The sequence below is a fragment of the Lewinella sp. JB7 genome (assembly GCF_024297185.1).
Taxonomy (GTDB): Bacteria; Bacteroidota; Bacteroidia; order Chitinophagales; family Saprospiraceae; genus Neolewinella.
The window spans coordinates 288358-346028 of the sequence record NZ_JANCTD010000005.1; the positions used below are offsets into that span (position 1 = coordinate 288358).

The 57671-nt window shown below is 59.8% G+C and carries 44 protein-coding genes and 1 tRNA gene (2 of these 45 only partly in view); 24 read left to right on the forward strand and 21 right to left on the reverse strand.

The window, feature by feature from the left end; genetic code table 11:
- Both NMA52_RS11225 and NMA52_RS11230 read left to right on the forward strand, forming a co-directional pair.
- A protein-coding gene (locus NMA52_RS11225; protein WP_254827760.1) for a DUF6089 family protein crosses the window boundary here: on the forward strand, nucleotides 1-599 show its 3' portion. The gene continues 259 nt to the left of window position 1, outside the view; only the last 599 of its 858 coding nucleotides appear in the window; its start codon lies beyond the left edge, outside the window; the stop codon is at nucleotides 597-599.
- A 95-nt stretch (nucleotides 600-694) separates the two neighbouring features.
- Nucleotides 695-1114, forward strand: coding sequence for a YqaE/Pmp3 family membrane protein (locus tag NMA52_RS11230; protein ID WP_254827761.1), 420 nt, complete (start codon nucleotides 695-697; stop codon nucleotides 1112-1114).
- On the opposite strand, the gene lpxB is transcribed toward NMA52_RS11230, so the two are convergent.
- Nucleotides 1111-2199 (reverse strand): lipid-A-disaccharide synthase, encoded by a 1089-nt coding sequence (gene lpxB, locus NMA52_RS11235; RefSeq protein WP_254827762.1) that lies wholly within the window; start codon nucleotides 2197-2199, stop codon nucleotides 1111-1113. The two genes, NMA52_RS11230 and lpxB, sit on opposite strands and share 4 nt — an antisense overlap.
- Nucleotides 2200-2318: 119 nt before the next feature.
- Between lpxB and NMA52_RS11240 the strand changes: the two genes are divergently transcribed.
- The gene (locus NMA52_RS11240) at nucleotides 2319-2786 is read left to right on the forward strand and encodes a GNAT family N-acetyltransferase (protein WP_254827763.1); all 468 of its coding nucleotides are present in this window, start codon (nucleotides 2319-2321) and stop codon (nucleotides 2784-2786) included.
- On the opposite strand, the gene NMA52_RS11245 is transcribed toward NMA52_RS11240, so the two are convergent.
- The gene (locus NMA52_RS11245; protein ID WP_254827764.1) at nucleotides 2773-3300 is read right to left on the reverse strand and encodes a hypothetical protein; all 528 of its coding nucleotides are present in this window, start codon (nucleotides 3298-3300) and stop codon (nucleotides 2773-2775) included. The genes NMA52_RS11240 and NMA52_RS11245 overlap by 14 nt on opposite strands.
- Nucleotides 3301-3419: 119 nt before the next feature.
- Here NMA52_RS11245 and NMA52_RS19000 point away from each other — a divergent pair, with 119 nt between their 5' ends.
- Nucleotides 3420-4697 carry a replication-associated recombination protein A gene (locus tag NMA52_RS19000; RefSeq protein ID WP_305884745.1) on the forward strand — a complete coding sequence of 426 codons (1278 nt, stop codon included), beginning with the start codon at nucleotides 3420-3422 and terminating at the stop codon, nucleotides 4695-4697.
- Here the strand turns inward: NMA52_RS19000 and NMA52_RS11260 are convergent.
- Entirely contained in the window at nucleotides 4694-5572 is an 879-nt protein-coding gene (locus NMA52_RS11260; RefSeq protein WP_254827765.1) for an alpha/beta fold hydrolase, read from the reverse strand. The two genes, NMA52_RS19000 and NMA52_RS11260, sit on opposite strands and share 4 nt — an antisense overlap.
- Nucleotides 5573-5747: 175 nt before the next feature.
- Here NMA52_RS11260 and NMA52_RS11265 point away from each other — a divergent pair.
- Nucleotides 5748-5821, forward strand: a tRNA-Arg gene (locus NMA52_RS11265).
- A gap of 219 nt (nucleotides 5822-6040) precedes the next feature.
- Here NMA52_RS11265 and NMA52_RS11270 read toward each other — a convergent pair.
- The 3 genes from NMA52_RS11270 to folP form a co-directional block, all read right to left on the reverse strand.
- Entirely contained in the window at nucleotides 6041-6781 is a 741-nt protein-coding gene (locus NMA52_RS11270; RefSeq protein ID WP_254827766.1) for a phenylalanine 4-monooxygenase, read from the reverse strand.
- Between the two features lie 774 nt (nucleotides 6782-7555).
- Nucleotides 7556-8737 carry a DUF4230 domain-containing protein gene (locus NMA52_RS11275; protein ID WP_254827767.1) on the reverse strand — a complete coding sequence of 394 codons (1182 nt, stop codon included), beginning with the start codon at nucleotides 8735-8737 and terminating at the stop codon, nucleotides 7556-7558.
- Nucleotides 8738-9248: 511 nt separating this feature from the next.
- The gene (folP, locus tag NMA52_RS11280) at nucleotides 9249-10115 is read right to left on the reverse strand and encodes a dihydropteroate synthase (RefSeq protein ID WP_254827768.1); all 867 of its coding nucleotides are present in this window, start codon (nucleotides 10113-10115) and stop codon (nucleotides 9249-9251) included.
- A 54-nt stretch (nucleotides 10116-10169) separates the two neighbouring features.
- Between folP and NMA52_RS11285 the strand changes: the two genes are divergently transcribed.
- Together NMA52_RS11285 and NMA52_RS11290 are read left to right on the forward strand one after the other, a co-directional pair.
- Nucleotides 10170-11669, forward strand: a complete 1500-nt coding sequence (locus NMA52_RS11285; RefSeq protein WP_254827769.1) for a hypothetical protein — start codon at nucleotides 10170-10172, stop codon at nucleotides 11667-11669.
- Between the two features lie 75 nt (nucleotides 11670-11744).
- Nucleotides 11745-13103 carry a pyridoxal-phosphate dependent enzyme gene (locus tag NMA52_RS11290; protein WP_254827770.1) on the forward strand — a complete coding sequence of 453 codons (1359 nt, stop codon included), beginning with the start codon at nucleotides 11745-11747 and terminating at the stop codon, nucleotides 13101-13103.
- A gap of 8 nt (nucleotides 13104-13111) precedes the next feature.
- On the opposite strand, the gene NMA52_RS11295 is transcribed toward NMA52_RS11290, so the two are convergent.
- The gene (locus NMA52_RS11295) at nucleotides 13112-13744 is read right to left on the reverse strand and encodes a metallophosphoesterase family protein (protein ID WP_254827771.1); all 633 of its coding nucleotides are present in this window, start codon (nucleotides 13742-13744) and stop codon (nucleotides 13112-13114) included.
- A 3-nt stretch (nucleotides 13745-13747) separates the two neighbouring features.
- Nucleotides 13748-14893 (reverse strand): Gfo/Idh/MocA family protein, encoded by a 1146-nt coding sequence (locus tag NMA52_RS11300; protein WP_254827772.1) that lies wholly within the window; start codon nucleotides 14891-14893, stop codon nucleotides 13748-13750.
- A gap of 1357 nt (nucleotides 14894-16250) precedes the next feature.
- Here NMA52_RS11300 and NMA52_RS11305 point away from each other — a divergent pair.
- The 5 genes from NMA52_RS11305 to NMA52_RS19175 all read left to right on the forward strand — a co-directional run bounded on the left by NMA52_RS11305 (nucleotide 16251) and on the right by NMA52_RS19175 (nucleotide 22432).
- The gene (locus NMA52_RS11305) at nucleotides 16251-16655 is read left to right on the forward strand and encodes a nuclear transport factor 2 family protein (protein ID WP_254827773.1); all 405 of its coding nucleotides are present in this window, start codon (nucleotides 16251-16253) and stop codon (nucleotides 16653-16655) included.
- Between the two features lie 192 nt (nucleotides 16656-16847).
- The gene (locus tag NMA52_RS11310; protein ID WP_254827774.1) at nucleotides 16848-20813 is read left to right on the forward strand and encodes a dockerin type I domain-containing protein; all 3966 of its coding nucleotides are present in this window, start codon (nucleotides 16848-16850) and stop codon (nucleotides 20811-20813) included.
- Between the two features lie 170 nt (nucleotides 20814-20983).
- Nucleotides 20984-21409 (forward strand): DoxX family protein, encoded by a 426-nt coding sequence (locus NMA52_RS11315; RefSeq protein WP_254827775.1) that lies wholly within the window; start codon nucleotides 20984-20986, stop codon nucleotides 21407-21409.
- On the forward strand, nucleotides 21375-21815 hold the full coding sequence (locus NMA52_RS11320) for a hypothetical protein (protein ID WP_254827776.1): 441 nt from the start codon (nucleotides 21375-21377) through the stop codon (nucleotides 21813-21815). Before NMA52_RS11315 ends, NMA52_RS11320 begins: the two co-directional genes overlap by 35 nt.
- Nucleotides 21812-22432, forward strand: coding sequence for a redoxin domain-containing protein (locus NMA52_RS19175; RefSeq protein WP_254827777.1), 621 nt, complete (start codon nucleotides 21812-21814; stop codon nucleotides 22430-22432). Before NMA52_RS11320 ends, NMA52_RS19175 begins: the two co-directional genes overlap by 4 nt.
- Before the next feature lie 320 nt (nucleotides 22433-22752).
- Here the strand turns inward: NMA52_RS19175 and NMA52_RS11330 are convergent, their stop codons facing one another.
- Both NMA52_RS11330 and NMA52_RS11335 read right to left on the reverse strand, forming a co-directional pair.
- Nucleotides 22753-23850: a phosphoglyceromutase gene (locus tag NMA52_RS11330; RefSeq protein WP_254827778.1), complete on the reverse strand. Its 1098-nt coding sequence runs from the start codon at nucleotides 23848-23850 to the stop codon at nucleotides 22753-22755.
- 58 nt (nucleotides 23851-23908) lie between these two features.
- Nucleotides 23909-25375, reverse strand: coding sequence for a sulfatase (locus NMA52_RS11335; RefSeq protein WP_254827779.1), 1467 nt, complete (start codon nucleotides 25373-25375; stop codon nucleotides 23909-23911).
- 907 nt (nucleotides 25376-26282) lie between these two features.
- Between NMA52_RS11335 and NMA52_RS11340 the strand changes: the two genes are divergently transcribed.
- Nucleotides 26283-27131: a phosphatase PAP2 family protein gene (locus NMA52_RS11340; RefSeq protein WP_254827780.1), complete on the forward strand. Its 849-nt coding sequence runs from the start codon at nucleotides 26283-26285 to the stop codon at nucleotides 27129-27131.
- A 389-nt stretch (nucleotides 27132-27520) separates the two neighbouring features.
- On the opposite strand, the gene NMA52_RS11345 is transcribed toward NMA52_RS11340, so the two are convergent.
- Nucleotides 27521-28543, reverse strand: a complete 1023-nt coding sequence (locus NMA52_RS11345) for a restriction endonuclease (protein WP_254827781.1) — start codon at nucleotides 28541-28543, stop codon at nucleotides 27521-27523.
- Nucleotides 28544-28790: 247 nt separating this feature from the next.
- Nucleotides 28791-30290 (reverse strand): class I SAM-dependent DNA methyltransferase, encoded by a 1500-nt coding sequence (locus NMA52_RS11350; protein WP_254827782.1) that lies wholly within the window; start codon nucleotides 30288-30290, stop codon nucleotides 28791-28793.
- A gap of 183 nt (nucleotides 30291-30473) precedes the next feature.
- On the opposite strand from NMA52_RS11350, the gene NMA52_RS11355 reads away from it, so the two are divergent.
- On the forward strand, nucleotides 30474-31604 hold the full coding sequence (locus tag NMA52_RS11355; RefSeq protein ID WP_254827783.1) for a Fic family protein: 1131 nt from the start codon (nucleotides 30474-30476) through the stop codon (nucleotides 31602-31604).
- Nucleotides 31605-31712: 108 nt separating this feature from the next.
- Nucleotides 31713-32927: a PD-(D/E)XK nuclease family protein gene (locus tag NMA52_RS11360; protein WP_254827784.1), complete on the forward strand. Its 1215-nt coding sequence runs from the start codon at nucleotides 31713-31715 to the stop codon at nucleotides 32925-32927.
- A gap of 10 nt (nucleotides 32928-32937) precedes the next feature.
- Here NMA52_RS11360 and NMA52_RS19180 read toward each other — a convergent pair whose 3' ends face one another.
- On the reverse strand, nucleotides 32938-33630 hold the full coding sequence (locus NMA52_RS19180) for a restriction endonuclease (protein ID WP_254827785.1): 693 nt from the start codon (nucleotides 33628-33630) through the stop codon (nucleotides 32938-32940).
- Between the two features lie 687 nt (nucleotides 33631-34317).
- Between NMA52_RS19180 and NMA52_RS19185 the strand changes: the two genes are divergently transcribed.
- Both NMA52_RS19185 and NMA52_RS11370 read left to right on the forward strand, forming a co-directional pair.
- Entirely contained in the window at nucleotides 34318-34503 is a 186-nt protein-coding gene (locus tag NMA52_RS19185; RefSeq protein WP_371930959.1) for a hypothetical protein, read from the forward strand.
- Nucleotides 34500-35291 carry a DUF1883 domain-containing protein gene (locus tag NMA52_RS11370; RefSeq protein WP_254827786.1) on the forward strand — a complete coding sequence of 264 codons (792 nt, stop codon included), beginning with the start codon at nucleotides 34500-34502 and terminating at the stop codon, nucleotides 35289-35291. The genes NMA52_RS19185 and NMA52_RS11370 overlap by 4 nt, the downstream gene beginning before the upstream one ends.
- A 91-nt stretch (nucleotides 35292-35382) precedes the next feature.
- Here the strand turns inward: NMA52_RS11370 and NMA52_RS11375 are convergent, their stop codons facing one another.
- From NMA52_RS11375 to NMA52_RS11390, 4 genes are all read right to left on the reverse strand, one after another.
- A complete protein-coding gene (locus NMA52_RS11375; protein ID WP_256534265.1) occupies nucleotides 35383-36588 on the reverse strand; it encodes a restriction endonuclease subunit S in 1206 nt (401 codons plus the stop codon).
- Complete coding sequence (locus NMA52_RS11380) at nucleotides 36588-39377, reverse strand: DEAD/DEAH box helicase family protein (RefSeq protein ID WP_254827788.1); 2790 nt, start codon at nucleotides 39375-39377, stop codon at nucleotides 36588-36590. Before NMA52_RS11380 ends, NMA52_RS11375 begins: the two co-directional genes overlap by 1 nt.
- Before the next feature lie 973 nt (nucleotides 39378-40350).
- The gene (locus NMA52_RS11385) at nucleotides 40351-40515 is read right to left on the reverse strand and encodes a hypothetical protein (protein WP_254827789.1); all 165 of its coding nucleotides are present in this window, start codon (nucleotides 40513-40515) and stop codon (nucleotides 40351-40353) included.
- Nucleotides 40516-40531: 16 nt separating this feature from the next.
- Nucleotides 40532-40705: a hypothetical protein gene (locus tag NMA52_RS11390; protein ID WP_254827790.1), complete on the reverse strand. Its 174-nt coding sequence runs from the start codon at nucleotides 40703-40705 to the stop codon at nucleotides 40532-40534.
- A gap of 329 nt (nucleotides 40706-41034) precedes the next feature.
- Here NMA52_RS11390 and NMA52_RS11395 point away from each other — a divergent pair, with 329 nt between their 5' ends.
- The 3 genes from NMA52_RS11395 to NMA52_RS11405 all read left to right on the forward strand — a co-directional run bounded on the left by NMA52_RS11395 (nucleotide 41035) and on the right by NMA52_RS11405 (nucleotide 44539).
- Entirely contained in the window at nucleotides 41035-41421 is a 387-nt protein-coding gene (locus NMA52_RS11395) for a hypothetical protein (RefSeq protein WP_254827791.1), read from the forward strand.
- A 147-nt stretch (nucleotides 41422-41568) separates the two neighbouring features.
- Nucleotides 41569-42888, forward strand: a complete 1320-nt coding sequence (locus NMA52_RS11400) for a DUF1684 domain-containing protein (RefSeq protein WP_254827792.1) — start codon at nucleotides 41569-41571, stop codon at nucleotides 42886-42888.
- Nucleotides 42889-42976: 88 nt separating this feature from the next.
- Nucleotides 42977-44539, forward strand: a complete 1563-nt coding sequence (locus NMA52_RS11405) for a carbon-nitrogen hydrolase family protein (RefSeq protein WP_254827793.1) — start codon at nucleotides 42977-42979, stop codon at nucleotides 44537-44539.
- A 700-nt stretch (nucleotides 44540-45239) separates the two neighbouring features.
- On the opposite strand, the gene NMA52_RS11410 is transcribed toward NMA52_RS11405, so the two are convergent.
- From NMA52_RS11410 to NMA52_RS11425, 4 genes are all read right to left on the reverse strand, one after another.
- Complete coding sequence (locus NMA52_RS11410) at nucleotides 45240-46694, reverse strand: DUF1501 domain-containing protein (RefSeq protein WP_254827794.1); 1455 nt, start codon at nucleotides 46692-46694, stop codon at nucleotides 45240-45242.
- 23 nt (nucleotides 46695-46717) lie between these two features.
- Nucleotides 46718-49927 (reverse strand): DUF1553 domain-containing protein, encoded by a 3210-nt coding sequence (locus tag NMA52_RS11415; RefSeq protein WP_254827795.1) that lies wholly within the window; start codon nucleotides 49925-49927, stop codon nucleotides 46718-46720.
- A gap of 734 nt (nucleotides 49928-50661) precedes the next feature.
- Nucleotides 50662-51558: an aminotransferase class IV gene (locus NMA52_RS11420; RefSeq protein WP_254827796.1), complete on the reverse strand. Its 897-nt coding sequence runs from the start codon at nucleotides 51556-51558 to the stop codon at nucleotides 50662-50664.
- Between the two features lie 10 nt (nucleotides 51559-51568).
- Entirely contained in the window at nucleotides 51569-52300 is a 732-nt protein-coding gene (locus NMA52_RS11425; protein ID WP_254827797.1) for a sulfotransferase, read from the reverse strand.
- Nucleotides 52301-52683: 383 nt separating this feature from the next.
- Between NMA52_RS11425 and NMA52_RS11430 the strand changes: the two genes are divergently transcribed.
- From NMA52_RS11430 to nirB, 4 genes are all read left to right on the forward strand, one after another.
- Entirely contained in the window at nucleotides 52684-54492 is a 1809-nt protein-coding gene (locus NMA52_RS11430) for a UbiD family decarboxylase (protein WP_254827798.1), read from the forward strand.
- Nucleotides 54493-54511: 19 nt separating this feature from the next.
- Nucleotides 54512-55702: a molybdopterin molybdotransferase MoeA gene (locus tag NMA52_RS11435; protein WP_254827799.1), complete on the forward strand. Its 1191-nt coding sequence runs from the start codon at nucleotides 54512-54514 to the stop codon at nucleotides 55700-55702.
- Between the two features lie 11 nt (nucleotides 55703-55713).
- Nucleotides 55714-56826, forward strand: coding sequence for an NTP transferase domain-containing protein (locus NMA52_RS11440; RefSeq protein WP_254827800.1), 1113 nt, complete (start codon nucleotides 55714-55716; stop codon nucleotides 56824-56826).
- 147 nt (nucleotides 56827-56973) lie between these two features.
- A protein-coding gene (nirB, locus tag NMA52_RS11445) for a nitrite reductase large subunit NirB (RefSeq protein ID WP_254827801.1) crosses the window boundary here: on the forward strand, nucleotides 56974-57671 show its start. 1816 nt of this gene lie beyond the right edge of the window; only the first 698 of its 2514 coding nucleotides appear in the window; it begins with the start codon at nucleotides 56974-56976; its stop codon lies off the right edge, out of view.

Consider the following 57671-nt stretch of genomic DNA (forward strand, 5'->3'; position numbering starts at 1 on the left):
GCGTGGACAGCGGTAACGGACAACGGGTAGACATTTCCCGAAACTTCCGCTCCAAGATCCGGGAGTATAGCCTGGCCGCCGAGTTCGACCTTTTCTATCTCGGCGATCCGGACGATCGTTTCGTGGCTCCCTACGTGATGGCCGGTATCGGACGTACCACCTTTAATCCGGAGGGGGAGGTCGATGGCGTGTACTACGAATTGCAGCCCCTGAAAACGGAGGGACAGGGTATCCTTACCGGACAGTACGATCCGGCGCCCTACGAACTGTCCATCACCACTTACCACCTGGGGGGCGGTGTGCGCGCCAAGCTCGGCGAGCGCTTCGTCATCGGCGGCGAAGTCAGCGGCCGCATTACCAACACCGACTACCTCGACGACGTCACCGGTCGGCGGCTCGTGTACCAGGATGTACTGCAGAATACCACCACCCGGGGAGCATTCTTTTCGAATCCCGCCCTCGATCCGGCGGAGGCCCCCGCCGATTTTAGTTATGTCCGTGGGGGAGCCTCGGACGACTTCTACTTCCTGATCAACCTGACGCTGGGCATCCGGCTGGGTGGGTGGGGAAATGGCGGCAGCGGCTGTTACTCCTTTTAGGTACGGGAAAAACCTTCGGTACGATCAACAAACCTCGGGGGCGAAATGCGGTTAGGTCAGGTGGCAATATTGCCGATCTACAACACTCCTCCCGCATGAGCACACGTACTTTTACCCTGTCGTTTATACTGGTCTTTCTCGTCTTTGGCAGCACCCACGCCGCCATCGTCGTTCCCGCATCAGTAACCCCCGCTTCCGAAACCGCTACCACCGAAGCCGCCGCTCTCGAAGCCGCCCGCGAATACCGCGAGTCGCTCAAGGAAATGTCCGGCAAGGAACGTCGCGAACTTAAGCGCGAGCAACGTAAGGCCGTCAAAAAGGCGATCGAAGACTACCGCGACGCCGACACCAACACCCTGCTGTTGGTACTCGTGACCATCCTGCTTCCCCCCCTGGGCGTATTGCTGTACGAAGGCGAACTGACTTCCAAATTCTGGATCGCGCTGCTCCTGACCCTCTTGTTCTACCTGCCCGGTCTGATCTACGCGCTGCTCGTCATTTTCGGCAACGCCTAGTCACTGACGATCTCGGCGGCGGCCCGACGGGCCGCGCCCCCCGCGCCCAGTTTGCGGCGCAGAGTTGCTAAATCCTTCAGTTGCCGGTCCCGTTCGGGGCCGGCAATTGTATTTTTCAGGGCACCGGCCAGGGTTTCTTCGTTGAAATCGTCCTGGATCAACTCCGGCACTACGGGCGCATCCATGACCAGGTTGACCAGGGATATATACTTGATCCGTTTGGCGACTAACCTCCGGGCCAGCCAGTAATTCAGCGGGTTACCCCGGTAACACACGACCTGGGGGACGCCGAACAGCGCCGTTTCCAGCGTGGCGGTTCCACTCGTCACCATGGCCGCCCGGGCTCCGCGCAGCACCTCGTAAGTTGCTCCGCTTACGACTTTAAGCCGGGGCGGGCGGGTGCTCGCGGCGATCAGCTCCTCGTACACGACCGGGTCCTGGCCCGGGGCACCGGCGATCACGTATTCGTGCTCCGGCAGGCGGGCGGCCGCGGCAAGCATAACGGGCAGACTCCGCGAGATTTCCTGTCGGCGTGAACCGGGGAGAATGGCTACGTGCGTACCCTCCTTAGTGGGCCCGGCTTCCTGCACCACATCGAGCAGAGGGTGGCCCACGAAGGTGGCCTCTACGCCGTACTTCGCGTAAAAGTCCCGCTCGAAGGGTAAGATCACCAGCATGCGGTCTACGTTGGCCTTCACCTGGTAGACGCGGCTGGTGTGCCAGGCCCAGATCTGGGGGCTGATGTAGTAGGTCACGTCGATGCCCCGGGGTTTGGCCCACTTGGCGATGCGGAGATTAAATCCGGGATAGTCGACCAGCACTAACCGATCGGGAGCAAAGTCCTCGATGTCTTGTTGGCATTGCTTCAGATTCCCGAGGATGGTCCGCAAATTCATCACGACTTCCACGAACCCCATGAACGCGAGTTCGCGGTAGTGCTTGACCACGTCGGCGCCGGCCGCGCGCATCAGATCGCCGCCCCAGGCCCGGATTTCCGCCGCGGGGTCACGTTCCAAAAGGGCCTCGACCAATTTCGCGCCGTGAAGGTCTCCGGAGGCTTCGCCGGCAATAAGGTAGTAGCGCAAGGCAAGCGGGGTTAAGTGGTCAGGCAGTCAGGGGGCGGGGCCGCGGGAGCGGCGTGCACGCAAATATAGCGGAGCCGGGTTTGGTGGGGGCGTCGTTACTTCGCAGGAAATTCACCGCCGTGTCCGTAGCCTGGAATGCCTATACATTCGATCAACTTGACGTCCATCTCCTGTACGAAATTCTGGCCGTCCGTCAGGAAGTGTTCGTGGTGGAGCAAACCTGTTATTATCTGGACGCGGACGGTAAGGACCAGGCGGCGCTGCACGTAGTCGGTACCATTGACGGCAGGTTGGCGGCCTACACGCGGGTCCTGGACCGGGGCGTTTCCTACGCGGATTACGCCAGTATCGGACGGGTGCTGACGGCCTCCTTCGCCCGGGGAGCGGGACTCGGGCGCCCGTTGATGGAGTACTCCCGGGAGGTCCTTTACCATGCTTTCGGACCGCAGAGCATCAAGATCAGTGCCCAGGCTCACTTACAGAAATTCTACGCTAGCCTGGGCTACGTAGGCGTCGGCGATATCTACGATGAAGACGGGATTCCGCACCGGGCCATGATCCGAACCGTGGAGCTTACTCCAAACTGAAAACAATCACTTTGACGATCCGCTCCGGTACCGCCGAACCCTCCCGGAGGGCGGGCGTAAACGTGGGAAGCGAAGAGAGGGTTCGGGCAACCTCCTTGCATAAAGCGGCTCCCCCTCTGGCCACGCGTTTCGGGTGAATTTTTCCCACGATCAGGGAGTTTCCCCCGGTCGAGTAGCCCACTACCCTGATCAGGTCGGTCTCGCGTACGCGAATGGGTTGATCGTCCATCTGCTTCGGAGTCCGAAACTGCGTATCGGTTACCGTTAATTGCCCCAGGCTATCGATGGTGGCTATAGCCAGGACCGTACCGGTAACCCCGTAGTCCCTGGCTTCCCGGGGGTAATTGATGGTCCGGTAGACGGCCGTCAGCAGGCGGTTATCGGCGTTGTCCGCGTAACCGTCTTCCATAGTTACCGATCCCGGAGGAAGTTCGGCGGGCCGGTTGTCACCGGATTGGCCCACGAGACCGACGCTGAGGAGGATTAGCCAGCACAACAAAACACGGCGACGCATGGGGAAGGGTAAATTTGGCACGGTGGGATGGAGCCTCTAATGTAAGCTGCCTCGGGGGAAGCCGGAGTGGACGAGCGGCGTTGAAGTAACTTTGCGGACCGAACCCTGAAGTACCATTTATGCAGCCCCTTGCCGAACGAATGCGCCCCACCTCCCTCGATAACTACGTCGGGCAAGCCCATTTAGTAGGTAAGGGGGCCGTACTCCGCCGGGCGATCGAAACCGGTCGTCTGCCGAGCTTCATTCTGTGGGGTCCGCCGGGGGTAGGGAAGACCACCCTGGCACGAATCGTAGCCGGCCAATTGGAGGTACCCTTTTACATGCTGTCGGCAATCAACAGCGGGGTGAAGGATGTACGGGAGACGATCGACAAGGCCAAACGGGGTAAGTTCTTCGCCTCCGCTTCGCCGATCCTCTTCATCGATGAGATTCACCGTTTCAGCAAATCGCAGCAGGACAGTCTGCTCGGAGCCGTCGAGGCGGGTACCGTTACGTTGATTGGCGCCACGACCGAAAATCCCAGCTTCGAAGTTATTCCGGCCCTTCTGTCCCGCTGCCAGGTGTACGTCCTCGAACCCCTGGGCCGTGAGGAGCTCACCGGTATGGTGGATCGGGCCCTTGCCGAAGACGAGTATCTGAGCAAAATGGACGTGACGGTCGCGGATTACGACACCCTGATCCGCTACTCGGGCGGAGACGGTCGCCGGCTCTACAATGTCCTGGAGCTGGTCACCCACGAGGCGGCCGACGGGCGGGCCGTCGTACTTGACCGGGAGTACATTACGGCAAGAGTGCAGGAGAATCTGAGTCGGTACGACAAAACCGGCGAACAGCACTACGACATTGCTTCGGCACTGATCAAAAGCATCCGGGGCAGCGATCCCAACGGCGCGGTATACTGGCTCGCCCGCATGATCGAGGGCGGGGAAGACCTGAAGTTCATCGCCCGCCGGCTAGTGATCGCGGCCAGCGAGGACATCGGCCTGGCGAACCCCAATGCTCTTCTTATGGCGACCACCGCCGCCCAGGCCGCACAGATGGTGGGCTACCCGGAAGCGCGCATCATTCTGAGCCAGGCGACCATTTATCTGGCCACCAGTCCGAAATCGAACAGCAGTTACCAGGCCATCGGTGCGGCGCAGCAGGCAGTAAGAAACACCGGAACACTCCCCGTACCCTTGCACCTGCGCAACGCACCTACGAAGTTGATGAAGCAGCTCGACTACGGTAAGAACTACAACTACAGTCACGACAATCCCGGCAATTTCGCACGGCAGGAATACCTGCCTGAAGAACTACGCGGTACCGCTTTCTTCAGGCCGCAGGATAACAGTCCGACCGAAAAGGGCATCGCCGAACGGATGAAGCGACTGTGGGGCGATACGTATGACCGCTAGGCTTCGGCGAGTAGATAGTGAAGGTATTGCTTGAGCAATTTTGGGGCGGTGTACAGCAGATCGTGTTGCTTGCCTTTGACCATGTGGTGGACGAGGGTAGGAGCGTTGGTCAGCCGATCGCAAGCGTAGTAAGCGTTGCGTGGGTAGATGAGCCAGTCGTCGGTGCCGTGCAGGATGACGGTATTGGCGTCGATGTTAGCCCATTCGTTGGCCATATCGCGCAGTTCGGCTTCGTGGGCTAGTTTTTCGTGATTGGCGGAGTGAATGCCGCTGGGGAGGAGCCAGGACAGGAACCGGTGGCTGGTGGGGTAAGTGATCCAGTAGGTATACTCTTCCTTCGGGGCCATACTGGCGGATTGCAGCAGTAGCCCGTCGACGAGGTTCGGAAAGTCCATAGCGAGCCGGGCGCTCACTGTGCCGCCGTAGCTGCTTCCGTGAACCACGATCTTCTGCCCGGGGTGGCGGCGGGAACTGATCACCGCGGCTACGTTCTCTGCCTGCTCCTGCACCGACGTCATTGGCGCCCCGAGTCCGCTGCCCCCGTATCCCGGTCGATCAATGGCCAGCAGATTAGCCTCACTGCGCAGCGAACTGTCGCGCATCATGCTGAGCCACCAAGCGCTGGAAGATGGCGCACCGTGAATAAATACGAGGAGAGGTTTAGAGGTATCCTGGCCGATCTGCAGATACCGGAGCCGGCGGGTGGTGCCTTCCTGGTAGCCGATTTCCGCGTCGAGCCGGGCGCTCTTCATGGTGGCACTGAGCTGATCGTCGTCCATCTGAATCGTCACGTAGGGCTCCAGGCGGTAGGTCGCGTAAGCGAGGAACAACAGGACGGCAAACAGCAGATACGATCTCTTTTTTCTCAGCAGCATTTTAGGGGCGGGGTGTACTTAGAATACGTAAATTTACGCGCTTCGGTTGCCCCGGAGAGGTCGTTCGCCGGTATAATATTGGGAAAGGAGCGTCTTTAAGGATATTTTATGATTTCGGGTCTGCCAATCCCTTCCTTGGTGATCTCACCGGATTACCCTAATTTCGCGCCGTTAAGCTCCGTTAGCTCAGTTGGATAGAGCAGGAATCTTCTAAATTTCAGGTCAAAGGTTCGAATCCTTTACGGGGCACTAGGGTGTGGGGGAGCGGTTAGGCAGTTGGTCTTTTAGGTGGTTAGTAGTTTAGGCCATTAGTCAGTTAGTACGGTAGGCTGTTAGTATTTCGGAATGTATTGATCACGATCCATTCGAGTACCGTACTAAAAGCCTAATAGACTAACACCCTATTAGCTACCCGACTAAAGTACTAACAGCCTAAATTACTAACAGACTAAATTACTAACACCCTATTCACGCTCCCCATCTCTCCTCCAGGGTATCGACCGCGGTGTACAGTTGGGCGAAATCGTTGATGGCGAAGTACAGCATTTGCACCTTGTCGATTACGAAGGTCTGCTGCATGACTTCGTCCAGGTCGAAATCCTTTACCACGACCGCGTTATTTTCGTAGACGTGCTTGGTTTCCTGGGGACTGCTACAGATGCCGGCACCGTAGACCTTCAGTTCACCGTGCTGGCGGATCACACCGAACTCGATCGTGAACCAGTACAGACGCTGGAGCTGGGTAATCTTTTCCTCGTCGCCGGCGTACTTCACCCCTAGTGCACCGAGTTTTTGGGCAAAGTCCGCGTAATCCTGGTTTAGGTACAGCGGAATGTGGCCGAAGATGTCGTGAAACATATCGGGTTCTTCCAGGTAGTCCAGTTGATCCTCCCGACGCAGCCAGGTGCTGGAGCAGAAGCGACGACGGGACAGCAAGCCGAAAAACTCGTCTACCGGCAAAAATCCCTTCACGACTTCAATGGACCAGCCGTGAGCATTGCGCAAAGCCCGGTTCAGATCGGTGAAACGGGGCGGATGATCGGGGGAAAGAATGGGAAACAGCTCGCGTAAACAGTGTAAATACTCGCTGCAGGCGCGGGGCTTGAGAGCCTCCATTTGCCGTTGGGTGAGCAATCGCCAGATGCGGTAATCGGTGGAGGTATAAGCATCGTACTTCTGAACGGAAGCCTCGGACGTGGTGGCTGACATGGCTGGTGCAGTTTGTTAGGGCAATGGTTGTCTGTGCAACTGTGAAGATACGGGAAAGGTTGGATATGGTGGTGGAATTTGGTGGAGGGGTGGGTGGTAGTGTGGTACGGGGTAGTGTGGTAGTAGGTAGTGTGGTACGGGGTAGTATGGTAGGTAGGTAGTATGGTACAGGGTAGTATGGTAGTAGGTAGTGTGGTACGGGTGCCCATCCGCTTCCGACTATGGTGCACCGTCAGGAAGCTGGGCTCCGGAGAATGAGCACGGTGAATAGACAAACGCGGCAGCCTCCTAGTGTCTGATGCAGTGCACACCGACCAACGCAAATAGCTCATGGTCATCCTCAACCCACACGCCACGAGCACAGCGAACAAGCAGTAGTGGCAGCTAAACGGTACGTGGTAAAACGGTCCGCCTCCATATATTCAACCACGGAGTACTTTAAGCCTCGGTTCTCGCCCACGAGCGCAGCGAGAAGTCACCTGCGGCAGCCAAATGGTACATGGTACATCGTAAACGGTACATGGTAAATCCACCTACGACACAGATGCTCCTTTGTGATCTTACCGCGACACCGTCCACCCCGCGAGCGCAGCGAGCAATTAACTGCGGCAGCCAAATGGTACATGGTACATCGTAAACGGTACATGGTAAATCCACCTACGACACAGATCCTCCTCTGTGATCTCACCGCGACACCGTCCACCCCACGAGCGCAGCGAGCAATTAACTGCGGCAGCTAAATTTGCAATTAGAAATTTCCAATTTAAAATTTGCCTACCCCAGCGTTCCCTGCGTCGTCCGCGTAGGCGATTCGCGAAAGGTGACTACGAGTTTATACTGAGGTCCGATGTTGCTGATGAGGGGGCCGAACATCGTATCCATCAGGTCGGTCGCCTGGGTCTTGGCGCGGGACATGACGTCGCTTTCCAGGGCGTCCTGGCGGAAGCTTTCGCGGAGGGCGTTCACTCCCTCGTTGATGTTGGCGCCCTTGACTTCCCGGAGCCATCCGATGTCAAGCTTCTCCACTTTCGGTAACACCTCATGGCTGAGGATGACGGGTTCGGGGAGGGTGATGTGGACAGACTTATTCTGTTCATCAAGCCGCAGATCGAAGTAGTCGGTAAGCCGAAAGCCTACTTTCAGAATGGAGAGGGCGGTGATTTCGACATCGGTCTCGGAGACGTTCATCCCCCAGATTGTGGTCTGAAGATTTTTGTTGATGCCCTTCTTGTCCCGAATCTCGATGGTGGCGAGCTCACCGATCACGTTTTCGACCTTTTCCTGGAACAATCCCTTACTACGGCTGAAGTCCTCGATCGCCGCCCGCTCGCGCATGCGGGCCACCAGGGGGCGGAGGGCTTCCCCCATCGCGATGGAGCAAGGATTTTGTACATCGGCTCCCTTCGCCAGTATGTTGCCGTTGCGGGTGCGGATCACGGCGGCCAGTACCTTGTTCAGCATGAAACAGGTGTAATTGCTGGCGACCTCCTCAAAAATTTCGGTGACCTTTTGTCCGCCCTCATCATACCAGGTTTCGTACAGGGCGGCACTGGTATCCCGCAAGCGCATAAAATCCTGGTAGTAGAGTTCGGTAAGCTGGGGGTGCTGGCGCTCGTATTCCTGGATGACCTCCTGGCGGAGGCTGTCGTTGAGTCCGAGGCGATTACTCACGTGCGCCAGTATATCCGTGTTGATGTCGTAGACCAGCTGGTCGAATTCACGCCGGTACCGTCGCGGGTTCTGTAGTACGGCCAGCGCGGTCTCGGTGTCGATATTGAAATTGAAATCCGCCGGACGGTACTGCAGTTCGTATTCCGCCGGTCCGGCCAGAAAGCTGCCGGGAGTATTCCGTAACGCTTTGTATCCAAGGACACCCAAGATCCCGAGAATGGCAACGACAATGATGATCTGCGCGGTGCCGATTCCTTTTTTTTCCGGGTAGTTGGCTTGGGACATAAGGGGGGGAATAACTGACGGGTGTGGAGGAAACACGGGTGCGTGACCCAAAGTTGGTGAGGGGGTACCGTGCGGTAGGTGCCGTGATCCGGAGGCGGAGTAAATGCCGCGGACTGAAAGCCGATTTTCGGGAGGGAATCTATGCGGCTCGGACCGGAGGCCGCTCGACCTATTATTCCTGCTCGGCGTGCAACGCCTCGACCTGAGTCGTGCGGTAGCAAAATCCGTGTTTGATCCGTGCCCATTCGTGGTGAATTTGTCTCGGACCGGAGGCCACTCGACCTGTTGATTCTGCTCGGCGTGCAACGCCTCGACCTGAGTCGTGCGGTAGCAAAATCCGTGTTTGATCCGTGCCCATCCGTGGTGAACTTGTCTCGGACCGGAGGCCACGCGACCTATTGCCTGCTCGGCGTATAACGCCTCGACCTGTGATGGCTCGGACCGGAGGCCACTCGACCTATTGTTTCTGCTCGGCGTGCAACGCCTCGACCTATATCCGGACCGGAGGCCGCTATTCCCCCACCAGGCGGGCCTCGTCGAGCAGTCGCCAGAGCTTGACGGCCTCCACGGCCTCCCGCACGTCGTGTGCGCGTAACACGGAGGCTCCCTGCTGCAGAGCATACAGGTGAAGGGCGGTCGTGGCAGGCAGGCTGTCCTGGGGGGTGATCTTCAGGGGTTTGTAGATCATGCCCTTGCGACTTATCCCGGCGACAACGGGTGCGCCGACGTGGCGAAAGGCGTGCAGGTTACGCAGCAACTCGTAATTCTGTTTCAGGGACTTCCCGAAGCCGAAGCCGGGATCGATGAGAATGTCGTGAACGCCACCGCGACGGATGGCGATGACCCGTTCCGCCAAAAAATCCCACACGTGGGTGACCACCCGATCGCCGTAGTCCTTGGTCTTGTCCTGCATGGTAGCGGGGGTGGCACCGACGGGCATGTGCGTGAGCACGTAGGGTACCCGCAGATCGGCAACGGCCGGCAGCAGTTCCGGATCAAAACGTCCGGCACTAATGTCGTTAATGATGCCGGCGCCGGCGGCAACCGCCGCGCGAGCGGTAGCGGCGTACACCGTATCGCAGCTGATCACCGCGTCGGGGGCGGCCTCGCGAGCTGCTTCGATGACGGGAATGACCCGGTCCATCTCTTCCGCGGCCCCGATGAGCTCGGCGCCCGGTCGGGAGGACATGCCGCCGATGTCAATGATTTTTGCTCCCGCTTCCCACATAGCTCCTGCGTCCCCGCCCACGCGTTGAACGTCGGTCCGACTTTGCTCGTGAAAACTGTCGGACGTGGCGTTCAGGATCCCCATAACCAGCGGGCGCTCAACCGTAAGCAGGCGACCGTTGCAATTGAGGGAGAAGGGCTGGAAGGACAAAGTGAGAGCAAGTTATGCGCGAATTACCGCAATATGTGCGACTTTTGCTAACCGATGCCCTATACCGAACAGCAGATCCGCGGCCTGGCCATCAATTTTCTGCGCTTCCACTACAAATTGCGGCCCCGGTACGCCGGCGGCGGCACGCGCATCGTGGACAGGCCGCACTACTACCAGGGCGTACTCATCGACGCCCGCCTCGCCTACCAAAAGCCGGACCGAAGCTACTTCACCGCCACGGTGGAGGCCACGAGCGTAGACCGCCGGGAAGAGGTGCTGTACCAAACGAATTACTGGCGCATCGGTGCCCACAGCCTCACCCTTACACTGCTCGTGAGTGCCCTGCTGGCGTGGGCGGGCGCGCTGATACCGGGCTACAACCTCTGGGAACGCTACGGTTCGCCGCGGGTGTACCTCGTGATCCTGGCGATCCTGGCGGCCGTTTTCGCGACTTGCTGGCTGCTGTTGCGTCGTCGCCGAACCTACCGCTACATCTACGCGGTGGATCAGTTCAAGCACTTTTACGCCGACGCCCAGTGGGTCGCTTACGACGTGGAGATCTTTGCCGCGGACACCTTCCGTACTCGTCGACGCTACCGGGAGCTGGAGCGGCAGTGCATTAAGTACGGATTCGGACTGCTGGCCGTGGAGGCCGACCGGGTAGTCCGCACCGTCATTACGCCCAGCCAGGTCGATCAGTTTTCCGGCAACCGTCTGCGCCTGCCGAAGTGGTTGGCCCGGGCGGAGGAAGCCCGCACTCTGCCCCCCGAAGTAATGGACCCGCTCGCGCCCGACGAACCCCTCACGGCCGTACTCCCCGCCCGCCCGGGCCGTCCGGCAATCAGCCGCCAACTGCGGAAGCGGGGGATACTGCTGCGGGCACGTTTACGCCGGACGTACCGCAACCTTTTTCCCGGCGGGCTTCGGCGGCGGCCGGGGTACTACCGACTGGGGGGATGGGTGTTCTTCGTGGGCGTACCGTCGTTGCTGTTCCTGACGGCGGGCCTGTACCGCCAGTCGACCTATTCTCCCCTGGCGCAGGAGGGCAAAAAGTATGCGGAACCTGACCTGGGCTTTCTGGAGTCCGCCGCCGATCCCGCGCCGCCGCTCGAGGTCGAGGAGGGGGAATACCGCCGCACCACCGATACCACGGACGCCCCCACCGCGGCTACCGTAAACGTACCGGAGGAGGCCCTCGTCAGCGCCGCGGAAGTAACCGACATCGGGCGCGTGCAACGCTACCGCATCGATTCCACCGGCGTGGTGACCGTCGACTACGACTGCGTACCGCTGGACCAGCTTACCCAACCGGTCTTCTTGCTAGTGTTCGGGCGCTACGAAACCTTTGTCCGGGCGCGGGAGTGGGCACTGGAGCTCAACCGGCTGTACCGGTCGACGGTTACCGTTGCGGCGGGCAACTGCGTGGAAGCTTCCGCGACGGACTACCTGCTGTACATCGATGCCCCGACGACGGACGAGGGGGCGGCCAATTTCCTGGCGCGCACCTTTATCCGGGAATCGGGCTTGGAGGTGGAAATTCTGGAAATACGGTAAGTTGGTGCCGAGCCCGTTGGACGGGGGGTGCCGGTTGGACGGGGGCACCCCGTTGGACCGCTGTAATGAAAAGCTATGGAAATAAAAAACAACATCCTCGAAACCATCGGCAATACTCCCATGGTCGAACTCCACAAGGTCGTCCGGGAAGTACCCTGCCGCGTGCTCATGAAGGTCGAAACCTTCAACCCCGGGCATTCCATCAAGGACCGCATGGCCCTCAAGATGGTCGAGGACGCCGAAGCCGACGGTCGCCTGCGGCCCGGGGGCACCATCATCGAATGTACCAGCGGCAACACCGGCATGGGACTCGCCCTGGCCGCCTGCGTGAAAGGGTACCGCTGCATCTTCACCACCAGCGACAAACAGAGTAAGGAGAAGCTTGACATCCTGCGGGCCATGGGCGCCGAAGTGATCGTATGCCCGACTAACGTAGCGGCCGACGATCCCCGCAGTTACTATTCGGTGGCCGAGCGCCTCAGCCAGGAGATCCCTAACAGCTTCTGGTTCAACCAGTACGACAACCTCAGCAATCGCCTGGCGCACTACGAAAGCACCGGTCCGGAGATCTGGCGGCAGACCGACGGCCGGGTCACCCACGTTGTCATCGGCGTCGGCACCGGCGGTACCATCAGCGGCGTGGGCAGGTACCTCAAGGAGCAGAACCCCGACGTGCAAATGTGGGGCATCGACACCTACGGCTCGGTCTTCAAGAAATATAAGGAAACCGGGGAGTTCGACGAGAAGGAGATTTACCCCTACATCACCGAGGGCATCGGGGAGGACATCCTGCCGAAGAACGTCGACTTCGACGTCATCGACCGCTTCGAAAAGGTGACGGATAAGGACGGAGCCGTCATGGCCCGCCGCCTGGCCCGCGAGGAGGGGCTTCTGCTGGGCTACTCCGCCGGCAGTGCGGTAGCCGGCCTGGTCCAGCTAAGGGATGAACTCAAACCCGACGACCTGGTCGTGGTGGTTATCCACGACCACGGCAGCCGCTACATCGGCAAGATCTACAACGACGACTGGATGCGCGACCGCGGTTTCCTCGACAGTGAGCTCCGGGTGCGCGACCTCATCAGCCAGAAAGGAAACGGCGCCCTCACCGGCGTGAACCGCGACGACAGCGTCCGCGAAGCCCTCCGGATCATGAAGGAGCACGAATTCAGCCAGATGCCCGTAATGAATGGCGAAGAAGTCGTCGGCTCCATCATCGAAACCGACGTGCTCAATTACCTGCTCGCCAATCCTCTCGACCACGCCGAACGGCCCGTGCGCGAGATCATGCGCAAACCCTTTCCGGAGGTGAGCACCGACCTGACGCTGTCCGAACTGGGCAGGCACATCACTAAGGAGAACCCCGCGGTAGTCGCCACGGACCGCAGCGGCCGCAAGCACCTCATTGCTCAGTACGACATTCTGCAGGCGATCTAGGCGGGTACTCAATCCCGGCGTTTCTCGAACACCGCCTCCCCTGAGTCGAGGTTAACGGCCGTGAGGTAGCCCATCCCCGCTACCGACATGGCGCAACCCGAGTCGATGCACGCCCGCCCGGTACGCCGCATGTGGACCACGTTCTCGGCGACGGTCGTGCGCGTGGCCGGGGTGTGGCCGTACAGCACGATCCGATCGCTAAGCCAGTTGCGGTCGATCTCGTCTTCCCAGTGGCGGGCCCACAGCATGCTGTCGGTATCGCCGAGGGGGTCGTCGACTCCGAAGTTCAGTCCGGCGTGCACCAGCAGGTAGCCCGGCGTCTCGTAGTAGTAGGGGAGGGCATCGATCCACCGTTCCACGTCGTCGCGATTGCGGCGGTGGGGCCGGTAGTCCCAGGGCGTATTGGCGGAGCCTAATGCATCCAGCAGCATCTGTTCGTGGTTGCCGCGCAAACAGACGACCGGGAAGCCGTCGTGTACCATCTTCCAGATCATGCGCAGCACGCCGAAACTATCGGGACCCCGATCGATGTAGTCGCCGAGTAGGAACAACTGGTCGGACGTCCGCAGACCGATGCGTTCCAGCAACCGGCTGAAGGTGCGCGGGCAGCCGTGAATGTCGGAGATCGCGTAACGGGCCATCGGCTAGAGGTAAACCCAGCCCTGCTCCTCGTTGCTCTTCAGAATGGCGTCGCAGAGCACGAGCTCCTGGTGGCCGTCGGTGAAGGTGGCGTATAGTTCTTCGCCAGCCGCCGTATCGCCGAGCACGGCGTCGTAGAAGGAGCGGAAGCACTGCTTGAAGGTGTCGGGGAAGCCTTCGTTGTGTCCGCCGGGGTAGTTAATGAAGCGGCCCGCCGTGCCGGTCATCAGACCGGGATCCTTCATGAGTACCTGATTGAGCTCGCCGCGCCGACCGATGGCGAGTTCGTTGGGTCGTTCACTGTTCCATTCGTAGGCCGCCCCCTGGGTGGCGATGTCGTACTTGAGTTGGTTCTTGTGGCCGGCGCTTACCTGGGATACGAACAGTTGCCCGCGGGCCCCGCCCTTAAACTTGAAGAGGATGCTCGCGCAGTCGTCGGTAGTGACGTCGATGGATTCGGTGGCCTGTGCCTTTTCGGAATCCTTCGTGAAGCTCGACACCTCTCCGAGCGGCCGTTTACGCTGGGGGTGCACCGTAGTCAGGTCGGCCAGCACCGCCTCGGCCTCCAGCCCGGTGAGGAAGTGGACGAGGTCGAGCCAGTGGGTGCCGATGTCGGATACCGCCCGCAGCGCTCCGCCCTGGTCGGCGAGTACGCGCCAGTTGTAGTCGGTATCGTAGAGGAGCCAGTCCTGCTGGTAGCTGCCCGTGACGGAAAAGATGCGGTCGTTGGAATCGCGCAGGCGGTCGCGGACCTCCAGGTTGATGGGGTAGAAGCGTAGGTTGTAATTGACCCCGGTCTTCAGGTTGCTCTTGCGGGCGAGTTCGACGAGTTCGGCGCCCTGCTCCGAGGTCATGGCCAGGGGCTTTTCGCACATCACGTGTTTGCCGGCGGCCAGGGCCTGCTTCACCATCGGGTAGTGCAGCACGTTGGGGACGGCCAGGTGGACGGCGTCGATCTCCTCGTCGGCCAGCAGTTCTTCGAAGTTGGCGTAGGGGTGGGCCAGGTTCAGCTGCTTGCAGGCACTGGTAGACTCTTCCAGGTCCTTCCCGAGCAGTCCCTTGACGTGAATGCCGAGGCGGCGGAGGCCTTCGACGTGAACGGGTCCGATGAATCCGGCGCCGGCGACGGCCACGGTGATGGAGTTATACATAGTTCGCTTGGTGTTGTGTACGGGGCGCCAATATAGAAAACCCCCGGGCCGGCACCGCAACAATGTGCGGGGGATTTACGGGCGCGCAGTCGTTCGGTCGCGAGCAGTAGGCGTTCCTACCACTGCGCTACCTGCGGATGGCTCCGGTGGGTCGAGCGGCTCCGGTCCGAGACACCACAGGTCGAGGCGTTGCACGCCGAGGGGCCGGGAATTCCAAGGTCGAGCGGCCTCTGGTTCGAGACGGGGCACCGCAGATTCAGGTCGAGGCGTTGCACGCCGAGCAGCCGATAATTTTAAGGTCGAGTGGCCTCCGGTCCGAGACGGGGCACCGCAGATACAGGTCGAGGCGTTGCACGCCGAGCATCTACAGTCTTTGCATTATCACCCGCCGTCTTGATAGGACACAGGAGGCACCACGGATGGCCACCGATTATTCACGGATTGAGCCTTACCCGGCGGCAAAACAAAGTGCACGGCTGACCAGGTCGTAAGCCTAGCGGCGGCGCGCGGGAGGGAAGTATTTCGAAGAGTGCAGGTCGAGCGGCCTCCGGTCCGAGACGGGGTACCGCAGACATAGGTCGAGGCGTTGCACGCCGTGCAGCTCGAGTCTTTACATACCCGCCGTCTGAACGGACACAAGGGGCACCACGGATGGCCACCGATTATTCACGGATTGAGCCTTACCCGGCGGCAAAACAAAGTGCACGGCTGACCAGATCGTAAGCCTTGCGGCGGCGCGCGGGAGCAAAGTATTTCGGATGCAGACCGACGAGTTTAGGTCGAGCGGCCTCTGGTCCGAGATGGGTCGCCGCACATTCAGGTCGAGGCGTTGCACGCCGAGCAGCCCGAGTGTTTACGTAGTCACCCGCCGGCTGAGCGGACACGGTAGAGCACCACGGATGACCACCGATTATTCACGGATTGAGCCTTACCCGGCGGCAAAACAAAGTGCACGGCTGACCAGATCGTAAGCCTAGCGGCGGCGCGCGGGAGCAAATTATTTCGGATGCAGACCGACGAGTTCAGGTCGAGTGGCCTCTGGTCCGAGACATCATAGGTCGAGGCATTGCACGCCGAGGGGCCGAGAATTTTGAGGTCGAGTGGCCTCCGGTCCGAGACGGGGCACCGCAGATACAGGTCGAGGCGTTGCACGCCGAGCGGCCCGAGTGTTTACATAATCACCCGCCGCCTGAGCGGACACGGTAGAGCACCACGGATGGCCACCTATTTTCACGGATTGAGCCCTGCTCGGCGGCCAGATATGCATACTGCTGAGCAGATAGTACGCCGGGCGGCGGCGCGCGGGAACCATAGCCTACCACAACAGCGGTGTATCTTGGTACCCAAACGATATCCCGTGCAGTTACCCGTAGTCCTGATTTTCGCCCTGTTGCCCTTTTTTGCCGTAGCCCAGTCATCCGCCGACCCTTACGCGGCCGTCACGCCGGTGCAGACGCAGCTTGACGCGTACAACACGGGTGACCTGGAGGGATTTCTGAGCGCCTACGCCGACGACGTCAAAATCTACACCTTTCCGGATGAGCTCGTCGGTGAAGGCAAGGACAACATGCGCGAACGATACGGCCGGATGTTCCGGGAGATGCCCGAACTGCACTGCCGCCTGGTCAGCCGGACGGTCATGGGCAACCGGATCCTGGACCACGAAAGCGTCGTCTTCCGCAAGGGGGGAAACCCCACGGAAGTCATTGCCATCTACCTGGTAGAGGAGGGACTAATCACCGAGGTCCGGTTTTTGCGGTAACGTATCCGGTCCGGGGGGAAGCGGGATGCCTTAAGTTCACGGGGGAGCATCGGTCGGGCCGACGTTAAATATTTCCCGGGCCGTAACGCGGTGGAGTGTGCGGGGATAGAAGGATGTAGCTCGTTTATCGGAGCCTGTCACCCGAAAAGGGGGATGCGGCCTCTATTTCGATCATCCATTAATTCCAACGTCATGTTACTCATTTACCTGCTTGCGGGGGGGCTCCGGCTGCTCCGTTACCTCCTCATGCCGTGCCTCCTGATCGGATGGTCGGCCACCATCGCGGCGCAGTCGCCGCCGGTCGTCATCGATTTTGAAGGCCTTCAGGGCACCCTGACCGACGGCCCCGAACTCGACCCTTTCGGAATTTCCTTCGGCACGCCGAGCGTTAGTCTCCAGGACCTGCCGCCGCTCAATCTCAGCCCTCCCCGTGGGGTCACCGTATTTACCCGCCGCGATGCGCCCTCCGGCCAGCAGGTTGCGGCCAACTGTAGCGGAGGAATAAGCTGCGAGTTTCCCTCCAATGCCGTCCTGATGGAGTTTGCCGAGCCGACCGCGAGCTTGTCTTTTCGGATTCAGGGGTTCAACCCCACGGATCAGTTTCTGATCTACGGATACGACGAGGCGGGCGCGGTGAGCCTATTGCGCAGCGTGCCGGCTACGACGGATTACCAGACCGTACGGGTGCCCGGCGCGAAGGGCTACATCATCGACCTCTCGGGCAGCAGCTCCTTCCGGGCCTTTTTCCTCGATGACATCAGCTACACCCCGGCCCGGGGGGGCGACCAGGTCGAAATGAACTGCGGGACCGGGGACGAGCTCCTCGAGCGCCTGGAAACCGACGCCGTTTTTCGCCAGAACTACGACCGCATCGAACGGCTTACCCAGGAATACATTCGTACCCTGCGGGAGGGCGGCGGGCTCGGCTTCGGTGGGGAGGTAATCACCATTCCGGTCGTCGTGCACGTCGTGTACAAGAACGCCACCGAGAACATCACGGACGCTCAGATCCAGAGTCAGATCGACGCCCTCAACGAACTCTTCCGGGCAACGAACCCGGGGATTGCCGCGGTGCCCTCCGCCTTCTCCCCTCAGGTGGCCGACATGCAACTGCAGTTCGCGCTGGCCAGCCGGGATCCGGAGTGCGAACCCACGAACGGCATCACTCGAACGTCCACTACCACGCCCTTCTTTACTACCAGCTCGACCAGTACCGACCCCCTGGTCCGGAATCCGGTGAAGTTCGCGGCTACGGGTGGCCGGGCCGGATGGCCGGCGGATGAATACCTGAATATCTGGGTATGCGACGTCGCCAGCGGACTACTGGGGTACTCCTCCTGGCCGGCGGATCTGGCTAGCCGACCGGCCGAAGACGGCGTCGTCATGGATTATACCGCCTTCGGTACCGTAGGCACGGCCGGCAGTCCCTTCGATCAGGGGTACGTCTGCGGTCACGAGATCGGCCACTGGCTGAACCTCCGCCACATCTGGGGCGACGACCAGCTGGAACCGGATAATTGCGCCTTTTCCGACCTGGTGGACGATACGCCGAACCAGGGCGTCAACAACACCGGTTGTCCGGCATTCCCTAGCGTGTCGTGTGATAATGGCCCGGACGGCGACATGTTCATGAACCAGATGGACTACACCGACGACGCCTGCCGCACGATGTTTACCGTGGGGCAACACGTGCGCGCGGCCGCTACGCTCTTCGGGGTACGGGCCTCCATCATCGGCTCCGACGCCCTCGCTCCGCCGCCCGCCAGTCCGGCCGATCCTGATCTGTGGTCCGCCGATACCCACGACGACGTGGGCAACGAGCCTAACGCTTCCGGAGAGGCCATGTACCATAGCGCGGATATCTGGGTACGCCGCACGAACGATGGCTTCCTCAACCAAGAACACCAGAATCCCGTATACCGCTCCTCCGGCGAACCCAACTACGTTTACGTCCGCGTGCGCAACCGGGGGTGCGGAGACAGCCAGACCGGCACCACCAACCTCTACTGGGCGAAGGCGGGGTCCGGACTGAGCTGGCCCACGCCCTGGGACGGTAGTATCGTGGCCCCCGCCCTGATGGGCGACCCGATCGGCAGCCAGTCGGTCACCGTAGCCGGCGGAGAATTCGAGATTCTGGAGTTCGCGTGGACCGTGCCGAACCCCGACGACTACGCCGCCATTCCGGGGGACGAGGCGCACTTCTGTCTGCTGTCCCGCATCGACGAACCGGGGGGGATGACCTTTCCCGAAACCGCTAATCTCTACCAGAACGTCCAGAACAATAACAACATCGTCTGGAAAAACATCAGCATCGGTTCCGAGGACGCGGACGGGGGCGGCTTTGCCAGTCAGGTGATCGTGGGCAATTTCTCCCCGGGGTTCCAGCGAGTAAACCTTCGCTTCGATCTGCCGGGGCGGGAAGTTCGCTCCCTGTTCGACCACGGTCGGGTGATCGTGGAGCTGGGTGACCTGTACGAAATCTGGCGCGACAACGATGCCCGGGGTACGAACGTGCTCATCCCCGAACCGGGAATCGTCGAATTGCTCGGTCCGGAATCGTCCATCGATCTACTCCCCCTGGAATCCGGGGAGTTGTTTGGGGTCCGGGTCCGCTTTGTCCCGGACGCGAACCCGGTCAACGCGGTGTATGCCCTGAATATGACGCAGGAAGATGCGGAAACCGGCGCACCGATCGGGGGGAATCAGTTCCGCTTCCGGACCGCGGCGCGGGGAGTCCGCTTACCCGGCGACGGGGGCGGCTCCGGCGGGGATAATAGCCCTCCCGTACTTCTGGATTGCCCGCAAACGGTGGCGCAATTCTGTGAGTTCCCCCTGACCGTAAGCGTCGATATGAGCAACGTACCCGTTCCCGATCAATTCCTGGGCAACTTCACGGCGGCCCTGTACTACGATCCGACGGAGATTGAGTACGTCGGCGACGCGGAAATTCTGTCCGGATACACGGGCCGGATTAATACCACCACCCCCGGCGTCATCGTCTTTAATGGTGCCGACGCCACGGGCCACGAAGACCTCGTACCCATATTCACCGCCCGTTTTCGCGCGCTGGCTCCGGCGGGCGTTACCGTCGACCCGGACCTGACCCTCCGAACCCTGGCCGCGGCGACCACCTTCCGGGATCTGCTGCCGACCGCCACCGTACACAACTGCACCTTCACTATCTCCGAAAACCAGCTTCTCGGCGACGTAAACGGGGACGGACGGATCAACTCCACCGACGCCGCCCTCATCCTGGCGTACAGCGTAGGTAACCCGATTCCGGCCGGTGCCCGGGCCCGGATAGCCTCCGGTATTGCCGACGTGGATACGAGCGGAACGGTCACCGCCGCCGATGCTCTGCTGATCATTTCCTACGACGTGGGCCTGCCCGTCGCTTACCCACTGGGGACGGCCACCGTCTGTACCGACGCCGACCGCGTAAGCGAGGGTAAGCCGGTCGAAACCGGTCCGACCGTACCCGTGGAAGTCGCCCCGGAGCGTGACGGTATCGGCTACTCTCTGCCCCTCCGCATCGACATGCGCGGCAGCGGCGAGCGGCTCGGCAGCTACCAACTCGAGGTGACCTGGGACCCCGCCCGGTGGCAGTTTGACGGACTGCAGGACGGTTCGACGCCCGGATTCGCCCGACCTACCGTCAATCTGCGGGAAACCGCTTCGGGTAGACTGCGCCTGGCACACGCTTACGCCCCCGGATCGGACGGGCTAGTCCATCTGGGCAACATCCGGCTGCTGCCCCGCGACGCGGACATGGAAGGGGCGCCGGAGCCCGGGGTAGTCCTGAGCGACCTGACCGCCGCCGGCACCTTTCACGCCCTACAGCCGGTGCTGGTCCGACAAACCACGGCGGTGGGTAATCCCGACGGTATTGATGGGGTGACGTTTACAACCTTCCCCAACCCGTTTCGGGGCGCGACGACCCTTACCGTCGAACTGACCCGGACGGGCCCCCTCACGCTATCCATCCTGGATGCCCGCGGCCGGGAGGTGGCGGAACTGGGTGCCGGCGATTATCCGGCCGGAGCGCACCGCTTTCACTGGAGAGCCGATGGTCCCTCATCGCTGCCCGCTGGCGTGTACGTCGCGCGGATCCGGGTAGGGACTCGGGTGATGACCAGGCGACTAGTGTTGCTGCGCTAGCTGAGTTAAATTGTGTGTTCTGTTCCCGCGTCCGCCCGGCTTGTTGCCGGCGGGCGCTTTTTTTTCCGTGCTTGTTAAGGATATTCAAAGAAGCGGCGTATGTGATCGAGGTCACGCGGGGCGGGGTGGGGTGTCGGCTACGTTTGTGGCATCGCAACAAGCAACTACTCATGCACCAACTTACCGTCAGTAATACTTCCGTCCGTATCCTCCGCATTTTTCTGAGCGGCATCTTCCTGGTGGCCGGCGCTAATCATCTGCTCCACGTAGACCAGACGGTCGCCCGGATGCAGCAGGCTAGTCTGAAGAACTTCGCCCTGTACTTCGGGGAGCCGGACTGGCTGGTTATTCTGTCGGGGGTGGTGATGTTGGCGGCGGGACTGAGTCTGCTCGCCGGCTTCTTCACCCGCTGGGCGGCGTTGGTGCTGTTGCTCGTCCTGATCCCGATCACCATCACGGTGCAGGTGGGGCAGATGACCACCCTCGGTCCGCTCTTCAAAAACGTGGCCATTGCCGGGGGACTTCTCTTCTTTATTCTCAACGATTTCACAACCCAAACCAATGAAACGATCCATTCTCGTACTCCTGCTCTTTAGTCTGACCATCTGCCTCGGCAGCCCCCTGGCCGCTCAGGACACGACCCGACTCACGCCGCACCAGCAGGAAATGAACAACTACGTGGTACTGACCAAGAAGATCCCCCAGCTTAAGCCTATCCTCCTCACCGCCGAGCACTTCCGTGCCGAGGACGGCGATACCTTCGGGGACTTCCGCGTCATCATCTGCGGTCAGGACATTACGGGCATTACCGATCACGAGCAAATGGCTCCTTTCCTCACCGATGCGAAGCGATTGGGCGTGACGATCGTGGCCTGTGGCTTCTCGCTGAAGAAACTCGGGGTAGACCCCGTTGACGTCCCGGAACAGATCGAGATTGTCGATAACGGCATCCAGTACGACTTTACCCTGCAGAAGGCCGGCTATTACTCGCTGGGATTGTGAGTCCGGGAACTAAAAAAGACCTGATTTTTTACGGCGTCGCTGGAATGATCGCCCTGCTGTTGTACGTCACCGGACTGCATACCCAGGCCATCGCGTACGTGCAGCAGGGCATTCTGGCGACCGGTCTGATCCGGCCGGATACCGAATTAGTCCGCTCTTCACCGGCCGATACGGCACCCGCGCGTGCCGCCCGAATGGAAAATCTGGACTTCCGGATGGTCGATGCCGCAGGCGAGGGGGTGAGCGCTGAAAGTCTGGCGGGCAAGGTGATTTTTCTGAACCTCTGGGCCGTGTGGTGCCCGCCCTGTCTGGCCGAAATGCCGGGTATCGACCGCTTATATCGCGACTTTGCCGACGACGAGCGGGTGGCCTTCGTGCTGCTGAACGTGGAGCGTGATTTTACGAAGGGGAGGGCGTTGGTGGAGGCCCGGGGTTTTGACTTTCCCGTCTACCAACTGCGGGGACCGCTGCCTGCGGAACTGGCTTCCTCTACGCTACCGACCACTTACGTACTGGGGCCGACGGGTGAGGTACTGCTCAGCCACCGCGGGATGGCGGATTACGATACGGCGGAGTTTCGGGAGGTCCTGGAGCGGTTGGTGGGTGGGGGGATTTAGTGTGGCGAGGAGTTTTGGGAGGCCGTCATGGTATTGGGAGACGATATTCTTTGTAGCGAGGAGTTTTTGGAGGCCGTTATGGTAATGGGAGACGATATTCCTTGTAGCGAGGAGTTTCGGGAGATCGTTATGGTGTTGAGAGACGATATTCCTTGTAGCGAGGAGTTTCGGAGACCGTGATGGTATTGGGAGACGATATTCCTTGTAGCGAGGAGTTTCGGGAAATGTCGGAGACATTCCCTTCACAGCCTCGCTACGTTAGGACGGTCCCTCCGGGACCGGGGGCGGTAACCCGTTGGAGTATAAGGTATTGTATGGCCTTAACGGCGATCCGTCTCTATCACGTCGGGTATGACTTCTCCGACTTCGGTACTATTTGTTCCGGGGTAGTCATAACCCAGCAGGCGGGCGAGGGTGCGGGCTATTTGGTCCTGGTGGAGTTGTTGGTCGGTGGTCACTTCGCCGTGATTTGGCGTATCGGGACCGATCACGGCCAGCCAGATGGCGTCCGAGCCAGGGACGGTGTCGCCGTGTCCTTTCCACTTTTCCATGGGACTATCGCCCCGGCCGTGGTCGGTGGTGATGACCAGGGTGGTTTTTCCGGCGTACTTGGGATCAGCCTGCAGGAAGGTCCAGAGGTCGCGCCACATGGCATCGGTGGCGTGGGCGGCGTCGAGGTAGCGGTTGTAACTGCCGTCGTGGGCGAAGTCGTCCGTCTCCCCGTAGCTGATGAAGGCGACCCGGGGATGGTCCTTGCGCAGGGTTTCCAGCAGGAAGTTGTGGGTGAACATGTCAGGGCGCACGCTGCCCCAGAGCCGGGGCGCCTGCTCCTGCAGTTTGTTCAGGAAGTGCTCGCGCTCCGTGAGGTCGTTGCCTGCGGCCAGGTCGAAGCCGCTGTTGACGGGGATGCCGCTCCGCCGTTCGTTGACGATGTAGTCGAATACGTCCCAGCTGCCGAAGGCGGCCACCCGGCCGGACAGCTCTTCTTGCTGATTGAGCCACTCCAGTACCGTGACGTTGGGGTTCCATTCCTTGTCGTTGCTGTTGATGGCGGGGTCGGCGCGGCCCGTCAGAATCTCGTTATAGCCGGGGTAGGAGAACCAGTAGGGGTTGCGGCAATTGACCCTATTGTCCTTCCACCGGTTTCCGAACACCATGCCCTGGGGGGCCAGCGTGTCCCAGAAAAAGGGCATCAGGCGCCGGCGACGTGCCTCCGCGGTCTCATCGAGGTAGCTTTCCTCCATGCGGTCGCGATCGTGGGTGAGAGCCTCGTTGGCGATCATGGAGTCTACCGCCCCGCCGAACAGCTCCTGCCAGCGCAGGCCGTCCATGGTGATCAGAATAACGTTCTCCGTGACGGTCGTCTGGGCCACCAGGGTGAACGGCAACAGCAGCAGGCAAATCAGGTGAGGTCTCATGGTGCAGTGGATTTGGTGGTGCTCCGGTAAAATAACGAGCGGCCGGTGTACGCCGGCATTAGTGGTAGTCGATGTTCAGGTCATTCGTCCGCACCTCCCGCAGCTTATTCCGTAGACGCCGCTGCATGTTCGCGAGGGTATCGGCGTAGGCGGGGTCGTACGCCAGGTTGGTGAACTGCCGGGAATCCCGCTCCATATCGTAGAGTTCCATCTCCGCATCCTCCCCTTCACCGTACTGGATGTAGGCCCAGCCGTCGGTCCTGACGAGCAGGGCATTTCCGCCCAGGGAAACCGAGAAGGCCATGTCCCTCACCGCGTGAGTGGGATCGTCCAGGGTCCCGACCAGGCTTTTACCCTGTAGGTGGGCGGAGTAGGGCACACCCGCCAGTTCGGCTACCGTGGGGTACAGATCGAGGAGTTCGACGAAGGAGTGGCAGACGGCGGGATCCCTGCCCGGCATTCGGATGATGAGCGGCACCCGCACCGATTCCTCGTGGAGGGAGACCTTCATCCAGAAGTCGTGCTCTCCGAGGTGAAACCCGTGATCGGAGGTGAAGATCACGATGGTGCTGTCGGCCAGGCCCTCTTCTTCCAGCGTTTGGAGCACCTTGCCCACCTGGGCATCCATGAAGGTGACCGAGGCGTAGTAGGCGGCCACGGCCTTTTGCTGCTGCTCCGGACTCATTTGTCCGTTCCGGCTGGTCACGTAGTTGATGCCGGGTGCGGGGATATCGTCCCAGTCGCCGGGTACCTTCTCGGGCAGGTCGATCTCCGCGTAAGGGTAGGGGTCGAAGTAAGCGGACGGCGCGACGAAGGGGACGTGGGGACGCACCATGCCGACCGCGAGGAAAAAGGGTTTGTCCCGCCGTGTCCGCAGTAGCTCACTGGCTCGTTCGGCGGTCAATCCGTCGGCGTGGACCAGGTCGTCGCCTTCGGCCCGGACGATGGTCATCACGTTACCGCCCTTTCGCTCGATGGTGCCGTCCGGATTGCCCTGGACCAGCTCGGCCGTTCCCGGCGTCCGCCACTCCGCGGCCTGACTGTTGTACGTTTCGTCCCAGGACGCCGGATCGTCGGCCCCGTCGCTCCCTTCCTCGATGTGGATCGGGACGCCCATGTGGAAGATCTTGCTGACCCGGGCGGTACGGTAACCCGCCTCCCGGAAGGCTTGCGGCCAGGTGTGCCGCGCTTCACCGATTTGCTCCCGACCGCTGACGTAGCCGTAGGTTTCCGTCGCCGTCGGATAGTAGCCACCGAGCAGGGAGGCGCGCGAGGGTCCGCAAACCGGATACTGGCAGTAGGCGCGGGTGTACTTTATGCCCTCGGCGGCTAGCCGGTCGATATTCGGGGTCCGGCACACCTCGCTTCCGTAACTGGAAACCGCGGTGGCCGTCAGATCGTCGGCGATGATGAATAGGACGTTATAGCCTTTCTGGGCACCGGCCCCGGACGAAAGCAGCAGGGTGGTGAGGAGGACTAAGCCGAGACGGCCGAATAGGTTGGGCGTATTTACACTTCGCGGCATAACAGCAAAGTACGGTGTGTTAGGAATCTTGCACGTGTGTGAGGATAAGCCCGTTCGGGGCGACCTGGTAATACAGGCATTACAGGGTCGGCTTGGAAAGCCTCAACCATACATTGGGTGGAGGATTTTTCACTGAAGTGGATTCGGTAGCCGTCAACTTGGTGGGGGGTACTTTCGGAAAGCGTCTTACTGAATCCGTTAAGTTTTTTGGTGGCCGATGACTTTGTAGCTAGGAGTTTTGGGAAGCGCAATCCCTCATAAGAAGGATTTTTTGAAAACCGTTTTCCCTCGTAGCGAGGAGTTTCGGGAAGTAATTATTTGAGACCGTTGTGTTTTTGGAAGACGTCGTTCTTTGTAGCGAGGAGTTTCGGGGAGTGGTCATTTGAGACCCTTGTGTTTTTGGGAGACGTCGTCCTTTGTAGCGAGGAGTTTCGGGAAATGTCGGAGACATTCCCTCCACAACCTCGCTACGTTAGGACGGTCCCTCCGGGACCGGTGGGAGGTGGACGCAGCGGGAACTGGCGGAAGCATTAGGGTAGAAAGAATCGGAGGTCAGTTAATGGCTCACCCCCGGCCACAACTTTACCCTGAAGACCCTCGCTAAACTGGAAGCGGTACTGGAGGGAGACATCCTGCGGACACCCGAACGTCACGCCAGTCGCCGGCGGGACGGCCCTACGCCGGCCGCACATTGCACCGAAGATCACCGCGAGCGAATGGCCGGACGGCCAAACCCTGCCGCCGTACTCTTTCTTCCCCTGCTGGGGGCGGTGGCCGCCACGGCCGTTTACTTATCGATGCACGGTTCCCCCGCGGAGATGCTGGTATAGACCTACGGGGCCGCGCCCGGCTGCCGAATAAACATATCAAAATTTCCGGGGTAGTAGACCAGGAAAACCCTCACCGCATGCTACGCTACCTTATCCTGCTCGTCTTCCTGTTTACCCAACTCTTCGCCTTCGCCCAACCCACCTACCGAAGCGACGATACGACCGAGAAAGTCTACCGCGTGAAGCCCCTCCCCGAGCTGGGCGCCGCCGCCCTCGGACTGGGGGTGACCATCTACGCCTTCCAGAAGATTAACGGGAAGGACGACTTCGACGCCACGGCCCTGGACCGCAACGACGTACCGGGCTACGACCGCTGGATTTTCCCGGACAACACCAACCGCGTATCGGCGGCCAGCGGCGCCAGCGACATCGGCTTCTACACCGGCATCGGCCTGCCCTTCGCCCTCTTCCTGGACCCCGGAGTGCGCCAGGACTACCTGAACGTCATGACGATGTACGTCCAGGCTCAGGCCCTTAATGGACTGCTCTACGCCGCCACCCCCCTCGGGCCCAGCGTAATCGACCGCGCCCGTCCCTCGGCCTACTATCCGGAAGCCTTCGAGGACGGCAACGCTCCCGGCAAAGACCTCAATGCCTTCTTTAGCGGCCACGTCAGCACCACCGCTACGGGCACATTCTTCGTAGCCAAGGTCCTGTCCGACTACCACCCCGACTGGACCGGCGGACAGCGCGCCCTCCTCTACGGCGCGGCCAGTATACCACCCCTCTATGTCGCCGTGCAGCGGGTACGCGCCCTGCGTCACTTCCCCACCGACACCGTCGTCGGCTTCGGCATCGGCGCGGCCGTGGGCGTACTCACCCCCCACATCCACAAGCGCTGGCAGGAGAAGCACCGCACTTCCCTGGGCCTGAGCGCCTCGTATAGGGGCGATGCGGGCGCGGTGGGGCTGGGGCTGCGGTTTTAGGGGGTGTTGGAGTATTTTCTCTCAATCAGTGTACTACGGCCGTCGACAAATCGGTCATTCTGCGACGGAGATGCCGGGTAGCCAGGTCGAGTGGCCTCCGGTCCGAGACATTCAAGGTTATTGACGTCTGACAACCTTTGGTCCAAGACATATCACTACGCTACGTCTTCGCTCCAAACGTATCTAGGATCAGTGAAATTAACACCTTCCGCCGTGCCGGAGGGAGCTGCACGCCATTCCGACTAATCTCCATTCTGAACTACCTAACTGCCTCCCACAGGACATAGAATACCGCTGGTGCATTCAGGAAGAACCCCATCCTTCACGTCCGCAATCGCTACGGCCCCATCGCCAGCAATCGACCTTGAGGTGTTGAGTCCCGCAAGCGTCTATTCGTCCGTATCCGGCACCAGCGCCCAGATACGTCGCAGGGGGACCCGGGCTCGCCATTCCTCACTGAGACGGTCGTAGTGGCGGTATATCTGCTCCAGCACCTCCCGCTCGGACCAGAGGCGGATGTAGAAGTGGTCGTCGCGGGCCTCCTTGCGCACCGACTGCCGGAACCCGCCCCAGGAAACCAGGAGACCGTGTTCGGCCTTGGTACGGCGCATCACGCCCTGGAGCTCCCGGAGCACCTTGACGTCCACCGGACCGGTGGTGAACTTTACCTGTACGCAAACCCGCGGCTCGCCGAAGCCCAGGGGACCGGAGCCCGCCAGAATGTCCACGCCGCCGTCGGCCCCCGGATTGGTGGACTGGCTCACGTAGCCCTGAACTTCCAGGAGTTGGGTTATGAGGTCGGCGAAGTCGTGGCCGTCTAGCGTACGGAGCATATGGCGCACGATGTCGTCCCCCGCCCGCCGCACGAGATCGACCGGACTGTCCACGGTGGAATCGTCGCCGGTTTCCGGGGTAGGGGACGGGCTGGTCTGGGAAGTACCTTCCGCCGCGGCCCAGATGCGTTCCGCCGCCGTTTCCCGGTTGACGGAGGAGACGGTCAGCAGGCTACCCAAGGAGTAGAGCAGATCCTGGTCGAAGGCCGTGCGCGACACCTCCGCCCGCCAGGCCACCGGAAGGCAGTGGTGCATGGCCCCCTCTTCAGCGTAGTAGTAGGGCCCCGTTACCCGTCCGACGTGCACGGTGGCCTGCTGCTTGCTCGGCAACACGACCGTGGCCCCCTCCTGGATATGGCGGCTGAAGCGCCAGAGCTGTCCGGCCCAGTTACCGATTCCGGCGGAACTCTTATCGGGATACAGTTCTACTAAGCGATCCTTCAGGGCTTCGCGGGAGGAGAAATTGCGTAGGTCGCCGACTTCGTCCCAGCCGACGGTGGCTATTCCGGCGGTAAGGGCGGCGGCTTCCCGCTCACCGTGGCGGCCGGCGCGGACTACGTATACTTGGGGGTTGCTCATAGGTCTGAATGATTAGTATGGATAAGGCTTCGCCACCCCGGGGCGGCGGAGCGCGGGTGCAATGTTCGGGTGGAATAGCCAAGGTAACTGGCAGCAGACTTACCGGCGTGGCTTTTGCGCTAATGGATTGGGCTAGGTAGGGGGTGGGCCGGGTCAACACGAAAACTATGTAGATAATTTATTTGCAAAGACTAGGAAGATCCCTTTATAAGGCAAGGGGTGGGCACCCAGCTTTTTCCGAAGCGCGCTACTCTTCCAATTCCCCCACCACCGACCGGAACCCCTCCAGCGCAGCCTCCAGGCTCTCGATGATCTCCTCCGCCAGCACGTCCGGCTCCGGGAGGTTTTCCAGGTCGGTCAGGCTCTCGTCGCGGAGCCAGAAAATATCGAGGTTGGTCTTGTCGCGGGCGACGATGTCCTCGTAGGTGAATTTTTTCCAGCGGCCTTCGGGCTCCTCCTTGCGGGCGGCGCGGTTGGTGGGAGCGTAGCAGTCGATGAAGCGCTGCAGGTCCTCCAGTTTTAGCGGACGCTTTTTGAGGGTGTGGTGAATGTTGGTACGGTAATCGTAGATCCATACCTCCTTCGTCCAGGGATCCCGGGCGGCGGGCTTGTTGTCGAAAAACAGGACGTTGGCCTTAACGCCGTGCGCGTAAAATATGCCGGTGGGCAGCCGCAGGATGGTGTGCAGGTCCGTACTCTGGAGCAGTTGTTTGCGTACGGTTTCCCCCGCACCTCCCTCGAAGAGCACGTTGTCGGGCAGCACCACCGCCGCCTTACCGTTGGTCTTGAGCAGGGTGCGGATGTGTTGCAGGAAGTTCAGCTGTTTGTTACTCGTCGAAGCCCAAAAATCCTGGCGGTTGTACGTGAGTTCTTGCTTGACCTGCTCTCCCAGTTCGTTGGTACTGGTCATGCTGCTTTTCTTGCCGAATGGCGGATTGGCCAGCACGTAGTCGTAGCGACTGCCGTCGTCACTGATCAGGGCATCGTTTGGACTGATGCTCGGCTCCCCGTCGATCTCGCCGATGTTGTGGAGGAACATATTCATCAGGCACAGCCGACGGGTATTGGCCACGATCTCGTTGCCGTGAAAGGTGTCGTTCTTAAGGAACTTCTTTTCCTCCCGATCCAACTGGTGCTCACGTACGATAAAGTCGTAGGCCGAAAGGAAAAAACCACCGGTCCCGCACGCCGGATCAATGATGGTTTTCATCGGCTCCGGACGCAGGCAGGCCACCATTGCCCGAATCAGAGGACGGGGCGTGAAGTACTGCCCGGCCCCGCTTTTAGTATCCTCCGCATTCTTCTCCAGTAGGCCTTCGTAGATGTCCCCCTTCACATCGGCGTCCAGGAGGCTCCATTCCTGTTCGTCGATCATGTTGATGACCTTAAGCAACTTGGACGGGTCCTGGATCTTGTTCTGGCTCTTCACGAATATCTGTCCCAGCATACCCGGCTCCGTAGCTAACGTCCTTAGCATCTGCCCGTAGAAAGCTTCCAGTTCGGCCCCTCTTTTACTGCTCAGGGTTTCCCAGTTGCAGACGTCACCATCCGAAATCTCGTTTCCTTCTACGTCCTTCAACCGAGGGAAGTTAATGACTTTGCCGTAGGGAGGCTTGGTCAGCTCATCCGCCATTTTCAGGAACAGCAGATAGGTTATTTGCTCCAGATAATCGCCGTAACCTACTCCGTCGTCCCGAAGGACGTTAGCAAAAGACCAGACCTTGGATACGATGGCGGATTGGGACATAAACGACTAATTAAGTAAGCTTAGGGCGGCGGGGCGCAGGTGCAAGGTAGTACAAAGCGGCCTCTGGCCGCGCAAGCACGATGCGGTCTCCGACTGCGCGGGAAATGAAGGTAACTCCATCTTCATCTTCACAAACTGCCATATTTTGAAGACAATAGTCTATTTTGCTTCAAAAAAGCAGCTATGCTGAAGTTTGAAGCTGGAAATTGGGTAAACCAAGGCTACTATCGCGCCTTTATACCCAACCCCGTTAACCGCAAGTGGGAGATCAGCGATCCAGAAATTATCCACCTGCTAAGCAAGGCCAACATTGAGCTGGGGCGACTGGATGCATTCTCGGGCTACGTCAATATCGACCTCTTCATCAGCATGCACCTGACGAAGGAAGCGGTGGAGTCCAATCGCATCGAAGGAACCAGGACCGAATTCGCCGAAGCCTTCATGCACCGGGAGGAATTGCCGCAGGACCGCCGGCAAGACTGGGAAGAGGTCACCAACTACATCGCGGCCATGAAGCACTCCATCAACCGACTGACGGATCTGCCCATCTCTTCCCGTCTTATTCGGGAAGCCCACGGCATGCTGCTGGCAGGGGTACGGGGGCAGCACAAGATGCCCGGAGAGTTCAGGAACAGCCAGAACTGGATCGGCGGCGCGAGCATCTCCGATGCGGTTTTTGTGCCCCCACCCGCTGGTGAACTAGGAAGATTACTCTCTGACCTAGAGCACTTCGCGAACGACCAAGAACACCCGTTGCCCGACCTGCTGCGCGCCGCCATCCTGCACTATCAGTTTGAGACGATCCACCCGTTTCTGGACGCCAACGGGCGGGTGGGAAGATTGCTGATCACGCTGTATCTGATCAGCACCGGCACCCTACGTAGCCCCGTGCTTTACCTATCCGATTTCTTTGAGCGCAACCGCCGACTTTACTACGATAACCTTTCCGGCGTACACGCGAAAAACGACCTCAAACAATGGCTCCGCTTCTTCCTCGTCGGCGTGGCGGAAACCGCCCGTGATGGAATCCGGACGTTTGACGGAATTCTGAAATTATCAAAGTCGGTTGACGCAACACTGCTGACTCTGGGAAGAAAGGCCGAGGATGCACGTATCGTCATGGATGCTCTGTACCTGCGTCCGGTTATCACGATCACGGAAGCGGCGGAACTGATGGGAAAGTCGGAAAACACTTCCAGTCGTCTCCTCCAGGCCCTGCAAGCAGTTGATATTCTACAGGAAAGACCCACTTCCGGCCGGGAGAAGCTGTTCGAGTTCAGGGATTACCTCGAGCTTTTCTCCAGCAGGCGGTAGATTAATAGCCCATACTCGCGTCGTCGCATATACGCTGTATTCAAGCTTTAATGAGTAGCTTGGCTACCACCGCATATGACAGCACAGATAAACAACGATCATCCATAAATGACCACCAACTTAACATTTGACAGGAACAGCGTAAACCATCTCCTCAGTCAAGTTACAAGAATCAAGGCAGCCAACGACCGCATCACCAAACTGAAAAAGGAAAACTTCAACATCTTCTCGCTGCTACGGAAGGACCATGATGAAGTTTACCTCCACTCCGCTTTCATCAAGGATCTGCTGAATCCTCGCGGCACCCATGAAATGGGCTCGGTATTTGCCAGCTTGTTTTTTGAAGTGATTCAAATCCAGTTTCCCGTAAGCGATCAGACAAGTGTCGAAGCGGAAAAAATTTTGCCGCAGTGCCGGGCGGATATTTACCTGCAATCCGGTCAACGTGAATGTATTATCGAGAACAAGATTTACGCCGCGGACCAGGAGAATCAACTAGGAAGAAACCGCGACTACCTGCACGCGCGGGATCCTGAAGGCAGTGTGCTAATCTACCTGACCCTGGATGGACGGGAATCCACCGATGTTAGCGAGGCGGGAGCACCGACAGACCAAACACCGTGGTATCATCAGATCTCCTATCGTGAACACTTGCTCCGGTGGTTACTCCGTTGCCAGGAAAAGGCCGTTGATCACCCACCCCTCCGCGAAACCTTGAAGCAATACATTTTCCTGGTCAAAAAATTGACTGGAAAGCTAACCAACGATGAAATGATTGAAGAACTGAATGCCGCTATCCGGAACAACTTTGTAGTGGCTGATCTGGTCAGTAAGCAGATTGCCACTGTGAGGGTAAAAGCGGTGGCGGACTTCTTTGAGGACCTAAGTGCCGCCCTGACTGAAAAATTGGGAAACATGTGGACCATGAATGTATACGGCCACGGTAATGCAGATATGGCTTCCAAAAAGTGGACCTCGCTCGCGATGGCTCACCGCGCGTGGCCGCCCGAGGTGAAAGTTGAAGTGCAAGGCCAATCCACAAGTGTCGCTGATCAAACGGTGTACGGCATCATTGGCAACAGAAATCAAATCAGCCGGAACATATTGGAAGATCGTTTGGCGGAAGTACCATTCTTTAAGCAGAACAGATCGACCAACGAATGGTGGGTATGCAAAGACAATCTGTTCAATTTTGGCAACCCAGAAGAAATGACGAAACTTTTTGATCCAGCCCTTCGAGCTAGGTTAATCTCCAACGTAGTCGAAAAGGTAGTCAATTTATGTAATGATTCTCAACAACCGCTATCTTCTCTCAGCTCTTAAGTATAACCTACTACCCCTCCCCCTCAGAAACCAGTGCCCATATCCGCCGCAGCGGTATCCGAACGCGCCACTCCTCACTCAGCTTGTCGTAGTGCCGGTAGAATTGCTCAAGCACGTCCTGTTCTGACCAAAGGCGGATGTAGAAATGATCGTCACGGGCTTCTTTAAGCACGGACTGCCTAAATCCGCCCCAAGACACCAGCAGACCGTGCTCTGCCTTAGTACGACGCATCACCCCCTGCAGCTCGCGGAGAATCTTCACATCGACCGTGCCGCCAGGAAACTTCACCTGGACGCACACCCGAGGCTCCTGAAAACCAAGCGGTCCGGAACCCGCCAGAATGTCTACGCCACCATCTGCTCCGGGGGAGCTGGACTGACTGACGTATCCCTGCACTTCCAGCAACTGCGTGATCAAGTCCGCAAAGTCGTGCCCGTCAAGCGTCCGGTTCATGTAGCTAACGATATCATCTTCTGCGCGACGGGCCAGATCGATTTCACTATCCTCCGCGGATTCTTCAACGGTTTCCACCGACGTACGCGATGGTGTAAGGGTGTCCGGTGTCTTCTTTCCGTTAACCATATTCCAGATACGCTCGGCCGCCGCTTCCCGATTAACTGAAGAAACGGTGAGCAAACTACCGAAGGAATAAAGGAGGTCCTTATCGAAGGATGCTCGGGATACTTCAGCCTTCCACTTCACCGGAAGGCAGTGTGGGCTTTGTGGATCGGAGGAATAGTAATAGGGGCCAGTGACTATACCTACGTGTACCGTCGACTGCATTTTGCTAGGCAAAATGATCGTAGCCCCTTCCGGAATACCGTGACTGATCCTCCAGACTTGCCCGGCACGTCCCCCAACCGCACCCGCGCTCTTGTCTGGGTAGAACTCAGTAAAGTGGGCTTTTACCTCATCGCGAGAGCTAAAGTCGCGTAGGTCACCTATGTCGTTAATCCAATAGTGGCGATTCCGCCTTCGATTGCGGCTGCTTCACGTTCGCCGTGACGACCCGCGCGGACTAGGTAGACTTGGGGTTTTCATAGAGATGAAGTGTAATCTAAATAGTTACGGAGGTGTGTTTTCCACATAATTACACGCATCTATTTGTTTGATTACAGGTTATCCACATGGTGAATAAGTTTGAAAAATAACTTAATCAGCTTATAGTCAACGAATTAACTATAATTATCCACATGGTGTGGATAACTATAGATGAAACCAATTTAGTGCTGCCGTATATTTGTAAAACAAAACGAGGCCGCAACATCACTGCTACGACCCCGAGTACTTCACTCGCAAAAGTAAGGCTTCCGCCTAAAATTTGCAAACTCTGATGTGGTGGTGATCTTGGTAAGTCTCGTACTTTTTCACCCTTCAAATTCATGTCAGATGGCAACGAATGGAAAATCCGGCGATGGCCGGCGTCACGGGGCGGTCCGCAAGCGCTCCCAAACCTTTAATCCCAAAACACAGAAGTTTATGAAACGGGATGTTGACTCGGGTCAGTTTATGTCTGTAAAAGGCGATGGCACCCCTTACAAGGGCGTCCGCAAAGAAAACAACTCAGACAAATGAAATTCCAGCAGTATAAATTGGGGCAGCAATCCAGAGGGGCTATCGTTGAGATTACGCTTCAGGGGTCTGCCGCTAATGTGAGACTCATGGATTCTCATAATCTCAGTATGTTTAAGCAGGGCAAAGCACACCGCTATACGGGCGGGCTTGCTAAGCGGTCCCCGGTTAAACTCGTAATTCCTAGCACAGGTCAATGGTATGTGACGGTAGATTTGGAAGGGATGCGAGGCACGGTCCGATCGAGTGTGCGAATGTTGCCCGTAGCACTTCCGACACTTCGGCAAACTGACAGTCCCCTTTCATCCCTGGTGCGGGACAAAGATGAGTTCTCAGGGATTGGTTCTTCCAGTCCCGAGTACGATGTCTTTGTTTCCCATGCATCGGAAGATAAAAACGATGTAGTACGTGCGCTCGTCTTAGCTCTACAAGCTCAAGGGCTGTCAGTATGGTATGACGAACTGGTAATGCAGATTGGAGACAGCCTACGTCGCTCAATTGATGCAGGTCTGTCTCGGAGCCGTTTTGGAGTTGTAATAATTTCTCCAGCTTTCATTGCGAAGCCGTGGACTAACTATGAACTAGATGGCATCGTATCTAACTCGATAAGTGGAAAGCAGAAGATGCTACCTATCTGGCACAATATCGGCCAAGAGGAGGTCCTTTCCTTTAGTCCATCCCTTGCGGACAAGTTAGCACGATCGACTTCAGACGCATCTATCGAAGATATTGCTGTCGAAATTGCTGGTGTCGTGAAGACTACAGATGGGTTCGGAACTGCCGCCGCCTAGATCCTACTTAGAGAGCTCCTTAACGGTTAACCTCCTGGTACGCTTGACACAAGTGTATCAGGAGGTTTTGTATGTTGACGAACAAACGGTTCTAAACCAACTCCCCCGCAAACGCCCGCTTCAACAACCCCTGCCGCAACCCCTTCGCCCGTTCCAGGCTCTCCGTAATGTCCCGCTCGAGGCGGTCGGCTACGGAGAAACGGGATTCTATTTCTTGGACTACGTCAATTTGTTCTTTGATTGAAGGTAGCGGAATCAGCGTTTTTCGAACTGATTTCATTCCTACATTTCCTTGTCCCGTATTTCCTGTTTCAGTTTCAAAAAAACGATCTCGAAAGTGTCGAGTCCAGGAGTAGTACAGAAAGAATTTAGGGTCATATTCTGATTTGTTAAATCGAAGAGCAGCTACTCTCTGGTTGAGTAATAAATTGTCTTTGTTTACAATTGCTGTCCATCCATAATCACGTTGCCCTTTTGTACCTGTTAGAGTAACCAGCACATCACCTTGAAGCAAGCCAGCCTTCCTGATTAATTGGTTTGAAACGCGATTGAGATAAGCAGGGGATTTGAGAAGTTCAAGTCTACCAGGCTTTATATTTCCAATTTTTATAACTTGATATTCCCCATGATCTTTTAAGAAAGTCTTGCTTTTGAACGCGAATCCACCCTTCACATCGGCGATACTATCAATAGGCACGCCATCTTGATACGAGCTAAACGCCTCCTTCAACACACTCTGCCGATACACCTTCAGCTTCTCCCGCGCCGTCTCCAGCTCCGCCACCGAGCGGTCCAGCTCCGCAAAGAGCCGCTCCAGCTTGGCTACGATGGCGCGTTGCTCGGGGAGGGGGGGGATGGGGATTGGTAACTCAGCAAAGACTTTTTTTGATATTTCCTTGAAGGTAGTTCCGCTAGCTCTACTTTCAGCCAACGGCTTAATTGATTTTAAGTAGTAGTATAAGTATTCAGATACTAAGTTTTGATCTGGAACTACACTTTTAAATCCTTGATTAGTTGCAACTTCCTCACTGGCAACTACAACATAGCCAATAGGAGCCCTAGAAGAGAAAAGAACGGAACCTTTAGGCATCAGTTTGGCGGATGATGCATCTAGGCCAGTTTTCGTGATGCTCTTTTTGCCCCTTTTTATGTATATCTCGCTATAGCCTGACAAATCTGCTGGAGTTATCCAGGATATATTCCCATTCCAATATTCAGGGATTTTAGTTTTAGGAGTGCCACCACTCACAATTTTACCGACATCTTTAAGTTTCAAATCTTTCCACCCTTCCCTCATCACGCCACCAATATTTCGTTCATTTCCGCAATAACGGCATTCATTTCCTTACCGAAGGCCCGGTGCATGCCGCCCCGCCCGCCGCGTTGGTCGAAGGGGGCGTAATCCAGGTCGTCGGCTTCGAGGTGGAAGCTTTGCTTGACGTGGTCGCGGATCATGCGCAGCCAGTCCAGTTGCTCCTCCGTGAATTTGGTGACGCCGGTGTCGTTGTTGCGGGCGAAGATCCACCGCTTGTAGTTGCGGTCCACCTGTCCGGGATAGTCGGTCAGCCGTTCGTCCGGACCGGCCACCCGCCGCAGCAGGCTCACCAGGGCCACCAGTTCGCTTTCGGGCTTGCCGCCCTTCACTTTCTCCAGCTTGGCGTAGGCCTCCCACACGTAGGGCGGGGCCAGGTTGGGCCGGTCGGCCTTGAGGGTGGCGAGCAGGCTCTTCACCATGGCGAAGGTGACCTCCCGCCGCCGGTAGGGATGGCGGAAGTAAATGTCCAGGGCCGCGATTTTATCAGCGTGGTCGTGTAGCCAGCTTTCGAAGTCCTTAACGACTTCCTTGCTCCGCTCCCGACTGAAGCCGGCCGCTTCACTGCGCAGTACCTCGTCCACGCTTACGTGGTCGATCGTCTGGCTGTGCACCTTGCGCACGTTCTCCACGTATTCGCAGAGCGCCCCGTTGAAGATGCGCGCTGCGTTACGGGTAAGGTCCTCCAGGGCCTGCTCGGTTGCCCGTTCGATGTCATTAGGCGCGGCTCCTTGTAATTCACCTCGCACCTGCGCCCCCGCCGCCTCCCGTACGTCCGGATCGTAGGCATCCAGTAGCTGCTTAACGGCCTGTTTGATCGTACGCCCGCCCGCCAGCTGCTCGAACTGCGCCCGCTCGTCGGGGGTGATCTGTTTTTCCAGTCTTATGAGGCGGTTAGCGAGGCTGCTGAACAATTCCTCGTCGCGCACGCCCATTTTGACGGCACCCAGCAGGTCCTTCAGGGGTACGCCGGGCTTGCGTTCCAGGGGACGGCTGACGGTCTTTTTGCTCTCGGTGGCCCCTACGGCGTCGACGATCACGAAGTGGGTCTTGGCGTGTTTGGCGGTGCCGCTCACCTCCCGCAGGGCGTCGAAGTCGATGGTGCGGGTGCCGCGGCCCTTCATCTGCTCGAAATAGTTGCTGCTCTTTACGTCGCGCAGGAAAAGCAGGACCTCCAGCGGCTTTACGTCGGTGCCGGTGGCGATCATGTCCACGGTCACGGCGAAGCGCGGGTTCCAGGAATTGCGGAACTGGTTGAGAACGCTCTTCGGGTCTTCTTCGGATTTGTAGGTGACCTTCTTACAAAAGTCGTTGCCCTGCCCGAATTCCTCCCGGATGCACTGGATGATGTCGTCGGCGTGGCTGTCGCTCTTCGCGAACACCAGTGTCTTGGGCACCTCGAAGGTCCCGTCGGCGTGGTAGCGGTCGGGGAAGAGGCCCGGCAGTACGCGCTTAAATTCCCGGATGATGGTGCGGATCTGGTCGGGACTCACCACGTCGCGGTCGAGCTGGCGCCCTTCGTACTCCACGTCCTCGTCGATCTCCTCCCAACGTCTGCGACGGCTCAGCTTTTCCCGTTGCTCGATGCGTTGCTCCGACTTAGGGATGAGGCTGCCCGCCTTCGTAATGCGGGTCTCGATGGAGTAGACGTCATATGGTACGTTGACGCCATCGGCTACCGACTGCTCGTAGGTATACTCGCTCACCACGTTCTTGTTGAAGAAGCCGTAGGTGCGGCTATCGGGCGTAGCCGTGAGGCCGATCAGGAAGGCGTCGTAGTAGTCCAGTACCTGTCGCCACAGGTTATAGATGCTGCGGTGGCACTCGTCGATCACCACGAAGTCGAACTCTTCGATGGGGTGGCGTTCGTTGTACACCACGGGTAGGGGTTCCTTCTTTTGCCAGGTGGATTCGTTGGGGTCTTCCTCCTCGGCGGTGGCGTCCAGTTCCTCGCCCTTCAGGGTAGCGTAGAGCCGCTGGATGGTGGAGATCACGACCTGGCTATCGCCGGCCACGTGGCTGCTGCTCAGTCGTTGCAAGTTATAGAGCTCGCTGAACTTGCGGTTGTCGTCGCGGGGCTGGTAGCTGAGGAAGGCCTGCTCGGCCTGTTCGCCGAGGTTGCGGGTATCGACCAGGAAGAGGACGCGGTTGGCCTTCGCGTGCTTCAGGAGCCGGTACACGAAAGTACAGGCGGTAAAGGTCTTGCCGGCACCGGTAGCCATTTGGATAAGGGCGCGCGGTCGGTTGTCGGCGAAGGAGCGTTCCAAGTTATTGATTGCCTCGATCTGGGCGGGGCGTAGTCCCTGCTCGGGCAGGGGCGGCATATTTTCCTTCAGGCGGCGGCGGAGCGCGGGTCCCGTGGAGGCCCAGGAAAGCAGGGTTTCCGGGCGGTGAAAGCTGAACACTTCCCGGCTGCGGGGTAGGGGGTCGCGGAGATCCGTGAAGCGGGTGATCTCCCCCGTGCTTTCGTACGCAAAGCAGAGCTTGTCGGTGCTGACGAACTTCATGCCGGCCGTGAGATAGCGCAGGCTCTGTTCCTCCACCACGGTGATGTTCATACCGGCCTCCTCCCGCTTGGCCTCGATGACGCCCACCGGGTGTTGCTTTACGAATAGCACGTAATCGGCCGGTCCTTCATTGGTTTGGAACTCCCGCACGGCCACGCCGTCATTGGCGTAGAGGTCGACATTGTTCTTGTCCTGTACGGTCCAACCGGCCTGCCGCAGGTGACGGTCGATGCGGTCGCGGGCGAGTTGCTCGGGGGATTGGTTCATCAATTTGGGGTGCGATGGACGGGTAGGGGCTGAGGCCTGAATAGCGGTGAAACAGCCTATTTTTTTTAAAAATGGTCCGTGTAAGGTAAATCAAAACAAAAAATAAATAATACGTCGCGTCACTTATACTTGGCGCGGTCACTGCATATGAAAAGTGGGGAAGCACCGATCTTGGGGGTGTCGAGCCTCCCAACCCATGTACTTCCCCGTGGTCAGTCCAGCTGACCTTGAACGAGCAAGATACCACCATCTTCACTCCCACGACCCCTTAATCCGCCAGCGGATGCACTTTTTGTGTTTGCGCACTCAGGGCCACGTCCCCGGGGAGAGCGCAAAGATCCTCAACATTCACCGGAACACGGCAACGCTGTGGAGTAAGCTCTACATCACCCAAGGCATTAGCGAACTGCTCACCCACCAGCACTACCGACTGTACAGTGAGCTACTGGATCATATGCATAGAGTCAGTGCCGAGTATACTAATCAACCTCCCCGTAATTTGTCCCATGCGCGGGAGCGTATCGAGCAGCTCACCGGACTCAAGCGCGGACTGACCCAAGTGCGTCGCAACCTTAAACAAGTGCTAGGCTTAAAATGCCGTCGCTACCGCCGTCTACCGGGTGGTAATTAATCGATCGAAGAACTGGCGGCAACCCAACTCGTATTATATGCCATAAAGAACTATCTAAATCGCTGGCACCCAAATTCCAAACCCTCAAACCAGACCCAAGCTTTTCACAGCTAGTGGCCGCGTGAAGTATAATTGGACTAATGATCTCCCTCATTCCCGTAAAACCAGTGCCCAAATTCGTGTCCGATCACCCCACTGTAGTGGTATAGCAGATTACCGACTACTCCGATCAATAAGATGAATAGGATAATCTTCGCGATATCTTTAGGTGAGTTCAAATTCATTTTTCCTTTCACTTGCTTTTAAAAAATGCACGTCCTCGAAGGAGGACGTGCAATATAGTTAATCGATTACATGATCCTCTTCGTTGCCATACCACCAGTGTCCGAAGTGGTGGCCGAGGTCTTGCCCAATCTCGTAAAGCAGGCCCCAGGGGGTCCAGCTTCCGGCGGAGGGCTGTTCGCCCCCCGTTACAGTGAGAATTTCGTGTTGTTGTAAGTTTTTCATGGTTTTGAATTTATTGTTAACACTCTGGAATTACCGGAGTAATCGGTTCTTCTTCTTTCGCCGTGGTTTCATAGCGGGAATTGTTGCAGCCGTCGATGAATCCGGCGACAATGATGCCGACGCCTAACACGACAAGCCAGGGAATTCCTCCTTCGATGGTGGTGGTTTCTTCAAAAGATAAGGGTTGCATAGACTGTTATTTAGTCGTTATTAAATAGGATCCCATACTGACCACGCTTCAAAGGAAGGTTGGTGATGGTTCCCGGTGATTGATAGTGCAATAATCCACCTTGCCACTCCACTATTTGTGGAGTGGTGTTAAATTTTTCAGAAAGGAAGACAATCCGCTTGTCCGAACGCCTCTCAGCATATAGGAACACGAGTTTGGGGATAGGGCAGCCTCCTGTGCGAATGATATCCGGTTCGGTAAGCCAATATATCCTGGTGATTTCCTTTACCGTATTCTACTGCAAAATCTATACTGCCGCCGGTCGTTTACTATGACTACACCCCACCCCCATGCCCACACCTCCCCGCCCGTCCCCGGGTATCTACCTTGAAGATCTCTACAATCCGCGCCGGCGCATCAGCCGCGAATATTTCCCCGCTTTTGCCCTCTTGTTGTTGGTTACTCCCGCACTCATATTCTTCGGGGTGCCTACGCTGCTCGCTATCCTGGCGAACCCCAGGCGACACGGCGATGGATTGCTGTTCGGGCAACCGCCGATTATGTTTGCTCCCTACCTGTATCCGTGGTTTTATTTGGCGTATGTATACCTGGTGATTACCGTGTGCGTCAACCGGATGCGGGCGGCGGGTCGGTCGCTGTGGGTGTTGCTTGTGCCGGTGTATAATGTGTACGTGCTGCTTACGGGGGCGGATCGGATAGGGGAGAACGGGGAGTAATGGAAGTTTGGTGGACGAAGACTTATCAGCGCGGCCGGAAGCCGCATCGAACTACGCGGCCGGAGGCCGCATCGTACTTGGTCGGCTCCCGCGCACCGCCGCCCAGTTCACTCCAACAATTACCTTGCCGCGAATTCACCTACCCCTATGAATAAGCTTTTACCCCTACTCGGCTTTGTTTTTTTGCTAGCCTTCCGTCCCATACCGCTCCACGCGCAAATGCCGGATACCGATGCTCCCCCGGACCGTACCGGCGAACTCATCGACCGGCTGTACAGCGTCGAAGGCTTTCAGGCCCGCTTCAGTCAGGCGTTGGAGGCAAACCCCGCATTCACGGCCAACGCCGGCGAACGGGTATTCATCGACCGGCTATCGGCCCGCGCCCGGGAAAGCGCGCTGTTCACCTACGCTACCGCGGTCCGTACGATGCTGGAAGATTTCACCCCGGAGGAGATCGAGGCCATGATCACGGCCCTGGACTCGCCCGCCGGACCTCCCCTGATTCGTCTACTGCTGGCCGATCAGCTCACGCTCCACCAACGGCTCGCGGACTACGTCACCACCATCGTAGACGACGGACTGGCCGCGCTGGTGACCCGCGATAGCCTGCTCTATATGCGGGAATTCAGTCAGGACCTCCGCCAGATCATGGACGGCGAATACCTGGACAGCCCCCTGCCCGGCGCGGCGAACACCGTACGGCGGGAAGGAAACCTACAGACCGAGCAGGTCGGGGAGGCGATCTTCCGCTTCGATATCGAATGGCTGTCGAACAGCAAGTATTCCATCAGCGACCGAAAAAGCAATCCCGTCACCCTGGGCCCGCCCCTGGTGGTCAACATCTACGAGATAGAGGGCAATGAATTCAGGTACATCTGGATGAATCCCGACGGCTCCTACGGTAAGGACCACCTGATCAAAACCGGCTACACCTCCTACGAACAAGAACTCAAAACCTTCCGCTGGGCCCTCAACGAGCAGTACCTGAGCCCCGGCACGTCGCCCCTGCCCGCAGCCGACCGGGAGGCCTTCGCGGCGGGGGAGGGCCACGGTTTTTATCCCCCCGACGAAAGTCTCCGCATCACCGCCCGCTTCACGCCCGACACCACCTTTGCCCAACTTACCATGGCCACCAGTAGTGCGGATTCCGTGACCTATAGGGTGTACGGCAAAGCGCACTTCAAAGTGGGCGGCGAAGCGCAGGAGCTCACCTTATACCAAAGCACCAATGACGAGGTGACGACCCTGTTCGTTCCGTTCCAGGACGCAACCTCGGGAACAAGCAGCTACGGCGGCGGCAGGTATATGGACGTCCCCGTACCGGCCGGGGATACCGTGGTGCTCGACTTCAACAAGGCTTACAATCCCTACTGCGCGTATACGGATGGGTACGCCTGTCCGGTACCCCCCGCGGAGAATCGCCTGCGGGTCGCCGTAGCGGCGGGGGTAATGGCGCCGGTGAAATGAGGCCTTTGGGCAGCGGGAGCCATCGCTAGCAAACCCGGTGCCCGTCCTCCGCGTTCTCTCCCTTTACCCCAATCGAATACCAACCCCTATGGCCAGTCCCAATACCCCGGAAGTAGCGTCCCCCCTCGTCCACCCCGAAATCGAAAAGGTGGAGTTGAAGTATCTCACGATCCGGGAGTACAAGCAGCTGCGGGCCATCATGGAGAAAGCCTACGCCATGCTGCCCGACGCGGCCTGGTCGCGCGGCGAGATCCAGCAACTGATCGAACGCTTCCCGGAGGGGCAGGTCGCCATCCACATCAACGGACAACTCGCCGGCTGCGCCCTGTCGATCATCGTGGACTACTCCAAGTTTAACGACAACCACACCTATGAGGAGATTACCGGCAAGTACACCTTCGATACCCACGACCCGGAGGGGAATATCCTCTACGGGGTAGACGTCTTCGTAGCCCCCCAGTTTCGTGGCCTGCGCCTCGGCCGGCGCATGTACGACTACCGTAAGGAGCTGTGCGAGGAGTGGAACCTGGAGGGCATCATGTTCGGCGGCCGCCTGCCGAAGTACTACGAGTATGCCGACAAGCTGACGCCCAAGCAGTACATCGACCGGGTGAAGTCGAAGGACATCCACGACCCCGTCCTGAATTTTCAGTTCGCCAACGATTTCGTGGTCAAGAAGATCATGAAGAACTACCTCGAGGGCGACCTGGAGAGTAAGGAGTACGCCGCACTACTGATGTGGAACAACGTGCTCTACACCGCCCCGACCCGCAAGGTGGGCACCGACAAGAGCGTCGTGCGCCTCGGACTCGTCCAGTGGCAGATGCGGCCCTACCGGAGCATCGAGGAATTGCTGGAGCACGCGGAGTACTTCGTGGATGCCGTAGCGGCCTACCGCTCGGATTTCGCCCTGTTCCCGGAGTTCTTCAACGCGCCGCTGATGGCCGACTATAACGACCTCCCCGAGCCGGAAGCTATCCGCAAACTGGCGGAGTTCACCGAGCCCCTCGTGAAGAAGTTCTCGGAGTTCAGCATCTCCTACAACATCAACATCATCACCGGCTCCATGCCCTCGGTGGAGGACGGCAAGCTCTACAACGTCGGCTACCTCTGCAAGCGCGACGGCTCGGTAGAGAAGTTCTACAAGCTGCACGTAACCCCCGACGAGGCCAAGGTCTGGGGCATGGTGGGCGGTACACAGCTACGCGCCTTCGATACCGACTGCGGCAAGATCGGCATCCTGATCTGCTACGACGTTGAGTTCCCCGAACTGCCCCGCTTACTGGCCGAGCAGGACGTGGACATCCTCTTCGTTCCCTTCCTCACCGACACCCAGAACGGCTATAGCCGGGTACGTCACTGCGCTCAGGCCCGCGCCATCGAGAACGAGTGCTACGTGGCCATCGCCGGCTCGGTGGGCAACCTGCCGAAGGTGCACAATATGGACATCCAGTACGCCCAGTCGATGGTCTTTACGCCTTGCGACTTCGCCTTCCCCAGCAACGGCGTCAAGGCCGAAGCTACCCCGAACACGGAAATGATCCTGGTGGCCGACGTTGACCTCGATCTGCTGAAGGAACTCCACGAACACGGCAGCGTGCACAACCTGCGGGACCGGCGAACGGACGTGTATTCGCTGACGCTGAAGTAGGTGGGGGAAATTTAGCTTTAGGTCGAGTGGCCTTTGGTCCGAGACTTTTTCTCACCACGGATTGAGGTCGAGACGTTGCACGCCGAGGGGTGGCTCTTCACCACGGATGACCACCGATTCTCACGGATTAAGGTCGAGGCGTTGCACGCCGAGGGGCAGTAGCTCCTCACCACGGATAGCCACCGATCCTCACGGATTTAAGGTCGAGGCGTTGCACGCCGAGGGGGGCAGTTGCTCCTCACCACGGATGGCCACCGATTCTCACGGATTAAGGTCGAGGCGTTGCACGCCGAGGGGGTAGCTCCTCACCACGGATGACCACCGATTCTCACGGATTTGTTTGCGGATTTGAGCATCATCAGGTCGAGTGGCCTCTGGTCCGAGACTTCACCACGGATAGCCACCGATTCTCACGGATTAAGGTCGAGGCGTTGCACGCCGAGGGGGTAGCTCCTCACCACGGATGGCCACCGATTTGCACGGATTCGAGCATCATCAGGTCGAGTGGCCTCTGGTCCGAGTCTTCACCACGGATGGCCACCGATTCTCACGGATTTGAGCATCATCAGGTCGAGGCGTTGCACGCCGAATGTGGTAGCTCCTCACCACGGACAGCCACTGATTTGGTTTACGGATTTTTCACAACTCACTCGTCGTCCCCTACAGTTCGTCGCCCGACTTGACTAGAGAAAGTACCCCCTCACGCCAGCACATCCCGCACCACTTCCCCGTGCACGTCCGTGAGCCGGTAGCGGCGGCCCTGGTGCTTGAAGGTGAGGCGTTCGTGGTCCACGCCGGCGAGGTGGAGTAGGGTAGCCTGAAAGTCGTGGACGTGCACTGGGTGTTCCACGATGTTGTAGCCGAGCTCGTCGGTCCGGCCGTAGCTGATGCCGGGTTTGACGCCGGCGCCGGCCATCCAAATGGTGAAGCAGCGCGGGTGGTGGTCGCGGCCGTAGTTGGTGGCGGTGAGGCTGCCCTGACTGAAGTTGGTGCGGCCAAATTCACCGCCCCAAATTACCAGAGTATCCTCCAGGAGTCCGCGGCGCTTGAGGTCGGTCACGAGGGCGGCGGAGGCCCGGTCGGTGTCGCGGGCCTGTGAGGCGATCTCGCGGGGCAGGTCGGCGTGCTGGTCCCACCCGAGGTGGTAGAGCTGGATGAACTTCACGTCCCGCTCGGCCATCCGGCGGGCGAGGAGGCAGTTGGCGGCGTAGGTGCCCGGTTTGCGGGCGTCCTCTCCGTACAGTTCGAATACTTCGTCCGGCTCGTCGGAGAGGTCCATCACTTCCGGCACGGAGGTTTGCATTCGGTAGGCCATTTCGTACTGGCTGATGCGGCTGTCGATCTCGGGGTCACCGAAGTCCCGGAGGCGCAGTTCGTTCAGTTTGGCCAGCCCGTCGAGGAAGCGGCGGCGAGTGTTGCGGTCCACGCCCGCGGGGTCGCGGAGGTAGAGGACGGGATCCTTACCGCCGCGGAACTGCACGCCCTGGTGGAGGGAGGGTAGGAAGCCGTTGCCCCAGAGACGGGAGTAGATCGGCTGGGGCCGCTGGGCGCCGCGGCTCAGCAGTACCGTGAAGGCGGGCATGTTTTCGTTGTCGCTGCCCAGTCCGTAACTCATCCAGGACCCGATGCTCGGTCGTCCCGCCTGCTGACTGCCGGTCTGGAAAAAGGTGATGGCCGGATCGTGGTTAATCGCCTCGGTGTGCATCGTCTTGATGAAGCAGAGGTCGTCGGCAATGGCCGCCGTATGGGGCATCAGTTCGCTTACCCAGGCCCGGCTTTCGCCATGTTGCTGGAAGTCGAAGAGGGAGCCGGCCATCGGTTTGCTGCCCTGGCCGGAGGTCATGCCGGTGAGCCGCTGATCGCCGCGAACGCTCTCGGGCAGTTCCTCGCCCTGACGCTCTTGCAGCACGGGCTTATGGTCGAAGAGTTCGTACTGGCTGGGCCCGCCCGACTGAAAGAGGTAGATCACCCGCTTGGCAATGCGTGGCAGGTGGAGGCGGGAAGTCGGATCCGGGGACTGGATGAGGGCGGGCTTCTCTTTGCTACAGCCCAGCAGGGTACCCATCGCCAGCGACCCCAATCCTAGGCTAGCCCGGCCGAAAAAGTGGCGGCGGTTCATCCGTAATCTGGCCTCGTCGGTGGGGTCGAGCAACATAGTGGGGTGTTTGGGGAGATGCCTCATTTTCGCTGGGCTTCGTCGAGGTTAAAGATGGCGCTCACCACCAGGCTGGCGGCGGTCGGCTCGGCGGTCGGCTCGGAGGAATAGTGTGTCCGGTTCTCCTCCAGCATTTCAATCAGGATGTCCCGCTCCTCCGGGTTGGGCGGGCGGGAGACGATGCGCTCGAAGGCCCGTTCGATCAGCGCGGTTCCCGACAGATTCCGGGCCAGCAACGTCCGCGCCAAGTGATGGGAGGCCTCGTGGTACAGCGGTGCGTTGAGCACCAGCAGCGCCTGCAGGGGGGTACTCGTTTCCTGTCGCTTCACGGTGCAGACGGTGCGTTCGGCGGCGTCCATCGTCAGCATATCCGGGGGCGGGATGGTCCGCTTGAAGTAGGTGTAGAGGCTGCGACGGAAAAGGTCGGCGCCCCGGCTCGGGCGGTAGACGGGTTCCCCGATCTCGGAGGCCATTTCGTTCCACAGCCCCTTTGGTTGGTAGGGTTTCACCCATTTCCCCCCGATCTCGTCGTTGAGGAGTCCGCTGGCCGCGAGGGCCTGGTCGCGCAGCATCTCGGCGGTAAGCTTCCCGGCCGGTCCCCGGGCCAGCCACTTGTTTTCACCGTCCCGTTCGTGATCTCCGGGCCGTAGCCTGCCGTCCTGGCGGTAAGTCTTGGAGAGCACCATCGTGCGCAGCATGGCCTTGGTGTCCCAGCCACTATCGCGGTAGGCCAGGGCCAGGTAGTCCAGTAGTTCCGGGTGGGTGGGCAGTTCCCCCTGGTTGCCGAAGTCGTCGGCGGTCTTGACGAGCCCCCGCCCGAAAATCTGCTGCCACAGGCGGTTCACGGCTACGCGGGCGGTGAGGGGGTGATCGTCGGAGAACAGCCATTGCGCCAGGCCGAGTCGGTCCTTCGGCGCGCCTTCCGGGAGGGGAGGGAGGGCGCTGGGTGCCTTCCGCTCGACCCGTTCGCCGAGTTGGTCATATTCCCCGCGCAGCCGCAGGTAGGTCGGGGCTACCGTATCGCGCTCCTCCATGATCATAACGGAGGGTACGGATTGATCCACCGCCCGCAGACTGTCCAGCAACTCCACGTTGCGGCGGTAGGTGTCCGAATAGTGCAGCAGCATATGCTTATGCGCGGACGCGGGAGCAAAGCGGTCCAGGGCAAGCGATGCTTCCGGGAGATCCTCCGGAGTGACCGCCCGGGAAAGCAGGGCAATCTCCACCGGACTGAGCTCGCGGTCGTACACCCGCAGTTCGTCGATCGCGCCGCCGGCGAAGCCACCCAGCTCCCCCTTAATTTTCCCCCGCTGGTTCCAGTTGCCCAGCGCGAAGTGGTTGCCGTTCAGAATCGTTTTACCGCGTAGGTTGTCTACCAGGGTTCGTTGCTCCTGCGCGCGTCCGCCCAGGTAAAGTTGTATGCCGTCCGCCCGCCCGGAACCGTCGTAGGTCACCGCCGCCGACTGCCAGGCGCCGGCGGGTACTGATGCCACGCTACGCACCTCCACGGCCTCCAGATCGTCCGGGTACCGGTCCGGCTGCCACCAGAATCCGGACAGGCGGAAGGCAAGCTTATTCCCCGTCGTGAGCACCAGGTCGTAGCCGTTGTGCCGCAGTTCGTCCATGCGCTTGCCGAAGATCGCGCGGGTATTGCCCCGCCCGTCGTGCCGGATCCAGACCGTGGCGGAGAAGGGCTGATGATGCTCGAAATCGCCGATGAGGCCCAGGGAGACGTAGTTTTCCCCATCGAAGGTGAGGGCATCGCCGCTATTACCCGTGGTTACCTCGACGTTCGCAAAGGTCGGCGGCAGGTTGTAGTTCATCCACCCGTTTTCTCCCTCCGGTACCGTCGCCCGGGTTCGTTTGCCCGGATTCTCGTCGAAGCGGTAGTGAGCGACGAGCCCCCGGTCCAGGCGCTCCGCCGCGGATGCTTCCGGTGCGTGTACAATCGGTAGTCCGCGGGAACGCTCCAGTTCCCGCTGGGTACTTTCCAGTCGGGCAATGTACGCCTTCACCCCCTCGATCCGCTCGATCAGGGCGGGGTCTTCGATTGTCATGTTGGGTACGGGGGCTTCGTCATAGTAGCCGTTGGCGGCGCCCCGTTCGTTGATGTTGTTGAAGAAGGCGGTGAGCTGGTAGTAGTCCGTGTGCAGGATCGGGTCGTACTTGTGGGTGTGGCACTTGGCGCACTCGACGGTGAGGCCGAGAAAGGCGGTGCCGAAGACGTGGGTGCGGTCGGAGGCGTATTCCGCCAGGTATTCTTCCGGGATAATGCCGCCCTCCTGGGTGATCGGGTGGTTGCGGTTGAAGCCGGTGGCCAGTCGTTGCGCGTAGGTGGGGTCGGGCAGGAGGTCGCCGGCCAGCTGCCAGGTGACGAAGTCGCGGTAGTTCAGGTTATCGTTGTAGGCGCTGACGACCCAGTCGCGCCAGGGCCACATCGTGCGGGGGCGGTCGTCCTGGTAGCCGTGGCTGTCGGCGTAGCGACTCAGGTCGAGCCAGATGGAGGCCATGCGCTCGCCGTAGTGGGGGGAAGCGAGCAGCCGGTCGACCACTTTCTCGTAGGCGACGGGAGCATCATCCTCCACGAAAGCCGCCAGCTCCTCCGGGGTCGGGGGCAGACCGGTAAGGTCGAAGGTCACCCGGCGCAGCAGCGTGGCCTTATCGGCCGCGGGACTCGGCTGCATCCCCTTCTTTGTCAGCATGGCCAGTACGAAGGTGTCGATCGCGCTTTCGGCCCAGGCGGCGGGGTCATCTACCTCCGGTACCGCGACCGGCCGCGGGGGGGTGAAAGCCCAGTGCGGTTGGTAGATGGCTCCCTGCTCGATCCACCGGCGGATCACTTCCCGCTCGTAGGGGGTGGTGGTCAGGTGGCTCTCCGGCGGGGGCATGACGACGTCGGGCCGCTCGCTGACCAGGCGGCGATATACTTCGCTGGCGGCGGGGTCCCCGGGTACGATGGCGAAATGGCCGGGCTTTTCCCGGAGTTCCCGAAACGCACCCTCGGCGGTGTGCAGCGCCAGGCCGGCTTTCTGTTTGGTGGGGTCCGGACCGTGGCAGGCGAAGCAGCGATCGGACAGGATGGGCTTGACGTCGAAGGTGAAGTCCGGCTGATCCGGTACCGTGGCCATCCAGTCTTCCGTGGGTCCGCTACCGCAGCCGGCCATACACAGCAAAGACACCGCTACGGCGAACAGGGGCAGGAGCGCGTTCGACTTCCGTGGGTGTGGGGGCATGGTGCGGATTCGACTTTGGCTACCAAGTATACAAAGTTTCGCAGACTACTAAGCTATTCTCGGCGAGGGGCCACCCCTGGGCAGACGGGTGGGGAAATTCGTGGAAATACGTGCCCATCCGTGGTGAACGTGTCTCGGGCCGGAGGCCGCTCGACCTGAAACCTCGAATCCGTCGTGCACGGCTCGGCGTGCAACGCCTCGACCCGAACCGTGCGGCAGCAAAATCCGTGGAAATCCGTGCCCATCCGTGGTGAACGTGTCTCGGGCCGGAGGCCACTCGACCTGAAACCTCAAATCCGTGGTGAACGTGTCTCGGACCGGAGGCCGCTCGACCTTTTGCTAAACTCGGCGTGCAACGCCTCGACCCAAGCCGTGCGGCAGCAAAATCCGTGTTCAATCCGTGCCCATCCGTGGTGAACGTGTCTCGGACCGGAGGCCGCTCGACCTTTTGCTAGACTCGGCGTGCAACGCCTCGACCTGAGCCGTGCGGCAGCAAAATCCGTGGAAATCCGTGCCCATCCGTGGTGAACGTGTCTCGGACCGGAGGCCGCTCGACCTGAAACCTCAAAACCGTGGTGAACGTGTCTCGGACCGGAGGCCGCTCGACCTGAAACCTCAAATCCGTGGTGAACGTGTCTCGGACCAGAGGCCGCTCGACCTTTTGCCTAATCTCGGCGTGCAACGCCTCGACCTATGATGTCTCGGGCCGGAGGCCGCTCGACCTATTCTTTACATCACACCAACCTCGTCCCCGCCGACCGCGTCAGTTCCCGAAAGTGCGACCGCACCCGCTCCAGCACCGACTCCCCGTACTTATTCACGATCGCGCGTCCGTCGATGGCGCTCACCCGCGTCAGTTCACCCATCGTCCCGGTGGTGAACACCTCGTCGGCTACGTAGAACTCACTCGGAGAAATGCGGGCCTCCGCGCAGGGAATCCCGTGGGCCCGGCAAATATCGAGTACGGTAGCTCGGGTGATGCCGGGCAGGCAGTAGTCGGCCCACGGCGTCCGCACCTTGCCCCGGCGGATGAGGAATACGTTCACTCCATTAGCTTCGGAGACGAATCCGTCCTTATCGAGCATCAGACCGGCGTCGGCCCCCGCCTGATTGGCCTCGATCTTGGCCATAATGTTGTTGATCAGGTTGTTGTGGTGAATCTTGCTGTCGATGCTCATCGGACTGTTACGCCGTACCGAACTGGTGGCCAGGGTGATGGATTCCGGATACACTGGCGGTTTGTGTTCGGCAAGCACGATCAGGGTGCAGCCCTGCTGGTTGAGGCGAGGGTCCATCCCAGACGTCACCTTAACCCCGCGGGTCAGCGTAAGCCGGATGTGGACGTCGTCGCGCATGGCGTTGGCTTCCAGGGTTTGCCGGATGGCATCGACCACGATTTCCCGGCTCGGCACGTTCTGAAACCAGAGGGCGTGGGCGGAGTCGAAGAGGCGGTCGAGGTGGGCCTCCAGGGAGAACACGCGACCGTCGTAAACCCGCAATCCTTCCCACACCGCATCACCCCCCTGGACGCTGCTGTCGAATACGCTAACCTTGGCCGCGTCGCGGTGCAGCAGTTGGCCGTCGATGTACACCTGAATGTCCTGGTTGGCGGGGTTGAATCCTTGAAGCATGGGGAGTGGTCTAAAGCGCGTGGGTGAGCAGTTTTTCGTAGATCGGTCGGCACCGTTCCGCAATATCGTTCAGTGCGGGGGGAAGCTCCGCGGATTTAGGCCGGTAGGGGTGAAAGCCCGTGCTTTCGTGGACGCCCGCGTACCAGTATTCGGCCCAGCTGCCGTCGTAGGGTTTCGGCCCGGCGGGCCAGGAGAGCATGGCGGGCTCGTAGGGGAGGTCAAGGTGGTCGCAGAGGCGCATGAGTACGCCGGGCGGGTCTTCCAGTAGGCGGCGGCTGTCGAGGACGGCGGCGGGGGCGCGGGTGCCGTGCAATTCCGTGAAGAGCCGACCCTGCTGGGGTAGCCCGATGTCCTCGTCCGTCACCCGATCGACCACCCGGGAGAAGGAAGCCAGTATTTCCCGGGGGTCGCGGATCAGCAGGACGTTCGTCATGCGGGTCAGGAAGGACCGGTCGAGGTCGACCAGGTGGTGCGTCATTTGTTTGAACACCACGACCGGGGCGCCGTAGTCGTGGTGCAGCATGCGGTCCACCACTTTTTGCCCGTCGTGCTCCTGGCTATCCAGCACCGCCTGCCGCCCCGGATGGTCGGCCTCGGTGGGCTGGCGGCACAGGTAGTGGGCGTAGAGGGGCTCGTCAACTACCCGGGTATCGGAACGCTGAGCGAAGGCGTACAGCAGGGCCGTACTAATATTACGCGGCGATGACCACAGGTTGATGCGCTGGCGGGTTATGGAATGCATGGCAAAGAAGAAGAAGGAGAAAAGCGGCAAAAAAAAGAAGTGCTGCGAAAAATATCTGAAAAAAGGGAAATACTGTAAGCGGTGTCCGTTGGCCCCGAAAAGGTAGGTGTCGGCGGGTAAACGGTCGGGAAAGCGGCCGCACCCCCGAAAAAAAGAGCATTTTTTGGGGGTACGGTGAATCCGGGGGCTTGCTTTTTTGGGTAAGTACAGTAGTTTTATGACAGCCTATAGAATTTTAGATTGGTTTTGTGTTGTTCAAAGTGTCTCTCAAATCTTATACCCCCGGCCGTTTCGGTCGGGGGTTTGCTTTTATAGGCAAACCCTGAAGAGGGTATAGTGGTGGCGGCCGCAACCAAATCCGCCTCCCCTTCATTCTTGGAGGCATGTACGCATCCCTCCGCGCCGCCGCCGATGACCTCGAACGAACGGGACAACTGCTCCGCATTCCCGAAGAAGTGGATCCCGATCTCGAAATGGCCGAAATTCACCGCCAGGTGTTCGACCGCGGCGGACCGGCCATCCTCTACGAACGGGTAAAGGGGAGTCCCTTCCAGGCCATCTCCAATCTTTACGGCACCCAGGAACGCACCGATTTTCTTTTTCGCCAAACCCTCCCGCGCGTCAAACGGGTCGTGGAACTGAAGGCCGACCCCGCCAACTTCGCCAAAAACCCGTTGCGCTACGCCGGTAGCCCGTTCACCGCGCTCTCCGCCCTGCCCCGCCGGCACCTGCGCCCCGCCGTCCGCTACGCCCGCACGACGATCGACCAGCTGCCGCTCATCAAATCCTGGCCCATGGACGGGGGAGCCTTCGTGACCCTCCCGCAGGTCTGTACCCTGCCCCCGGGAAGCCGTAAGCCCATGGAGAGCAACATCGGCATGTACCGCATCCAGCTCACCGGCAACGATTACCGCCTCAACGAGGAGGTCGGACTCCACTATCAGCTGCACCGCGGCATCGGGATCCACCACACGGAGTACAATAAGTCCGACGCACCCTTCCGCTGCTCGATCTTCGTGGGTGGACCGCCCAGCCATGCCTTCTGCGCCATCATGCCGCTGCCGGAGGGCCTGAGTGAAATGACCTTCGCCGGCATGCTCGCCGGCCGGCGCTTCGGCTACGCCTGGGACGGCGATCACCTGCTCTCCGCCGACGCCGACTTCGTGATCACCGGTACCATCCGCAAGGACGAAAAGAAGCCGGAGGGCCCCTTCGGCGACCACCTCGGTTACTACAGCCTGCAGCACGACTTTCCGGTGATGGACGTTGAGACCGTCTGGCACCGCAAGGATCCGCTCTGGCACTTCACGGTGGTCGGGCGGCCGCCGGCGGAGGATTCCAGTTTCGGGTACCTGATCCATAAGATCGTGAAGGACCTGACCCCCGGAGAATTTCCGGGCATCAAGCAGATCAATGCCGTCGACGAAGCGGGCGTCCATCCTCTCCTGCTGGCCGTCGGATCGGAACGCTACATGCCCTTCCGCGAGCGGGTGCCGGAGGAGATCATCACCCAGGCCAACCGCATCCTGGGGTCCGGACAAACCAGCCTGGCCAAGTACTGCCTCATTGTCGCCGAAGAAGATGACCCCGAACTAGATGCCAACGACCAACCGGCCTTCTTCCGCCACCTGCTCGAGCGCTTCGACCCCACCCGCGATCTTCACTTCCAGACCCGCACCACCATCGACACCCTCGACTACTCCGGCTCCGGCTGGAACGCGGGCTCCAAACTCATCTGGGCGTGCCGGGGGGGGAAGCGCCGGGAGCTGGGAACGGATATTCCCGATAAAGTCCAACTGCCGGTGGGCTTCGCGAATCCCCGCATGGTCGCCCCGGGCATCCTGGCCATCGAAGCGCCCCCGTTTACGGACAAATCCAGCTACGAAGACGTGAACCGGCTGGCATCCACTTCTCAACTCATCCCCTTATCCAGCCATCCCCTCCTCGTCTTATGCGACGACAGCGCCTTTCTCGCCGCCGACTTTTCCAACTTCGTCTGGGCCACCTTTACGCGCAGCAATCCGAGTCATGACGTCCACGGCATCGATGCCTTTACCGAGCACAAACACTGGGGCTGCCGGGGGGCGGTCGTGATCGATGCGCGGGTGAAGCCGTGGCACGCCCCCGGTCTGGTCGTGGATCCCGCCGTGGAGGCGCGGGCGGCAAAGATTGTCGATCGCTACCTGGGGTAAGCCCCCTTAACTTGCGTCCATGATCGAGCATACCACCGCCCTGGAACTGGTGTTGCAGCAACGCTTCGACTGGGGCACCGAAACTCTTCCCCTAGACCGGGCTACGGGCCGCGTCCTGTGTCAGCGCGTCTACGCCGACCGCGATCAGCCCCCCTTCGACCGGGTGGCTATGGATGGAATCGCTCTGGATCACGCCGTCTACGCCACCGGGCAGCGTCGCTTTTCCGTATCTCACCTGGCTCCTGCGGGCACCGCCCCCCAGCCCCTGCGCGACCCGACCTACTGTGTGGAGGTCATGACGGGTGCGCCTCTGCCCCCGGGAACGACGACCGTGATCCGCTACGAGGACCTGGAGCGGGTGGAGGGGGACTTCGTGGTTCCGGACGGCGTAGAGGACGACCGCAGCATTCACCACCGCGGAAGCGACGGCACCTCCGGCGATCTGATGATGGAGGCCGGGCGTACGATCGGTCCGGCCCAGTTGGCGGTGCTGGCCACCTACGGGGTGGGGGAGGTGGAAGTGAGCAAACTGCCCCGGGTGGCCATTGCCTCCACCGGCGACGAGGTGGTACCCGTGCATCAGGTTCCCCTCGATCACCAGATTCGCAGCTCCAACGTACACCAACTGGCGGGCCTGTTCCGGGCCGTCGGCATCGAACCCACGCTGAGCCACCTACCGGACGAAGCCGGAGCCGGAGAAAGTACCCTCCGAAAACTGATTGCCGACCACGACCTGCTGTTGCTCAGCGGAGGCGTCTCCAAGGGGAAACTGGATCACGTACCCGACTGGCTCGCGCGCGCCGGGATCGAGCAACTCTTCCACCGGGTCGCTCAACGCCCCGGAAAACCCCTCTGGGTGGGCCGGAACAGGGATACGATGGTGTTCGCCCTGCCGGGAAATCCCGTCTCCAGTCTCGTCGGCGCGGTAGCCTACGTCGGGCCGTGGCTGAGCAAGCAACTGCAGGTCGAGCGCCCCGACTTGCGGGTGCAGCTGACGGAGGACACCGAATTTTCTCCCGCGCTTACCTTATTCCTGTCGGTCGCCGTCGATGCTTCCTCGGCTACCCTCCGGGCCCGCCCGGTGCGGGGCAGCGGCAGCGGCGATCTGGTCAGTCTGCTGGATACCGACGGATTCGCGGTGCTCCCCGCCGGGCAGACCAACTTTGGGGCCGGTGAGCAATTTCCTTATTTACCGCTGCGCCTCCACTAAACGCTACCCTCATGCACCAGAAGCATCCTAAACTGACCCGCCCCGCGCTGGGGCACTACGCCCGTACGGAATTTGCCTTCGTGGGCTCCACCTGTGCGCGGATGGAGGCGATTATGTGGGAATGGGCCGAGGCACTATCCCCGCGTCACCCCTGCCTGCTGGTCACCGGCGACCATGAGGATGCCGACCTGGCCGCTTCCCAACGTTTCGGGCGCAAGCGCTTCTCCACCCTCACCACTTCCTGGAATGAGTACGACGACCGGTTACTGGGGCGTGCTTACGCCGTGGCGCTGGTGAACGGCAATCACTATCCCGCCGCCCGGCAGATCGTCTTCGTGGATACGGCCAAGGCGGGGACGCTGGAGCGACGACGGTCCCAACTGACCGACGTACGGGCGGTGGTGCACGTCACTGGCGAGCTGCCCGGGTGGTTGCCGCCGGTACCCGTATATCCAATAGATCGGGTGGGGGAGTTGCTTCCGGAGATCGAACGGGAGGTCCGGGCCGCGGAAGCTCCCCTGCGCGCGCTCATCCTCGCCGGTGGCCGCAGTGAGCGGATGGGGGAGGATAAGAGTCGGCTGGTGTACCGGGAGGGGCGCACGGAAGTCGAGCGGCTTACACAGTTGTGCGCGTCCCTGCAGTTACCGGTGAGCATTTCCGTACGCGATGGCGGCCGGGAGGATCTGCCCGCTCCCGTCATTCCCGACCGCTTCCTGGGGCTCGGACCGGGGGGGGCCATCTGTTCGGCCTTCCTCACCGATCCCGACGCCGCCTGGCTGGTGCTGGCCTGCGACCTTCCGCTCCTGGAAGCACCGACCCTGAAACTTCTTATCGATGCCCGTCGTAGCGACCGCGTCGCCACCGCCGTCCGCGGACCCGGCCGGGAGTGGCCCGAGCCCCTCGTAGCGATCTACGAGCCCCGGGCGTACCCCCGCCTGCTGCAGTTCCTGGCGCTGGGCTATTCCTGCCCCCGTAAGCTGCTCATCAACAGCGACACCACCATTGTCAATCTCGACGACTTGCGCCCCCTCACGAACGCCAATACCCCGGAAGAACGGCAACGGGTGCGGGAGTTGCTGGACGAAGCCAAAGGTACCACGAAAGGGAAGCTGCGTAGTACGTAGTGCCGGATAGCGACCCGCCGGGTACCGGTCCGACGGCTATAGCCGTCGGACGGTGTCCCGAAATCAGCCGAAATATTTGCGTATATACGTAAAGTATACGTAGATTTGCTTACGTAGTCAACTACGTAATTCAAAAACTGCGCCAGTATGCAACGGATCGTCGTCATCGGAAATGGAATGGTCGGGCACAAATTCTGCGATCTCTTCGCCCGCCACCCCCGCCGCGGGGACTTTAGGCTCACCGTCTTCGGGGAGGAACGGCGCCCCGCCTACGACCGCGTGCACCTGAGCGCGTACTTCGCCGACCGGGACGCGGACAAACTGGCGCTCGCCACCCGCGCGTGGTACGCCGACCGCGACATTGAGCTGCGCACTGGTGAGTTGGTCACGGAACTCGACCCCGAACGCCGAATACTGCGCACCCACCTCGGGCACGAAATGACCTACGACTACCTGGTCCTGGCCACGGGCTCCGTACCCTTCGTGCCCCCCGTCCCGGGTAAGGACAAATCGGGGGTCTTCGTCTACCGGACGATCGAGGACCTGGACGCGATCCTGGATTACGCCGCCCGCCTCCGGCAGCTACCCGGCGCCCGGGCGACGGTGATGGGCGGAGGATTGCTCGGACTGGAAGCCGCCAGGGCCACCCTTGATATGGGGCTCGCCACCGACGTCGTCGAATTCGCGCCGCGCCTTATGCCCCGGCAACTCGATGAGGGGGGAGCGGCATCCCTCCGTACAACCCTGGAGGGGCTGGGACTGAAGATTCACCTCTCCCGGTCCACCACCGCCATCGGCGGCAACGGATGCATCACCCATCTCGATTTTGCCGACGGTACCCAACT

Bases quoted from the DNA above. Each gene is read 5' to 3' on its own strand.
- NMA52_RS11230 (WP_254827761.1), top strand. From the start codon at position 695: ATGAGCACACGTACTTTTACCCTGTCGTTTATACTGGTCTTTCTCGTC.
- NMA52_RS11245 (WP_254827764.1), bottom strand. From the start codon at position 3,300: ATGCGTCGCCGTGTTTTGTTGTGCTGGCTAATCCTCCTCAGCGTCGGT.
- NMA52_RS19000 (WP_305884745.1), top strand. From the start codon at position 3,420: ATGCAGCCCCTTGCCGAACGAATGCGCCCCACCTCCCTCGATAACTAC.
- NMA52_RS11260 (WP_254827765.1), bottom strand. From the start codon at position 5,572: ATGCTGCTGAGAAAAAAGAGATCGTATCTGCTGTTTGCCGTCCTGTTG.
- NMA52_RS11270 (WP_254827766.1), bottom strand. From the start codon at position 6,781: ATGTCAGCCACCACGTCCGAGGCTTCCGTTCAGAAGTACGATGCTTAT.
- NMA52_RS11275 (WP_254827767.1), bottom strand. From the start codon at position 8,737: ATGTCCCAAGCCAACTACCCGGAAAAAAAAGGAATCGGCACCGCGCAG.
- NMA52_RS11285 (WP_254827769.1), top strand. From the start codon at position 10,170: ATGCCCTATACCGAACAGCAGATCCGCGGCCTGGCCATCAATTTTCTG.
- NMA52_RS11290 (WP_254827770.1), top strand. From the start codon at position 11,745: ATGGAAATAAAAAACAACATCCTCGAAACCATCGGCAATACTCCCATG.
- NMA52_RS11295 (WP_254827771.1), bottom strand. From the start codon at position 13,744: ATGGCCCGTTACGCGATCTCCGACATTCACGGCTGCCCGCGCACCTTC.
- NMA52_RS11300 (WP_254827772.1), bottom strand. From the start codon at position 14,893: ATGTATAACTCCATCACCGTGGCCGTCGCCGGCGCCGGATTCATCGGA.
- NMA52_RS11310 (WP_254827774.1), top strand. From the start codon at position 16,848: ATGTTACTCATTTACCTGCTTGCGGGGGGGCTCCGGCTGCTCCGTTAC.
- NMA52_RS11315 (WP_254827775.1), top strand. From the start codon at position 20,984: ATGCACCAACTTACCGTCAGTAATACTTCCGTCCGTATCCTCCGCATT.
- NMA52_RS11320 (WP_254827776.1), top strand. From the start codon at position 21,375: ATGAAACGATCCATTCTCGTACTCCTGCTCTTTAGTCTGACCATCTGC.
- NMA52_RS11330 (WP_254827778.1), bottom strand. From the start codon at position 23,850: ATGAGACCTCACCTGATTTGCCTGCTGCTGTTGCCGTTCACCCTGGTG.
- NMA52_RS11335 (WP_254827779.1), bottom strand. From the start codon at position 25,375: ATGCCGCGAAGTGTAAATACGCCCAACCTATTCGGCCGTCTCGGCTTA.
- NMA52_RS11340 (WP_254827780.1), top strand. From the start codon at position 26,283: ATGCTACGCTACCTTATCCTGCTCGTCTTCCTGTTTACCCAACTCTTC.
- NMA52_RS11345 (WP_254827781.1), bottom strand. From the start codon at position 28,543: ATGAGCAACCCCCAAGTATACGTAGTCCGCGCCGGCCGCCACGGTGAG.
- NMA52_RS11350 (WP_254827782.1), bottom strand. From the start codon at position 30,290: ATGTCCCAATCCGCCATCGTATCCAAGGTCTGGTCTTTTGCTAACGTC.
- NMA52_RS11355 (WP_254827783.1), top strand. From the start codon at position 30,474: ATGCTGAAGTTTGAAGCTGGAAATTGGGTAAACCAAGGCTACTATCGC.
- NMA52_RS11360 (WP_254827784.1), top strand. From the start codon at position 31,713: ATGACCACCAACTTAACATTTGACAGGAACAGCGTAAACCATCTCCTC.
- NMA52_RS19185 (WP_371930959.1), top strand. From the start codon at position 34,318: ATGGCAACGAATGGAAAATCCGGCGATGGCCGGCGTCACGGGGCGGTC.
- NMA52_RS11370 (WP_254827786.1), top strand. From the start codon at position 34,500: ATGAAATTCCAGCAGTATAAATTGGGGCAGCAATCCAGAGGGGCTATC.
- NMA52_RS11375 (WP_256534265.1), bottom strand. From the start codon at position 36,588: ATGAGGGAAGGGTGGAAAGATTTGAAACTTAAAGATGTCGGTAAAATT.
- NMA52_RS11380 (WP_254827788.1), bottom strand. From the start codon at position 39,377: ATGAACCAATCCCCCGAGCAACTCGCCCGCGACCGCATCGACCGTCAC.
- NMA52_RS11385 (WP_254827789.1), bottom strand. From the start codon at position 40,515: ATGAAAAACTTACAACAACACGAAATTCTCACTGTAACGGGGGGCGAA.
- NMA52_RS11390 (WP_254827790.1), bottom strand. From the start codon at position 40,705: ATGCAACCCTTATCTTTTGAAGAAACCACCACCATCGAAGGAGGAATT.
- NMA52_RS11395 (WP_254827791.1), top strand. From the start codon at position 41,035: ATGCCCACACCTCCCCGCCCGTCCCCGGGTATCTACCTTGAAGATCTC.
- NMA52_RS11400 (WP_254827792.1), top strand. From the start codon at position 41,569: ATGAATAAGCTTTTACCCCTACTCGGCTTTGTTTTTTTGCTAGCCTTC.
- NMA52_RS11405 (WP_254827793.1), top strand. From the start codon at position 42,977: ATGGCCAGTCCCAATACCCCGGAAGTAGCGTCCCCCCTCGTCCACCCC.
- NMA52_RS11410 (WP_254827794.1), bottom strand. From the start codon at position 46,694: ATGTTGCTCGACCCCACCGACGAGGCCAGATTACGGATGAACCGCCGC.
- NMA52_RS11415 (WP_254827795.1), bottom strand. From the start codon at position 49,927: ATGCCCCCACACCCACGGAAGTCGAACGCGCTCCTGCCCCTGTTCGCC.
- NMA52_RS11420 (WP_254827796.1), bottom strand. From the start codon at position 51,558: ATGCTTCAAGGATTCAACCCCGCCAACCAGGACATTCAGGTGTACATC.
- NMA52_RS11425 (WP_254827797.1), bottom strand. From the start codon at position 52,300: ATGCATTCCATAACCCGCCAGCGCATCAACCTGTGGTCATCGCCGCGT.
- NMA52_RS11430 (WP_254827798.1), top strand. From the start codon at position 52,684: ATGTACGCATCCCTCCGCGCCGCCGCCGATGACCTCGAACGAACGGGA.
- NMA52_RS11435 (WP_254827799.1), top strand. From the start codon at position 54,512: ATGATCGAGCATACCACCGCCCTGGAACTGGTGTTGCAGCAACGCTTC.
- NMA52_RS11440 (WP_254827800.1), top strand. From the start codon at position 55,714: ATGCACCAGAAGCATCCTAAACTGACCCGCCCCGCGCTGGGGCACTAC.